This is a genomic window from Tenacibaculum discolor (genome assembly GCF_003664185.1).
GTDB classification, from domain to species: domain Bacteria; phylum Bacteroidota; class Bacteroidia; order Flavobacteriales; family Flavobacteriaceae; genus Polaribacter; species Polaribacter discolor.
Genome location: NZ_RCCS01000010.1, coordinates 230,137 through 275,633, shown reverse-complemented (window position 1 = coordinate 275,633; position 45,497 = coordinate 230,137). Strand labels below are relative to the sequence as shown.

Sequence of the window (45,497 nt, the reverse complement as noted above, 5' to 3'; positions counted from 1 at the left end):
GCTCCGTTTGCTCCTGTTGCCCCTGTATCTCCTTTTAAAGAAGTGATAAAGTCTGCTTCGGTTCCAGTATTTCCTGCATCCAACCATGTTTGATATGCTGATTTTCCGTCTACTCCATCTGCCCCGTTAGCTCCTGTTGCTCCAGTGTCTCCTTTTAAAGAAGTGATAAAGTCTGCTTCGGTTCCAGTATTTCCGGCATCCAACCATGTTTGATATGCTGATTTTCCGTCTACTCCATCAGCTCCGTTTGCTCCTGTTGCCCCTGTATCTCCTTTTAAAGAAGTGATAAAGTCTGCTTCGGTTCCAGTATTTCCTGCATCCAACCATGTTTGATATGCTGATTTTCCGTCTACTCCATCTGCCCCGTTAGCTCCTGTCGCTCCGGTGTCTCCTTTTAAGGAAGTAATAAAATCAGCTTCTGTTCCAGTGTTTCCGGCATCCAACCATGTTTGATATGCAGATTTTCCGTCTACTCCATCAACTCCATCTGCCCCGTTAGCTCCTGTTGCTCCAGTGTCTCCTTTTAAAGAGGTGATAAAATCAGCTTCGGTTCCGGTGTTTCCAGCATCTAACCATGTTTGATATGCTGATTTTCCGTCTGCTCCTGTTGACACTATTGGGCTCCATGAGTTTCCATCTGAACTATAAATTTCTCCAGAATTAGTATCTACATATAAAATACCTGTAGCTGGATCTATAGAATTACTAATAGGAGATCCTTTACCTGTTAATAATTCATTCTCTCCTAATAGAGATGATAAATCAACTGATTTTGAGCCCGCATTTTCTAACTCTAGGGTAAGAATGTTAGAACTATTTAAGAAGAAACTTTTTATTTGTTGGTTATCTGCTTGTGTATCAATAAGACTTGAAACTGTAGCTAAATCTACCAGTTTTTCCCATAGCCTTCCATTCCAATAATAAAATCCTTTTCCGGATGTACTATTTGTATTATAAACTAATAAACTTTCATTAATTGTCGCACTACTTACTGGTGAAGCTGTACTTAAATTATCAATATTCAATCTGGGAATTAATAAACCTTTGCTATCTGACTTGATATCTAACTGAGCAGATACATTAGGTGTCAAGGTTCCTATTCCTACTTGTGCAGTAATAGTTACACTTAAAATTAAGAGTACGAGGGTTGTTACTTTTTTCATTAGTTTTTTTGTTTTGGTGGGACTTCTTAGTAATCATATATTACATTTAATTAAATTTTATTAAAAAATTAAATTTTGATGTTCTATCTAGTAAGTAAAAGGGTTAATATCAGCACTGTCTTCATAGCTAAAAGGCGATAGATTTGAAGAAACACCTAAAACAAACTGATTTACAACACACTAACCTCTTACAATTTAGTAAAAAAATATTGATTCTGGTAAATCCTTTTTTTATTCTTCTTAATTATTAGGTAAAGTCCTCTAGAAACAACTCTTTTTATTAATGAATATAATTAGGCTTTTTAAGTAGTTTAGAGTAGTTTGATAATTACAAAACGGAAACATTAAACAACAAAAAAGCCTTACTATTTCTAGTAAGGCTTATTGTGATCGCGACAGGATTCGAACCTGTGTAAATAATATTAGTATTTATAGTACTTACAGCTCAATTCATTTTTTTACTACCTTATACTACACCTTTTAATAATTTCATCCTTTTTATTCAGATATAAATAAGTTAACATTTTCAAAATCAAACCTTGTTAAGTTTTCAATACAACTTTGTATTCTTTTTGTTTTATAAAATGTCATTTGTGTTGTAGTATAACTTATATCTGAAAGCCAGTTTAAAAGATGGTGAAACATTCCAAAATTTAAAATTTTAGTTTCAAAATATTTAAATACCTCCGTATGATATGATGAAGGATACTTAAAATTATATTCATCTCTAGTTACTAGATAATCATATTGTGATGTAAACTCATTAGAGTCAATTAATTTTAGAAAATGCTTTGCTGAATCCTTAAGTTTATTAAATAAATAATAAAACAATATTGTTGGTAATTGATAATGAAACCCATAAAGTAAGTCTGATTTCCTCACTAATTCATTGTTGTAGTATCTCTCTGGAAAGTTATTTGCTTTTAAATAATCAATATCATAAAATTCCTGAACTCTCATCCTTTTTAGATCTTCTATCAATTTTAAGGTATTAGCAGGAAATTGTATATCCTCAATAGAATAGGTTTTATAATTACCATTAAAACCTGAATGATTATAGTCTACAAGAGTATAATTGTTATTCAAAAATTGAAATAATCTTGCTATTTTATTGTATTGTTCTTCTGACATATTAATCAAATTCTAATTTTGGTAAATCGTTTACTATATCTACTGTTTGAACACTTACGTTAATTATACTCAATATGAGGTCTAAAATGTAGCTTGGTTTTTCTACTTCTTTACTCCAATCGTTAGGGTCGTTTTTAATACCTGATTTTTTATCTACTTTAACTTGGTATCTATCCATTATCCATTCAATAGCAGATTTTCCATTTACTACATATTGGTATGCTTTTTCAGGTATGTTATTGATTTTGATACGTGAATTATAAATAATGGTTTCTTTTTGGTCTTTTTTAGGGAAACGTAATTTTGTAACACTATAAAACTCATAAGCATCCATTTGAAGATGTTCCTCTGGTAATTGTACCTCAACATCTTTATATTCTTCTACAGATTCATAATTAATGTGTAATTCTGCTAATTTTCTACCTGCATCACTAAAGGCTTTAAAGTCTTTTGGTTTATCTACTAAAGGAATACGAGGTAACATTTTTTTAAGGTCATTAGCAAATGTTTCTCTGTAATCTGGACTGTGTAAAATACCGTACACATAGTAAAAAATATCTTCTTTGGTTACTGACTTGCCATATTGCTTTTTAGCACGTTCCCAAATAAAATCACTTACACCATCTCTACGAATGTATTTAGACTCACTTGCTGCATCAAATAAACTACCTTGTACTTGTTCTTTTTCTTCGTAATAATATAATGGAAAGCATTGTGCTTTTTCTAAACTATCTAAATTAGAAATTGTATTAGTTATTAAAGATGTAAAGTTCTTACTTGCCCCAATACCTGTTATGCTAATTACATTATTTTTGGATTCAATATCAGGAAAGAATTGATTAAATAATCCTGGTCTTTCAATATACTGTTTATTATAGTATAAATTTTGAGTATTATAAGGACGATATGTAGATTTTATAATATCAGCTTCTTCAAATGAATGCAAATTATTTTTTGATAATTCCTTTTTAAGATTAACAGTCCATTTTATCTTCTTCAAATCATTACTGATAAAATCTTCTACCTTTAGCTTCTTGTTTTCCTTTAACTTCTCTTGATACCCATTGGTTTGTTGATTATAAAAGTCAATCATTCTTGACATATTATTTTCTAATACAACTTTAGAAAAATTATAAACCCAAGCATCTCGATTAGTTGCAACACCTACAGCATAAGTATTGAAAAAAGTTTGTGTTTTAAGGTTAAATTTTTTCTCTGGTTCAATAGGAATAAAAGTATCGAATACATCATTACGTTTGTTAATCCAATCACCTTGTTCATTAGGTTTTAAGTTTTTCCAATCTATTTTATTGATAGATTGAAAATTTGCAATGATGTCTAACTTTTCTTTTTGACTTAAATAATCTCCTATATCGTGATAATAGATTTTTGCTTTTTCAGAATTATCAGGCTGTTTAATTAATAAAGTAATTGAAATTGGTGTACGTGAACCTGAACCAAATATTTTACCACCTTCTTTACGAGATAACTCGCCAGAAGTACGCTGATTACCTCTTAAATTAAATACATATATAGCTGAAAATTCTTTTTCTAAAGATAAACGGAAACCATCTGTACTATTACCATCTAACCAAGCCCCGTTACTTACAAAAGCAATGACACCACCATTTTTTGGGTCTAATCTATCTGTACTCCAACGAAACGCTTTTATATAAGCATCATATAAAGACTTATTTAAACCTGCATTTGATAAGGCTGCATAGGTATTGGCAATTCTTGAATCTAACTTATCATAGCTTTGGTTTTGTGCATTATCATTAGCAGATTTTTGACCTATGGAATACGGTGGATTCCCCATTATTACACGTAATGGTGCTTTTTGTTGTGCCTGTACTCTTTTAGAGTTTTGAGGAAACATTTCAGAAAACAGTTTTTCGCTTTCGTTGGTTTCACCTAATTGAAAGGTGTCGGTTAATACCATACCATCAAAAGGTGTGTATTCTGATTCTTCTTGTTCTATTTGGTCGTGAAATGCATTTTCGATATTTACAGCAGCTATGTAATATGCTAATAATACAATTTCGTTTGCGTGTAACTCTTTAGTGTATTTGCGTTGTAAATCTTCTTTCTTTATTAAACCACTTTGCAATAAACGCGTAATAAATGTTCCTGTTCCTGTAAATGGGTCTAAAATATGTATGTTTTCATCTGAAATAGAACGATTAAATTCCTTTTGTAAAACATCATTAACAGAATGGATGATAAAATCTACCACCTCAACAGGTGTATAAACAATACCTAATTGTTCCACCATTTTAGGAAAAGCCGTTTTAAAGAATTTATCGTATAATTCTATTATGATACGTTGTTTACCCTCTGCATTATCAATACCCTCTGCACGTTTTTTAACAGATTGGTAGAATTTATCTAATGTTTCAGCATCTTTATCTAATGCTTGGTCTTCCAATACATCTAACATTGTTTGCATAGATGTTGAGATAGCATTGTTTTTCACAAAAGAATAGCCTTCAAATAAAGCCTCAAAAACAGGTTTTGTAATGATATGTTGTGATAACATTTCTACAGCCTGACTTTCTGAAATTGATGGATTGATATTCTTTTGAAGTCCTTTTAAAAATTTATTAAATGCCTTTTGGTATTTAGGTTCCCTGTTAATCAAATTGTTTATTCTGTCAATTTGATTTTCGGCTATTTGGGCAACATCTTTAGCCCATTTTTCCCAATATACTCTATCACCAACCTTTTGTACCATTTTAGCGTACACCACAGATTGCAGTTGTTCAAACTGCATTTGTAATTGGTTGTTGATTTCTTTAGTTGCTTTAGTAGATTCTGCATCATCAATACCATCTATTCCGTGAGTAACACCACCTACTAAAATATTATCGGGTTTCTTTTTATTGAGGTCTATTTTATTGATAGTTGCATTAAATCTATCATCGTGAGCACGTAAGGCATTTAATACTGACCATACTACTCTAAATCTATCATTATCATCTAATGCTTTTGAAGGCTCTACATCGGAAGGAACTACTACAGGAATAATGATATACCCGTAATTTTTACCTGGTGCTTTACGCATTACACGACCTACTGACTGCACAACATCTACTTGTGAATTTCGAGCAGATAAGAATAAAACCGCATCTAAAGATGGTACATCGACACCTTCACTTAAACAACGTACATTGGTTAATATTCTACATTCATTAGAATCAGCAGATTGTGATTTTAACCAACCTAATAATTCATCACGTTGTGGTGCATTCATACTACCATCAATATGGTTTGATGATACACTAACTAATTTTTCTCTTTGGCTTGGTTCAACAGAATCTAAATAAACATCAGAAGTATCATTAAAAGTATTGGTTATTTTTTTAGATATTTTAATGTTTTGACAGAATGCAACAGCACGTTTCATTGGTTCTGGGTCAACGTCCTTTATTAATCCGTTATCACCTAACACTTGTTTTGAAAGTGCATTTAAACAACCTATTAATTTAGAAGCATCATCAGAATTGATTTCATTTTCTGAATTAGCCACCATTTTTTGAACTGCGCTTGGTATGTCATTTTCACTTAATGTTAATACCAATACTTTATAATCGGTTAATAAGCCTCTCTCTACAGCTTCACCAAAACCAATACGATACATTTCTTCACCGTATTTAGTTTCATCATCCATAGAACATATTTCTGCATCGTTCATATCCGCTTTAGATTTAGAATCATCGCTAAATAAACGAGGTGTAGCAGTCATATAAAGCCTTTTATTGGCTTGTAAAAAGTCGTTATCGTGAACTTTTACAAAAGCTGACTCATCATTTCCAACTAATGTAACTCCTGTTGTACGGTGTGCTTCATCACAAATAATTAAATTGAAAATTGCATTGTTGTTATTCTCATTTAATAAATGTCTTTGTGCATTTGCAATTACATCTATGGATTGATAGGTAGAAAATACTACTGTCATTCCTTTTTTAGATGTTCTATCTATTGCTTTAAATTGTTTGATAACACTTTTTACATCAGTAGATGCAGGAAATGCTAAATCAACTACACTAAAATCTTCATCGTTATTAATATTTCCTCTTTGCCTTGTTATTCTTGAATCTGAACAAATAGCAATAGGTTTTATAGACTCGTTAGCATCTGATGACCATTCACGTAATGTTTGACCTAACAAGGCTATTGATGGCACTAAAAATAATATTAAACCACTATTGTTGGTTTCATGTTCTGCTATACGTAATGATGTAAATGTTTTACCTGTACCACAAGCCATAATCAATTTACCACGATCATTTTCTTTAAAATGTTCGTGAGTTTTATTTAGAGCTTCTTCCTGATGTGGTCTTAATGTTTTTTTATCTGTTCTGGCTAAATCACCCGTTATCCCTTTTTGAAGTCTTTCCCATTCAACAGGTGCTTGTTGTAAATCTGTAAGGTTTATTCTTGTTACAGGTGGGTTTTGGTTTCTAATTGTTTCTTCCGCATTACTACTCCAATTATTAGTAGTTGAAACCCAAATACGTTTTGCAAAACTAACAGTTTGTAATTGGTCATTTTTAAAATCACGACTTGATGTAGAAAGGAATGAATCTACTTCAGCTTTATTTATACGTCCATCCTCTTTATAACACTTACATTGGATTGCCCAATAATCACCTTCAAAAGTTAAGGCTACTAAATCGATACCTGTGTCTTTACCACCAAAATCTTTGTTGCCCGGAAACTCACTCCACATCCAAACATATTTTAATGTATTGGAATATGTTGGGTCTGTTTGTAAGTATGCTTGTATTAACCTTTCAAATCTATCTCCTTTATCTCTTTCAGAAAATGATTTATCTCTATAGTCTTGTAATATTTTATTGAATTGGGTGGGTGTAGCCATATTTAAACTTTAGCAATTTAAAAAGCATAAAAATATTAATATTATATGACTTTATGATACATTTTAGCTACTGTTTTTTTTACTAAAAATTCCTTTTAAAAATAAAAAGGAGGGCAAATAAACACCCTCCTTATATGACAACTAAATTATTTATATCTCCACTTAAATTCACCACATTTATTACGCTCTCCTCTGCAAACTTTTGCTATACTTGTCTTATTAAGTCCTGTTATTTTAGATGCTTCTGAAACAGAATTAAATTCAGCTACAAATTCATCATCAAGTGTTAGTTGGATAATTTTCTTTGTTCTTTTATCACTTCCAACAACTTTAAAATTTCCTAAAAAATCATAACTTCAGTAAAACCCTTTACATTTTTTTTATTTACACAAGCTCTACTAATTTGTTGTTTTTTCACTCCAATAGACTCTCCTGCTTCTTTTAAACAATCGAAACTATCAATATAATTACCATCTAAATTGTATTTGTAAACAGTTTTCTTAATACCTCCTCCCTTATCAGAATTATAACCTGCTTCTTTTGAATTGTATTTCAAAATATAATTCTTTTCTTTTTTTGCTAATTCATCATTGGTAGATGCAGTATCTATCTGTTCCCAAGTAAAGGCATCGGGACTGTACGTCCCAATTGCCTTATAAAACTTCCTTTGTTGTTTTATCGATGATTTTTGATAGTGGTCTTTTTTTCTTTCCTCTACTGATTTTGTTGTAATTCCTATATAAACCTCATCAGTCTCTTTATTTGTAACCTTATAAACTATTCTTGTCATCTTTTACAACTTTTTCAATCATTTTAAACTTGTACTTACCTCCTGTAGAAATTAACTCTAGACTTGCGTCATTCTCTTGACAATATTCTTTTAACCATTTAGTGAATCTATGAGGACTCACTTGATTTTCTAAATACAATTCATTGTAAAAATATTCAATCTCTCTTTTGTCATATTCCGTATTAAACTCTAAGCAATCATTAGCAAACTCCACGAATTCTCTTGACGTTTTTTCTATCAAACTATTCTTTTTAATGTTAATCTTTTTTGCTTCTAATAAACCTTTGTTTAAATATGATTGCAGACACCTCATGAGAAATTCATAAAATTTACTCCATTCATCATTTCCCCAATACTTATCAAAAAATCTATTTTTAAAATCTACTTCGGGAGTGAATTTTTCATTATAGTAATTTGCTAATTCAAATTCATATCTTCTTCTTTTGTCAGAAGACCCTCCAGGTCCTTTTACAGGATAATTTGATGTAATAACAATTTTTGGTGATAACTCAAAAGGAATATAAAAAGCATCTTTTCTTTTTTTCTCAATTTCTACTCCTGTTGTTAACATCGAATAAAACATTTCTAAGCTCACATTCTTGTTTAAATCGTCATAAACTACCACATCTGTTGTAATGTTTATCCTTTGGTTTTTAAACCAACTATCTGATTTTATAGATTTACCATCAAATTTCTCTAACTCTCTAATCATTGAAATTGCATCTGTCAATAATGTTTTACCCGTTCCCCCGTGAGTTCTGTCATTAAGCATCATATTCTGGTCGTATAGAATAACTGCTTTTGTTTCTCCTCTTTCTTTACTTCTATGGACTAGGTAGCCTAAAATTGTTTTCAACACTTCAAATCTAGCTTCATCTTTACCTGTAATATTCATACAGAATTGTTCAAATTGTCCTGCTGTAGTTTTATAAGGTTTAGCATACTCAAAATCTACAAGTCTATTTTCCCAAATAACATATGGTAGTTCACTATAATTTTTGATATTGATTTCGTCCTTTGTAATTTCACAATAACAATTCTTGAAATACATAATACCTTTATCTCTACTATCTCTATCATTGGGTAAGTCTTCGGTTGGTAAAAAGCATAATTTCTTACTTGAAATGTAATTTCCAATACCCTTAACCAACTGTTCTTGCACATTATAAAGCCTATGTTTAATTAGATATGCGTTTACAAAACCTATTATTTCACTTTCTGACGTTTGTCTAATTTTGTTATCTAACTTTCTAACTAACATAAAATTTGTTGTTGATAACCTAATTCTCATAAATCCATTTACTTCTAAAAACTTCAATAATTTTGCATTTGAAATACTTACTTTACCTTCTTCATTTTTCCAAAAACGGAATTCTTTCATCGTTTAAAAATTTTGATTATTATTTATTTGCAAGCTCACTCACAATTGAGCAACTCCTCTAAACCAATATGTCAATGAACTTCGGATTATAATTCCTTTTTATAATCTGATGCAAAGATGCGTATGAAGATTTGATGAAGTAGGGGTGCTTTTTTTTACCCCTACAACTATTAAATTATAGCATTATAAAAATCCTCACTTTGAAATAAGTTTTTCAATCTTTTTAAAGAATTATTTATTGGTCTATTCCCATTAAGTATATCACTAATTATAGTAGAATTTATAGATATATTGTAATATGCTTTATCTTTTTCGTTTAAGTACAGAAAAGTTCTTTCTAGTATTAACTTAAGCTCAGCATTAGGATAATAAACAATTTTCTTATTCTCTCTTAATAATAGGAATAATACTATTATATCAGTTTTATTCATTTTAACTTTAATCTTCCTATCTAAAGAAAAACTAGGTATTATATAATCATCCGACAGGAACTCAATTACATCTTTAATCTGTTTTATCAATAAGTCCTTAGATACATCATTAAGATAATTAATCTCCTTAGCTTTAATTTCTATTTTAAAAAGTCTATCCAATTGATGTCTGGCAAACGATGCTATTTTTTCCTCCTCAAACATTTCGTTTTCAGTTTTATTTTTAAAATACTTAATATATCTCTCAGCTAATGTCGATATTGAGGGGATAATAAAATCCTCATTAAACGATTTATACACGAATATTTCTTCTTCTGTAATCGGGTTGATATCTTTTTCTAAAATTTTGAAATCTCCATCAACAATTTTATCATAAGTTTCTTCGTATGGATAAAAGTTAACATCATAAGAAGCAAACTTATTTTGTAATTTTAAAAATCTAGTTTCTTCGATAAAATCTAAAAAGGTAGTAGTATAAATCATAATTTAAAGTTGTAAAAGTTAACTGACAAGTTTGTCAAGTATTTTTCAATAAAAATACACAACATATCTAGGCATAACATGCTGTGTATTATTTCTAGAATTTTTCAGTGGTATTTTTTTAAAGCTGAACCGTCTCAAAAACTCCTTATGGATAAAAATACAGCACAACAGCTATTCTATTAGAATATCAAAATGATGATAATAATAAGCTTTCCTCTTTATGATATAAACAGTCTTTAGTTCTGATGTTACTTTCACTTCTTCTACCCATGCAATTTGATTCTTTTTTAAATCTCCGATATCATTCAATACACTTACTTTAAAAGGACAAAACAATATCTTTAATAAATTGTTCCAAGTAACAATATAAAGCTCTTTAGAGTTGCTATATTTCAGTAATTCAGCCAATTCTTTATCATTCATTTTGATATTATTATATATGAGGTTCTGCGCTATTTTTTTACGAAATAGCTATATTATAATTATGAAGAAACCAATTATAAGTTCCATTTTGCAATGAGTTACCTATGTTTTGCATGAACTCATATGCATTAACGTTTCGTTCTAAACAATTATCTATGTAAGATGATTTATTGGCTTCAGTAAATAAATTATAAATACTCCATAAGTCAATCATTTCATTTTCATTTCTACTAAAGTTATTATCACTAAAATAGTCTTTAACAACTGTTGAAATTTGTGAATCTGTCAATTGTAAAGGAAATTTACCTTGCTTGTCTTTTTTATTTAGAAAATGATACATTTTCATTTTTCCAATTAGGTGAGCAAACTGTTCTTCTTTCAAAGAATACTTACTCATTCTTTCCATGTTACCTAAATGAGCTTCTTCATTATAATTTAATATGAGGGTCTGTATAGCTTCTTGCAATTCAGTAATACTACTTATTCTAATTTCTGATTTCAATCCATCTGTACTGATGCAAAGATTTGTACATACAGTATTTTTAAAACCAATAAAGACTTTAAATTTTTCAATAGATTTTTTAGAGAATAAGTTTTCTTGATTATAAGCTCTAACTCCACCAATGGTGAGATTTAGAATTTGATTATTAACTACCACTTGTCTATTAGGAACTTCCATCATAAAAGCCATTCTCTCGTAATAAATGGTTTTCTCGTGGTCTTTTAGTTCTCTAACAGGTTTGCCAATAGCACTTGGGATTCTGCCTTTAATTTGATGAGACACTCTAATGGCTGGTTCTGAAATTGTATTTGATAATATTGATTGTGCTATTTCTTTAGTAGCATCAATAAACTCAAAATGAGAAATAGTAGTTTCATTATCTTTTGCAAAAACAGGAATTATACAATCTTTTTTGATGTGTTCTAATGTAACTTCTGTAGTATTTGCTTCAATAAATTTACTTGATGGTTTTTGGATGATTTCTGATACGTTTTGTATCATTTGACTTGGATTATTATTGGCTATTAATTCCATTTTCTGATGATTTTACAATTTGGTTATCTTTTACTACTTGGCTACTTACATTTTCAATAGTTTCTTTACGTTCAACTATTACTTGATGAAGTTCTTTTTGCAATCCACTATATTTTTGATACAAATGCCTTAAACCTTCCACTGTAGTACATTTTTCAATTTCTTGTTTGGCTTGTTCAATAGATATTCCTTGATTGCACCATTGAATTAATTTCTTACCTGTTCCTTTTCCAATAATAAACTCTGGTTTATTCATAAATAACCCTGTTCTATCTTTTGAAGCTTTAGCCAAATGCTGATCATTAATAAGCTCAAAATTTACTGTGAGTTCATATTCAAAGCCTTCTCTTGTAATTTCTTTTGTACCATGCTTAATAACCTTTGTTCTGCCGTTATTTCCTTGATCTAAGGAATAATCTATCTTACGTCTTGTTGTCGTGATTATATGACATTTAGATTGAAGAATAGCATCTATAAATTTGTTATGACGTGGTGTTATTTTAGCCCAATCTTGGAATCTGCCTCCTAATTGTTCATGTAGTTGTAAACAACCATTTTTACCACTCCATTCGTGTGTTATGCTATCAATAATGATAACTTCAATATTAGCTTCTTCACAAGTTTTAATAGCCTGTATATATCTTTCTGGATTATAAGGTTCATTTAAGTTTAAAACATTGAAATTACCTAAATGAGAGTATAAACTTGCACTGTTGTTCTCTGTGTCTATAACAGCTATTTTACTCCAATCTTCTGTTATTCCATAGGCTAGTAATAAGGCACTTGTAGTTTTGCCAAAACCACTTGCTCCTGACAATCCAAGTCTTAATTTTACTTGATGTCTTTGTGCTTTTTGTAATTGCATAATTTTTATAGTTATGTTTTTTAATTAGTTAGGTTATAAGACATAATTATAGACATGAAAAAGAGCCTCATTTCTGAAGCTCTCTAACTTTATCTTTATAATTCTGTATTTATAATACCTCTTGATGTACTACATTGTTATTTACAATGCTTTCTTCTTCACTTACATACTGATAACTGTGTGTAAGCGTAACAATCTCTCCTGTTGTAGGCACTGTATATTCATACGATTCAACATCTACTTTTTTAATTAGTCCAGGAAAATCTGTACCAATTAAACTTTCACAAGTAGTTGTGTCAAAAGTGCTTGGAACACTTGTCTTTCTTGCTGTAAAGTAAGTTTTTCCTGTTTCTTGACTTTTAACAGCTTCAATTCCTCCTTGTACAATAAGCACATTAAATTCTGACCCATCATTTCTTTCATAGGTCTTAAAATCTACAATTTTTACCATAGTATTTTAAATTTTAAGATTAAACATTAAACACGGGGGTATCCCGCAATGGTAAAAAAGGGTGGGGGTTGATATTAGATTACTTAGTTTTCACGATAGAGAAAGTGTTTTGAAAATTTTGAGAAAAATATTTTTTTAATTCTTTTTTGATGTTACTATTCCAAATATTACAGCTACTAATAATGCTGACCCTAGAGAGCCTACAAATACCTTAGTTGTTGCTCCTTTAGTTATCATACTTGGAATTAATATCGTAAAAAAGAAAAGTATAAATAATATTAGCTTAGCACTAAAAGATGTCTTGTCATTGTTATCATTCATTTTATTGTTTTTACAAGGTTCTAGATATATTCTATAGTTGGTTCAACATTAGTAGATGTACATTTCAAACAGAATATTGGCGCAGTTTTAGACATTGAATCGGTATGATTACAAATAGCTTCCTTTGTTTCTGAAATAACTCCGCATTTTTGACATTGATGCGGATCTTTTACATTTAATTTTAGATGAACTGTAAACTCTTCTGTTTTGTAATGACAATCTTTACATTTTAAAGTACAAACACCCATCAAATCCTTGAAGTAAATCTGCTTAGTTGCATTATATTTCATAGATATAAGTTAGTTTCTTACAAAATTTAATACCCTTATTTTTGTTGAACTTTTATCTGTCCAAATTAATTTGTTTGATTCTAATTCTACTTCAGCAAGAATAGTAGAACTTCCAATTATAGTATAAGAGGTTTCTGTCTCCTTTTCATAACTAGCGACTAAATTATTCTTATCACAATTTCCTCCGTTAGGTTCATAGATTTCACCAGATAAATTACCATGTTCTATAAATGTTATCTTAGTTTGTTTCATACAATCTGGAAGATTTGTAAAATCTGAATGACTAGTTAGTTTCCAAGTTCCTAGAACAGTTGTAGTGTCTGTTATTTCATCATGTGATGAACATGAGGTAAATACTGTAATTGTTAGTAATGCTAATAAAATGTTTTTCATCTTTAATTTGTTAGTAATTGTTTTCATGATTGTTTTTAATTTAAGTTCAAATATATAAAAATGTAGTTATTTAAGGTTACAAAATATTACTTACCATATAAGACTTTTACTATATGGTAGAATTGTCTGAAAAAAAGTTGAATGAATTAAAAAACTCTATTCCAGTTAAAATTGGTGAAAGAGTTAGGTTTTTAAGGATGCAAAAAGGATTAACTCAAACTGAATTAGCAGAGTTAGTTGGCAAGGATAGACAATACTTATATAAAATTGAAAAAGCTATAGTTACACCAAATGTAGTAACTATTTCCACACTGGCTATTGCCATGGAAATTCCTTTAAAAGAATTCTTTAATATTAAATTAGATTAACACTTTCTTTATAGACGGAAAATAACTAATATTAGGTATTTCTTTTTAGATTATTTTATTATAAATTAGTCTACACCAAACTTTTACTCTATGAAAACTAATCTCTTAGAGAAAATTATTATATTTTCTATATCAATAGTACTATTTTCTTCATGTCATTCTAGTAAACAGCATTTAAAAAAATTTGCTGATAGAGATAGTTACACAGAAAATCAAAGTGTTTTAGGGCTTACTGCTTTAAATGCAGATTACAACTATTACTCTCAAGCTGTCCTAGAATATTTACTTGTAAGAGAAATTATTGATGGTAATAGCAATATTACTTCTGGAAAACCTAAATATAAACCTAAATCAAACGACACTGTTACGAAAATAACTTTATTTTCAAATCTAAATGATAATAACAATGTCAGTAATCTAGCTCAAGAGCTTAGAAAAATCGGTGTAAAACCTTGTGAATATGATTTACCACTGAATTTAAAAGATTTAGGGAGCGGGTTTCAATTTAATCATTATATATTTAAAAATGAAAACAGAGCTGCTCTTCAAGCTTTTGGTATAGTAGACAATAACATCAAACACAATTCTATATATGTTGTTACTGATTATATCCAATACAAAGATATAAAATGTACTGGGTTACCAACTATACGGTATGCTGTTGGTATCAGAGCGCAATTTAGAATAGCCAATATTGACAATAATACTGAATTAAAAGGTATAGGTTCTCTTGCTGGATTAGCAGCAGATGTAGAAAACAAATCTAAAATAGTCAACATTACAATAAAAACCATAGGAATAACAGGTATTGATTCAAGACTTTCTATACCTAGTAACACATCTTTTGATGTAGAAACATATAGTGATTATCAAAAAATAATAGATTTTATTAGAACTTTAGATGATAATAAAAACATTACCTTAATAGAAGAAAGTTCTTCTGAATCTTCAAGTAAGAATAATTCAAAATCTAATAAATCACAGAAAAAAGAGGTAATAATATCTCCTCAGATTATCCCTGTAATGGATGATTATAGGACTAGTATTAACCATACATTTAATCCTTCTTATGAAGCAATTCAATTAGTTGAAACTAGATTAAATGAATTAAAAAATGATTCAAACCTTAATGATAAAGATTTGAAAAAATTAGATTCAGTAAGAAGAAAAGTAGTAAAGATAAAATTAGAAATGATTGAAGATGAAGTTGAGAACCTGAATAATAATAGAGCTATGCTTTTACTAGGTAATAAGTATACAAGTGGCTATGATAAATATAATAAAGTACTTGTTATCTTAAAAGGATTAAAGCCTCATGAATCATTAGATGAATTTCTTTTAAAAAAGAATTTAATTAGCAAGGACAAGGAGTCAGATATAAAAAGTTACTATATACGAGTGTCTAGTCACAGTAATTTGAATGATGCTCAAAGAAAATTAGCTGAATTAATACCTAAACATGGAAATTTTATTATACTTAATGACAGTAATAATTACTATATATGCTCTCTTCCTATTAAAGGTTACGAAAATGCTAAAGAAGAACTTGATTTATATAAAAAATTTAATGTTGTAGGTAATGAAGCATCTATTATTAATTCTTTCTCTTTTTGCCCAAACTTAAAAAAGGAGAAAACTATAAAATTATATAAATGTTATAGATAGGTTTATTCAAAATTAACTGTTTATTTTTTTTATTATAAGTTTATCAATTTCATTGCTAACTTTTTTTCTTACAACCTTAGCATAATGTTCTTGAGTAACCTGAAGTCTAGAATGACCAAGTAGCTCACTAACTACCTCCATTGATACACCATTATATAATAATACAGTAGTGGCAAATGTTTTTCTAGCCACATGATGAGTTAATTTTTTATTAATCCCAACAATATCTGCTATTTCCTTTAGATAAGAATTAAACTTTTGATTAGATATTTTAGGTAGATTATATCCATATTTTTTGAGTAATAACTTAGCTTTAGGTAGTAATGGTATTGCAATTTTAGAACTAGTTTTTTGTCTATGCATTTCAATCCAATAATCATTATCAAAACCTTTAACTACATGCTCAGCTCTCAATGATGACATTTCTTGATATGCCAACCCAGTATAACAACAAAACACAAATAAATCTCTTATTTGAGCTAATCTTACTTGATTAAATTTAAACTCTTCTAAATCTTTTAATTCTTCTGTTGTTAAATAGATTAACTCAACCTTATGTTTGGTAGATTTATACAAAGAAAAAGGGTTCTTCTCTAAGTAATTCTCATCTATTCCAAATTGCACTATCTTTTTCACTCTTTGTAAGCTTCTGTTAATGGTAGCTTGACTTAATTTAAGTTCTGTTTTATAATAATACTCTAAGTCATTAATAAATTTTAAATTCAGTTTATTAAGCTTTATATCATTCCTTTTGTATTTGAATTTTATAAATTTTTCAACCTTTCTCTTATTCTCTACATACCTATCCCAAGAAACTTCTTTAAAATCAATTCCTATAAGTTTTTTGGTTTGTTCATTGTGAATATCATACAATTCTAATAGAGTCTTCTCTACTCTCGTATTTTCTCCCTTATATTGACTGTATATATCATCAACATTAAAATCGTTTTTTTGAAGTTGTAGCAATAAAAAAGCCTCATTAATCTTTTGACTAATAAGGCTTAATTGTGTGTTTACAATATTATAGTTCTCAGCTTTATTTAAAAGCTTTTGTTTTTTACTATCCCAATAATTAGGATTAACAAATAATCCTAAAGAGAAATCCTTTCTCTGTTTATTGTAAGTTATCCTACACCTCAATGGAGTACCTCCTCTTTTATTGACCTTATTTCTTTGTATAAGGAAAAGTATATGTATTTTATTATTATTCATTGTTTTAAAATTTATAAAAATGGGTACCTCAGAAAGTAAAATGGGTACCTTATTGTATACCTTAAAAGGTTACAAAAGGGATAATTATTGAAAAAATAACAAGTGAAATATAAATGGTCAAAATAAGCTACAAGCACTATAAAACTTACAAAAACAAAAAAGCCTTACTATTTCTAGTAAGGCTTATTGTGATCGCGACAGGATTCGAACCTGTGACCGTCTGCTTAGAAGGCAGATGCTCTATCCAGCTGAGCTACGCGACCATTGTGTCGGGGTGGCAGGATTCGAACCTGCGACCTCCTGCTCCCAAAGCAGGCGCGATGACCGGGCTACGCTACACCCCGATTGGTGTCATCTACAACTTTTTTTGCGGAGAGACCGGGATTCGAACCCGGGCATCCCGAAGGATGACAGCTTAGCAGGCTGCTGCATTACCACTCTGCCACCTCTCCTTAATTCTTGCCGAAGCGTGAACTAAAAATTGCGAGTGCAAATGTATAACTATATATACGTTTCTACAAACTTTTTTGATAAAAAAATCACCTATTCTGGATACTCAACTCGTAAGTGGTAGATATTCATTAACTTATTCTTAATAATTTTTTTAATTTTTTCTATTTCTCTAAAAGTAATATCTGAATTTATGAACTGATTATCGTTTTTTTGCTTGTCTACAATTCTATCAATTAATACATCGATAGATTGTGCTGTTGGATTTTTTAAACTTTTTGAAGCTGCTTCTGCTGCATCACACATCATTAAAATTGCTGTTTCTTTTGAAAATGGAATTGGCCCTGGATATTGAAACTTTTGAATATCAACATCTGGATTATTTTCTTCTTCTTGCTTATAGAAATAATAAGTAACACTTGTTCCGTGATGTGTACGAATAAAATCTATTATTCTATCTGGCAGCTTATGCTTTTTTGCTATTTCAATACCGTTAATTACGTGATCTAAAATAATACGTGCACTGTCTACTGGTAATAAATCATTATGTGGATTTACGCCTGTAGATTGATTTTCGGTAAAATACATTGGATTCGCCATTTTACCTATATCATGATACAATGCTCCTGTTCGCACCAACATCGAGTTTGCTCCTATTTCATTAGCCGCTGCTTCAGCCAAATTAGCTACCTGCATAGAGTGTTGAAACGTTCCTGGTGCTTTTTCATTCAAATCTCTTAATAGTTTTGAATTTGTATTAGAAAGCTCTAACAAGGTTACATCAGAGACCAACCCGAATAGTTTTTCATAAAAATAGATAAAAAACACTGCTAAGAACGATAATAATCCATTGGCCGCAAATAGCCCAAAGTACATCCAATTTATTTTATCTGCATTTCCTTCCTTTAAAATGGAAAAAGCAAAATAGGTAACCATATAAATTAATGTAATTTGCCCTATAGACATAAATAGACTTGCTCGTTTATATAGTTCAGACACTGTTAATATTGTTACAATTCCTGCAATAATGTGTAAGTAAATAAACTCAAAACTATTTGGCACAATAAATCCTAATAGCAACACTGTTAGTACATGGGTAAACAAACCTAATCGAGCATCAAAAAAAGCTTTAAGTACAATTGGCAAAATACTTAACGGAACAACATATAGGTAATCTGAATTGTATTTCACCACCATAGTTTGCACAAAAATCATTAAAAAGATGTTGAAGAAAATAAAAGTTACTTTATTATTATCGTTAAAAGTATCAAACCTATATCTTTCAAGAAACAATAATAACATTAGCAATGCTAAGGCTACTAAAATCGTATACCCAAATACAATCCAATAATAATTTGATTTTGTCCAAATTCTAGAACTTGATGCTACTTCGTATGATTTTAAAACATTATATTTTCTTCCTTCTACAATATCTCCTTTTAAAATAATTAATTCTCCTTTTGATACTTTTCCTTTTGCATAAGAAATACTTTGTAAGCGTTCATTTAACTCCTTTTCACTATACTTATAATCGTACGTTACATTAGGACGTAAGTTACTTGACAAATAATTAATGAGTAGGCGTTGTTTATAATACTGAAGTCCTTCTGTATTGGTTCGTAAAAAACTTAAAATATCTTTTGATTGTACTAATCTTGAAAATGGAACATCATCTATAGAATTCCCTTTTCGTAAGACCACTACATCTCCTCTACTAGCTTTATCAATACTTGCATCATCTAAAAAACCATACAAGTATATTTTATCGATAAGTTTTCCTCCTGTTTTAATTATATCTCTAATCGCGCTAGTTGATAAAGAGTCTAGGCTTGTAACTTGATTGGTAAATGAACGTAGTACTTCTGTTTTTATTGATGTATCGACTACAAAATATTTTTTTGATCCACTTTCAAGTTCCTTTTTCTCTTCTGCTATTTCTTCTGGAGTTTTTTGAATAGCAAAATCAAAAGGAGCATATAAATTATCATATTGCCAAGGTTTTCCTTGTGGAAAATCATACTTAAACTGTCCTCCCTTAGGAAACAAGTATACAATAGCAATTACTGTTATTAAGAACAACAATACTTTGTAAATTATCGTGTTATTCTTGTACAGTCTGTTGATTAAATCGTTCATTTTTGATGTTTATAAAATGTAAATATAACCTTTCTCTATTATTTGAGTACTTGTTATAAAATGGTTATTTTCGCAAAACAAATCTTAATACAATTCACCCAATACATGAAATCAATAGTAGAAAAATAATTATTAAGCACTTAACAGCTTTATTATTTTAGTCGTTTTTGGTTATTGGGATAAATAAAAATTAACAAATAGTAGCACATGAAAGAAGTAGTAATAGTATCGGTTGCAAGAACTCCAATTGGTAGTTTTTTAGGAACATTATCAACTACACCTGCACCAAAATTAGGTGCTGTAGCCATTAAAGGAGCTTTAGATAAAATTAACTTAAAACCAGAAATGGTTGAGGAAGTTTTTATGGGTAATGTAGTTTCAGCAGGTTTAGGACAAGCACCAGCTCGTCAGGCTGCAATCTTTGCAGGAATTCCTGATACTGTACCTTGTACTACTGTTAACAAAGTTTGTTCATCAGGAATGAAGTCTATCATGTTAGCTGCACAAACTATTGCTTTAGGTGATGCAGAAATTGTTGTAGCTGGAGGTATGGAAAACATGAGTATGATTCCACATTATCAACACGCTAGAACAGGTTCTAAATTCGGACCCATTAAGATGGAAGATGGAATGCAAAAAGATGGGTTAGTTGATGCTTATGAGCAAGTAGCTATGGGAGTTTGTGCTGATGAATGTGCTGTTGAATATGAATTCTCAAGAGAAGATCAAGATGCTTTTGCAATTGAATCATACAACCGCTCTTCAAAAGCTTGGAGTGAAGGTAAATTTGCTGATGAAGTTGTTCCTGTAGAAATACCTCAACGTCGTGGTGAGCCTATCATTTTTTCTGAAGATGAAGAATTTAAAAACGTAAAAATGGATAAAATTCCTGCTTTACGTCCTGCTTTCACAAAAGAAGGTACAGTAACTGCTGCAAATGCTTCTACTATTAATGATGGTGGTGCTGCATTAGTATTAATGTCTGCTGAAAAAGCTGCTGAATTAGGGTTAACTCCACTAGCAAAAATTAAAGGTTATGCTGATGCTGCTCACGAACCAAAATGGTTTACAACTGCTCCTGCAAAGGCATTACCAAAAGCCTTAGCTAAAGCTGGGGTTTCTATTGATGATGTTGATTATTTTGAATTAAACGAAGCTTTTTCTGTAGTTGGATTAGCTAACATGAAAATTTTAGGTTTATCAGCTGACAAAGTAAATGTAAATGGTGGTGCGGTTTCGTTAGGACACCCGTTAGGAGTTTCTGGAGCTAGAATTATTATTGCCTTAACTTCTATTTTAAAACAAAACAATGCTAAAATTGGTGCTGCTGGAATTTGTAACGGTGGTGGAGGTGCTAGTGCAATGGTTATTGAAAGAGTTTAATTGTTTTAAAAGCCCCTATTAGTAGATGTCTTTCGGAATTTGTAATTTGAGTATTGTTCCTCTTCGATTAGAACCTTCTGATGCTTCAGAAATGGTGAATCAAGTTGTTTTTGGTGAACATTTTGAAGTCATAGAAAAATCTAAAAAGTGGAGTAAAATCCGTTTAGCTTTCGATAATTATGAGGGATACATCGACAATAAACAATACGAAGAAATTTCAGAAGAAATACATACTCTTTTATCTAAAGAGAAAAAGCACTATGCTGGTGAATTAATTGATTTTATTACTGATAATAATAGTAACTTAACTACTATTCCTATGGGAGCTCGTCTTCCGTTATTTAAGAACAATAAAATTAATATTAATAACACCTCTTTTTTATATGAGGGAAAAGTATGTAATAATAAGCTAACAAAATCTTCTATAGTAGAAACCGCTTTTTTATTCTTAAACGTTCCTTATTTATGGGGAGGTAAATCGCCTTTTGGTATTGATTGCTCAGGATTTACCCAAACTGTATATAAACTGTGTGGGTACAACTTACTTCGTGATGCTAAACAACAAGCTACACAAGGAGAAGTATTGAGTTTTATTGAAGAGAGTGAGCCTGGTGATTTAGCTTTTTTTGATAATGAAGAAGGTATAATTACTCATGTAGGAATTATTATGAATGACTACAATATTATACATGCCCATGGAAAAGTTCGTATTGATAAGCTAGACCATAGTGGTATTTATAATGTTGACACACAACAACACACTCACAAACTTAGAGTTATCAAACGTTTAATTGATTAATCCTAATAATATTTTATAACATAAAAAAACCGAAACTTTAAAGTTTCGGTTTTTTCTTTATTTGAATATTTTTTATTGCATAGATTTATACAACTCTCTATATTCAGAAGCCTTATCACTCATCTCTAAAACTTCATATAAGTTCATTAAAGTTTTAACAGTTTGTAAATTTCTATTTAAACTGTCAGCTTTCTCTAAAAATGGGATAGCTTCTTTGTAAACTTCTTTTTGCTTTGCTGCTAACTCATCATACTTTTTAAAATTTGATAAGTTTTTATTCATTTCCTCAACGATAGCTTTTTCTTTATCCAAAACTACTACTGCTAAATTCATGTAAGCATCAGCATAATCTGGTTTTAACTCAACTGCTTTAGTGTAATACTTTTTAGCGTCATCTACTCTTCCTTCATTAAAGTTTACAACACCTAAGTTATAATATAAAGTCGGATTTTCTGGATCTAAAGCTACTGCTTCATTCATTAACTCTCCAAACTTATCCATTTTCCCCATATCAACATATAATTGAGCTTCATTTAAAATTAAATTTAAATCTTTAGGATTAGAAGCACGAGCTTCTTTAAAAGCTGCAATAGCCTCATCAGTTTTTCCTTGCTCTTTTAATATTAAAGCTACATTTTTAACAATTGTTGCTGATTTAGACTCAGAAGATTTAGTCTCTGGCTTTACATAACTTCCTGACTTCACCATTAAATCTCTTCTGGCTTTATCATTTCCGAAATTCTCTACTTTACCTGTTGTTTTATCAGTAGCTACATATTGCTTTTCAACACCTGTATAACCTATTTTTTGTAATTCTCTATAGTATTCTATTGCCTTATCATAGTCTTTAGCTTGAGTAGCTGAAACCGCAGCATTATAAGCAAAAGAAGTATCTGTTGGGCTTAATACATATGTTAAATAGAAGTCTTCAGCAGCTCCTTTATAGTCTTTTTTATTATTATATAAGTCTACTGCTTTTTTTGAAACTTCTTGAATCATTTGATTTAAGATAGGCTTAGCTTCATCTGTATACTTATTCTCTTTCATTGCTATTAAAGCATTCAAAGCTTCTCCCGCTTTCTTGTAATCTTTTTTAGCAGCTAATGCTTTTCCTTTTAAGAAATAGAATTTAGACTTATATTTATCATCACCGTTCATCATTAAAGACCCTTCAATAGCGTTAAGCGTACTTAATGCTGAAGTAAAATCTTGTTTTTTTATAGCCTTCTCAGCAGCTTTAAGTTCTGATTTTTGAGCAATTGCCCCTAACGACATTAATCCTAAAGAAAGGGCTAAGATTTGTTTTTTCATCTTTGTTATGGTTTATTTATTGTTGTTCTTGACTTTCATTCGTTTCATTTTCAATTTCCGTGCCATTTTCTTCTTCATCTTTTTCGTGCATAACTTTTGCTACTGCAGCAATATCGTCATTATCTTTAATATTGATTAACTTAACTCCTTGAGTTGCTCTACCCATAACGCGCAAATCTTCTACAGCCATTCTAATAGTTAACCCAGATTTATTAATAATCATTAAATCGTTAGAGTCATCAACATTCTTGATAGCGACTAAATTACCTGTTTTTTCTGATATATTCAACGTTTTAACTCCTTTACCTCCACGGTTTGTTATACGGTAATCTTCTAAATTAGAACGTTTTCCATATCCTTTTTCTGAAACTACTAAGATATTACTTTCCATATCGTTTACAGCTACCATACCAATTACCTCATCATTTTCATGTGACAATGTAATACCACGAACTCCTGAAGCTGTTCTTCCCATCGGACGTGTTTTGGCTTCTTCGAAACGAATTGCCTTTCCAGATTTAAGTGCTAACATTACTTGACTATCTCCAGTAGTTAACTTTGCTTCTAATAACTCATCTCCTTCTTTAATGGTAATAGCATTAATACCATTAGCCCTTGGACGAGAATATTGCTCTAAAGGTGTTTTCTTAACCTGACCACGTTTGGTAGCCATAATAACGTAATGATTGTTGATGTAATCTTCATCTTTTAAATCACCTGTTACTAAGAACGCTTTTACCTTATCGTCTGGTTCAATATTTATTAAGTTTTGAATAGCTCTACCTTTTGTATTCTTTCCTCCTTCTGGAACTTCGTACACACGCATCCAGAATACTTTTCCTTTTTGAGTAAAGAACAACATATATTGGTGGTTGGTACCTACAAATAAGTGTTCTAAGAAATCTTCATTACGAGTAGTTGCTCCTTTTTGTCCACGTCCTCCTCTATTCTGAACTTTATATTCATCTAAGTTTGTACGCTTCACATAACCAGCATGCGAAATAGTTACTACTACTTTAGAGTTAGGAATCATATCTTCGATTCTCATATCTCCTCCTGCATATTCAATTACTGAACGACGATCGTCACCATATTTCTCTTTGATGTGTAATAATTCATCTTTAATAATTTGGTAACGTCTTGGTTCATTAGCAAGAATATCTTTTAAATCTGCAATAGTCTTAATGATTTCATCATACTCAGAACGTAGTTTGTCTTGTTCTAGTCCTGTTAACTGACGTAAACGCATTTCAACAATGGCACGTGCTTGAATTTCTGTTAATTCAAAACGCTCCATTAATTTTTCACGTGCTTGATCGGCATTTGAAGAACCTCTAATAATTGCAATTACCTCATCAATATTATCCGAAGCAATGATTAATCCTTCTAAAATATGAGCACGAGCTTCTGCTTTCTTTAATTCAAATTCTGTTCTACGAACAATTACTTCATGTCTGTGTTCAACAAAATAGTGTATTAATTGCTTTAAATTTAATTGCTCTGGGCGACCTTTTACTAACGCAATATTATTTACACTAAACGATGTTTGTAATTGTGTATATTTAAATAACTTGTTTAAGACAATGTTAGGAATTGCATCACGCTTTAATATATAAACGATACGCATTCCTTTACGGTCAGATTCATCACGAATACTTGCAATACCTTCTAACTTCTTTTCATTAACCAAGTCAGCAGTTTTCTTAATCATTTCTGCTTTATTCACTTGGTAAGGAATCTCAGTTACAACGATACACTCACGTCCTTTTACCTCTTCAATAGTAGCTTTAGCACGCATTACAATACGTCCGCGACCTGTATGGAAAGCATCCCTTACACCATCATATCCATAAATAATTCCTCCAGTAGGAAAGTCAGGTGCTTTGATGTGTTGCATTAACTCATCAATCTCAATGTCTCTATTATCAATATAGGCAATAGTACCATTAATAACTTCTGTTAAGTTATGTGGTGCCATGTTTGTTGCCATACCTACTGCAATACCTGACGCTCCATTAACTAATAAGTTAGGAATACGTGTTGGTAATACCGTTGGCTCTTGTAAAGTATCATCAAAGTTTAACTTATGGTCTACAGTATCTTTTTCAATATCAGACAACATTTCTTCTGATATTTTCTGCATACGCACCTCAGTATAACGCATTGCTGCAGGGCTATCACCATCAACAGAACCAAAGTTTCCTTGCCCATCAACCATCATATAACGCACACTCCAATCTTGTGCCATACGCACCATAGAGTCGTACACCGAAGTATCTCCGTGTGGGTGATACTTACCAAGCACCTCTCCTACAACTCTTGCAGATTTTTTATATGCTCCTGTAGCTTTAATTCCTAATTCATGCATACCAAATAATACTCTTCTATGCACTGGTTTTAAACCATCTCTTACATCTGGTAATGCTCTCGATACTATCACCGACATAGAATAGTCGATGTATGCTGACTTCATTTGCTCTTCAATGTTGATAGGTATCAACTTTTCGCCATCTGCCATATATTTTCTTTTAAAATATTAGTATTTATTTTCGTCAAAAAAGTGAATTTTACACTCGATAAAACTCACTTTTAAAATGCTTTCTAGTTCTCTGCATTTTCTAAAACATTGCAAGATACTATAACCCTCAGTTTTACACAAAAAATATATAGACTGTTTTAAGGTTATTTATTAACAATTTTATAAGGTTATTAAACATTAAAACGCCTTATTTTACTCGTCAGAATGTCAGTTAAAAACTATTGGCATCTTTTTTGTAATTTTTAAGAAAAAAACTTACTAACTTTACAGAGACAGAAAATAAATTTATGGACGATAATTTTTCACCACAGGTTAGAGATGTGATCACTTTCAGTAAAGAGGAAGCCTTACGACTAGGACATGACTTTATTGGAACGGAACATCTTTTGTTAGGTTTGATTAGGAAAGGTGACGGAAAAGCCATTGAAATATTAACAACTTTTGATGTTGATTTAGATTTAGTTCGCAATAAACTAGAAAAGCTAAATCCTACGACCCCATCTTTAACAAGCCCTCAAAGGAAGAGTTTACATCTTACCAGACAAGCAGAGAAAGCTATAAAAACAACGTTTTTAGAAGCTAAATTATATCAAAGTAACGCAATAGACACTGCACATTTACTACTGTGCATCTTACGTAACGAGAATGATCCTACCACAAAACTACTTCAAAAATATGATGTAGATTATGAGCAGGCTAAAAACTTGTACAAAGAGCTACATGTAGATGATGATACGTTTATTTCACCTATAGGAGAAACTCCATCTGATGATGAGTTTGCTGACGAAAAGTCAAATCCTTATGGTCAACAACCACAAAAAGGAAAACAAGTTAAAAAGTCTAAAACTCCTGTTTTAGACAACTTCGGACGTGATTTAACAGCCCTAGCAGTTGCGGGAAAGTTAGACCCTGTTGTGGGTCGTTTAAAAGAAATTGAGCGTGTTTCTCAAATTTTAAGTAGACGAAAAAAGAACAACCCAATGCTTATTGGTGAACCAGGTGTTGGTAAGTCTGCTATTGCAGAAGGATTGGCTTTACGTATTGTAGATAGAAAAGTATCTCGAATCTTATTCGATAAACGTATTGTTTCTCTTGATTTAGCTAGCTTGGTAGCTGGAACAAAATATAGAGGTCAGTTTGAAGAACGTATGAAAGCGTTGATGAACGAGCTAGAAAAGAATGATGATATCATATTATTTATTGATGAGATTCATACAATTGTTGGTGCTGGTGGAGCTACAGGTTCATTAGATGCTTCTAACATGTTAAAACCAGCTTTAGCAAGAGGAGAAATTCAATGTATTGGTGCGACTACTCTTGATGAGTATAGAACTAACATTGAAAAAGACGGTGCTTTAGAACGTCGTTTTCAAAAGGTAATCGTAGATCCTACTACCGTTGAAGAAACCATACAAATTTTACATAATATTAAAGGTAAATACGAATCGCATCATCATGTTACTTTTACTGATGAAGCTATTGATGCCTGTGTAAAATTAACCAATCGTTATATGACTGATCGCTTTTTACCAGACAAAGCTATTGATGCTTTAGATGAAGCTGGGTCAAGAATTCATATTACAAACATTGTAGTTCCGCAGCAAATTTTAGAATTAGAAGCGAAACTAGAAGAAATTAGAGGACGTAAAACTAAAGCGGTAAGCGGACAAAAGTATGAAGAGGCTGCAAAGCTTCGTGATGACGAAAAGAATATAGAAACAGCCTTAGAATCTGCACAACACCAATGGGAAGAAGATTCTAAACTTCATAGAGAAACTGTTACTGAAGATAATGTTGCTGAAGTAGTATCGATGATGACAGGAATTCCTGTAAATCGTGTTGCCGAAGCAGAAAGTAGCCGTTTGGCAGAATTACCTCAATTAATAAAAGGTAAAGTAATTGGTCAAGATGAGGCTGTTACTAAAGTTGTTAAAGCTATACAACGTAACCGTGTTGGATTAAAAGATCCTAACAAACCAATTGGGTCTTTTATCTTCTTAGGTTCTACTGGTGTTGGTAAAACACAGTTAGCTAAAGTACTAGCGCGTGAGTTGTTTGACTCTGACGATTCTTTAATTAGAATTGATATGAGTGAATACATGGAGAAGTTTGCCATTTCTCGTTTAATTGGTGCGCCTCCAGGATATGTTGGTTATGAAGAAGGTGGACAGTTAACCGAAAAAGTACGCCGTAAACCTTATTCTGTAATCTTACTAGATGAGATTGAAAAAGCGCATCCTGATGTATTTAACATGCTGTTACAAGTCTTAGATGACGGACACATAACTGATAGTTTAGGTCGTAAAATAGATTTTAGAAACACCATTATTATTATGACTTCAAATATTGGAGTTCGTAAACTTAAAGATTTTGGTGGTGGTGTTGGTTTTGGAACTGCTTCTAAAAAAGAACAAGAAGATGCACACGCTAAAAGTATTATTGAAGGTGCTTTAAAGAAATCGTTTGCTCCTGAGTTCTTAAACCGTATTGACGATGTTGTAATCTTTAACTCATTAGAGCGTGAAGATATTCATAAGATTATTGATATTGAATTAGACAAATTACTAAGACGTATTGATGATTTAGGTTACAAGCTACACTTAAGTGAGAAAGCCAAAGATTATATTGCCGATAAAGGTTTTGACAAACAGTATGGTGCTCGACCATTAAAAAGAGCTATTCAGAAATACATTGAAGATGCATTAGCTGAAGAAATTGTAAACTCAAAACTTGATGAAGGTGACACCATCTTTATGGATTTAGATGAGAAAGACAAAAAACTCATCATAAAAATAGAAAAAGGCGAAAAACCAAAAGAGACTCGTACCGAAATAGACGAAGACCAATAAAATAAAAATCCCGAGCAAAACACTCGGGATTTTTTTATCCCTCAGATTTTACCCCTGCTCATAAACTAGTTTCATTTATCCCTAATAATTGAACTTAATAAAACTAAAAAGATTAATTATTAACTATAACAACTAAACTATGAACTCAACAAATGAAAACCAAATTACCCCTTCAAGAATCATGGAAGTAGGCATGGGTTTTTGGGCTTCAAAAACTTTACTTACTGCAGTTAAAATGGGGGTATTCACACATTTAGGCAAAGGGGGATTATCAGGAAAAGAAATTCAAGATAAGCTCAAACTTCATGATAGATCTCTTTACGACTTTCTTGACACATTAGTTGCTTTAGGCTTCTTACAACGTTCTGGATTAAAAGAAAGCGCTATATATAGTAATTCTGAAGACTCCAATTTGTTTTTAGATAAAAACAAACCAAGCTATATGGGAGGTATATTGGAAATGTCTAACAACAGATTGTATCCTTTTTGGAACAACCTAGAAGAAGCTTTAATTACTGGAAAACCACAAAACGAGGCAAAAGATGGTGGCAAACCGTTATTTGAAGCAATTTATGCAGATGAAAATAAGCTCCGAGAATTTATACACGGAATGTCAGGTGTTCAGGCTGGAAATTTCATAAAATTAGCTCGTGATCTTGATTTTTCTAAATACAACACGCTATGTGATGTTGGTGGTTCTGGAGCATATTTATCAATACAAATAGCTAAAAATAACCCACATATAAAATGTATCTCTTTTGACCTTCCTGCTGTTGAACCAATAGCAAAAGAAAATGTAAACCATTTTGGCTTAAACGACAAAATAGAAACTCGCTCAGGTGACTTCTTTACTGATGAATTACCCAAAGCAGACGTTATTACCATGGGAAACATTCTTCATGATTGGGGTACAAAAGATAAATTAATGCTCATAAAAAAAGCCTATAATGCACTACCTAAAGATGGTGCACTAATCATTATTGAAAATATTATTGATAATGACAGAAACAAAAATACTTTTGGTTTAATGATGTCGCTAAACATGATTATTGAAACAGATGAAGGCTACGATTTTACACTCTCAAATTTTAATAAATGGGCAAAAGAGGCAGGTTTTAGCAATACTAGAATGATGCATTTAACAGGCCCTACAAGTGCCATTATTGCCGTTAAATAATTTTAAAAACTAAAAAACGTCATACCAAAATAAACGAAGATCAATAAAAATCCCGAGCAAAATACTCGGGATTTTTTGTTCTACTATTTTCTTACTTCAACAAGAAGAAAGTAAAAATTAGTACTTTTAAAACTTACAACTACTAATAATTAAAACACATTAGCATTAACACAACTGCAAAATGAATAAATACTGCATTCTTTTCATTACACTTTTTATTCTTTCATGTGCTGGTAACACATCTTCAGAAAAAACATTAAAAACAAACACTCTATCAAAACAAAGTATAAGTAATGTTTCCATTGTAATTCTTGGAACTATTCAAGACGCAGGCTCTCCTCAAATTGCATGCAAAAAAGAGTGTTGTGCTAATCTTTTTAAGAATCCTGATAAAAAAAGACAGGTAACTTCATTAGGAGTAATTGACAAACAACATCAAAAAACCTACTTGTTTGAAGCAACTCCAGATATTGCGTTACAAATGAAGACACTTACTAAATTAGAAGGTAAAAGTGATAAAGAAATTGCAGATGGAATATTTTTAACACATGCTCATATAGGGCACTATACAGGTTTAATGTTTTTAGGTAAAGAAGCTATGGATGCTAACAAAGCACCTGTGTATACTATGCCTAGAATGAAAGAGTTTCTATCAGAAAATGGTCCTTGGGATCAATTGATTACTCGAAAAAACATAGAGCTTCATCAAATAGAAAATGAAAAACCAATTGAGCTAACCAAAAACATCAAGGTTACTCCGCTTATTGTTCCTCATAGAGATGAGTATTCTGAAACCGTGGGCTATCGCATAACTGGCCCTAATAAAAGTGCTTTGTTTATTCCTGATATTGACAAGTGGGAAAAATGGGACAAAAACATTATTAATGAAATTAAAAAAGTAGACTATGCTTTTTTAGATGCTACTTTTTATAGTGGAAAAGAAATAAATAGTAGAGATATTAGCCAGATACCACATCCTTTTATTGTTGAAAGTTTAGATAAGTTTAAAGGTTTAAGTAAACAAGAAAAGAACAAAATTATCTTTATTCACTTCAACCATACAAACCCTATAATAAATCCTACTAGTGAAGAAAGTAAATTTGTAACATCACAAGGGTATAGAATTGCAGAAATTGAAACTATTTTTGATTTATAGCAATCACTTCTTTTTATCTTTGTAAACCTAACAACTATAATTAAAAACACTATGACACTCACAATCAAAAACATGGTTTGCAATCGCTGTATTATGGTAATTCAAAATGAATTAGACAAGCTAGGTGTGGGTGTAAAGAATATTAAATTAGGTGAAGTTACACTTGAAAAAGAGCTTACTTCCGAAGAAAGAGAACACTTAAACAAAACCTTACTTAGCTTAGGGTTTGAGATTATTGACGATAAAAAAAGTCGCATTATTGAAAAGATTAAAAACCTAATCATCAACTTAGTGCATCATCAAGACAGTGAAACCAAAGTCAATTTATCTGAATTATTAAGCAACGAACTACATCACGATTACAACTACCTATCTAACCTTTTTTCTGAAGTAGAAGGCACTACTATAGAAAAGTATTTTATTGCTCAAAAAATAGAAAAGGTAAAAGAGTTACTTGTTTACGATGAATTATCGTTGAGTGAAATTGCTTTCCGTTTACACTATTCAAGCGTAGCGTATTTAAGCAATCAGTTTAAAAAAGTAACAGGATTAACCCCAAGCCACTTCAAAAAAATCCGTAAAGACAAACGCACTCCGTTAGACGAGGTGTAAATCTTATAAATCAATTACAAAATTCCACAATAAATTTTCTTTACCTTATTGCCAACTTTGTAGCATACAAATTCATACAAGAAAAAAATGGCAACAAATAATAATAAAGATATCATTTACCTACCCTTAGAAGGTGTGGAAAGTGAACACTGTGCTTTAATCGTTGAAAAAGGGTTAGCAAAGGTTAATGGAATTGAAACTCATAAAGTAGAACTAAACAACCGAAGAGCTGCCATTACAGTTAGTAACGAAGAAGTTCTTGCTAATGCCGTTACTACTATAAAAGATTTGGGGTACGGTGTTACTACTGTTAAAAAAGTTTTTCCTGTATTGGGTATGACCTGCGCCTCTTGTGCAGGAAGTGCTGAAAGTATTGTTAGCTTTGAACCAGGCGTAGTTAATGCTTCAGTAAATTTTGCTAGCGGAAACTTAACGGTAGAATACCTTCCTAATATGACCAATGCTACAAAATTGCAAAAAGCAGTACAAGGTGCGGGTTATGATTTGTTAATTGAAGACGAAACCAAACAGCAAGAAACCTTAGAAGCAATTCACAAAAAGAAATTCAACCAATTAAAAACCAAAACCATTTGGTCGGTAATACTCTCATTACCCGTGGTTATTATTGGTATGTTTTTTATGAATATGCCTTATGCAAACCCTATTATGTGGGCCTTCTCTACCCCAGTGTTGCTATGGTTTGGTAAAGACTTTTTTATAAATGCATGGAAACAAGCCAAACATCGTTCTGCAAATATGGATACCCTAGTAGCCTTGAGTACGGGTATTGCTTATATATTTAGTGTATTTAACATGTTATTTCCTAAGTTTTGGGAATCTAGAGGATTAGAAGCACATGTATATTTTGAGGCTGCTTCAGTTATTATTGCATTTATTCTTTTAGGAAAATTATTGGAAGAAAAAGCTAAAGGAAATACCTCATCTGCCATTAAAAAATTGATGGGTTTACAACCTAAAACCGTTGTTGTGATACAACCTGACGGAACGGAAAAGCAAACTGCTATTGAAGAAGTGAACGTAGGTGATATTATTCTTGTAAAACCAGGAGAAAAAATTGCGGTAGATGGTATGGTTACTACAGGAAGCTCGTATGTAGATGAAAGCATGTTAAGTGGTGAACCTGTTCCGGTATTAAAAGAAGAAAATGAAAAAGTATTTGCAGGAACCATTAATCAGAAAGGAAGTTTTCAGTTTAAAGCTGTTAAAGTTGGAAAAGAAACCATGCTTGCTCAGATTATTAAAATGGTGCAAGATGCACAAGGTAGTAAGGCTCCTGTACAAAAATTAGTTGATAAAATCGCCAGTATTTTCGTGCCTGTAGTTATGAGTATTGCTATTATTACATTTATTATATGGCTTGTTTTAGGTGGAGATAACGGAGTGGTTCAAGGATTATTAGCTGGTATTACGGTACTGGTTATTGCATGCCCTTGTGCTTTAGGACTTGCTACTCCTACCGCTATTATGGTGGGTGTGGGTAAAGGTGCCGAAAACGGTATTTTAATTAAAGATGCTGAAAGCCTTGAATCTGCTAAAAAAGTAAACGCTATTATTTTAGACAAAACAGGAACCATTACCGAAGGAAAACCAGAGGTTACTGGTATATCTTGGCTACGCAATGATGATACCACTAAGAACATTCTTTTAAGTATTGAGAAAAATTCTGAACATCCATTAGCAGAAGCTGTTGTAAAGTTTTTAGGAGATACTGCCACTACTCCACTAACAAATTTCGACAGTATTACGGGGAAAGGTGCTAAGGCAGATTATAATGAGGAAACCTTTTTTGTGGGTAATAAAAAGTTATTAGCTGAAAACAACATTTCCATAGCGGAAGAACTTTTAAAACAGGCTAATGAATGGAGCAAACAAGCCAAAACAGTTATTTGGTTTGCTAATAATAAGGAAGCACTTTCTGTACTTGCTATTTCAGATAAAATAAAAGAGACCTCAGCACAAGCTATTAAGGAGCTACAGGCTATGGATATTGAATTATACATGCTTACAGGTGACAACGAAGCTACCGCAAAATCTATTGCTGAAGAAACAGGTATTCAACATTATAAAGCTGAAGTATTACCACAACACAAAGCTGATTTTGTAAGAGAGTTACAGCAACAAGGAAAAACCGTTGCTATGGTAGGTGATGGTATTAACGATAGTACTGCGCTGGCTACTGCTGATGTAAGTATTGCCATGGGAAAAGGTAGTGATATTGCAATGGATGTTGCTAAAATGACCATTATATCATCTGACCTAAGTAAAATTCCGCAGGCTATAAAACTATCAAAACAAACGGTGGCTACCATTAAACAAAACCTATTTTGGGCATTTATTTATAACCTTATTGGTATTCCTATTGCAGCTGGTATTTTATATCCAATTAATGGTTTCTTATTAAATCCTATGATTGCTGGTGCAGCCATGGCTATGAGTAGTGTTAGTGTGGTTAGTAATAGCTTACGATTAAAGTGGAAAAAGTAACAAGTATTTCTGCACTAGTTAGTGTCGGAATATTTCAAACCTTACTTAGTAAGTAAATCTGTAAATCTCATAAATCAATCTTTAAATTGTACAACAAAAAATAACGGTGTTGTGCTGAAATTTGTAGTATTCAATAACAAATAAATTTTTAATATAATGGAAAGCAATAAAGAACTAAAATTTAAAACTAACCTTAACTGCGGAGGATGTGTATCAAAAGTACAAGCTGATTTAGACAATGCTGAAGGTATTTGCCATTGGAATGTAGATACTAATTTTGATGATAAAATTCTTACCGTAAGTTCTAAAGGAATTACTGCGGATGAAGTAATTGCTATTGTAAAAAGTAAAGGTTTTAAAGCAGAACTTTTAGTATAAAAACAATTACGCGACTCTCACTTACAATACAAATTGAAACAAGCGAGAACACCTGTGCTTTTGTTGGCTGTTAAGTTAACTATTTATAAAACTTTACACTTTAATACACCTCTCTTTGGGGTGTATTTGTTTTTTAAAATGGTTTCTTTATACACCACAGCACCTAACAAACATTTTTCTACACAATACGAATATTTTACCTTTTTACTTGTTTGAAGTTGCTCCCCTTAGGCAGTGAATGACACTCCCCTTAGGCAAGGAGTGTCGACCCGATTAGGCTTGGGGTGGCGACCCGATTAGGCTTGGGGTGGCGACCCGATTAGGCTTGGGGTGGCGACCCGATTAGGCTTGGGGTGGCGACCCGATTAGGCTTGGGGTGGCGACCCGATTAGGCTTGGGGTGGCGACCCGATTAGGCTTGGGGTGGCGACCCGATTAGGCTTGGGGTGGCGACCCGATAAAAAAGTTACACTTTTTTATCTTACTTTTTTTATATTTGAGAGTGTTAATAAAATTGCTATGCCTTCTACTTATTCTACTTTCTAAGAAGTGTATTGGTAAGTTTATTACGTATATAAACTAGTTGGCAAAAATAAAATCAGAACACTCAATTAAAGAATTAAATGAATTGCATTTCCTGTAATTTTGAACACAATGAAAAATATTGTCCAAATTGTGGTGAAAAAAATGGAACTAAAAAAATAACTTTGAGTTCAATAGTTGAAGATTCATTTTCATCTATTACAAATATGGATAAAGGCCTTTTATTTAATATAAAAGCACTATTGCTACATCCAAGAAAAATTACAATTGACTATGTTTTAGGAAAAAGAAAAGGGATTCTTAACCCTATTTCGTTTCTAATTCTTGCTATTACCATATATATAATTGTAATAACCTTTTTTAAGGTACCAAAAGAATTAGTCGAAGAAAATAGTATTACAAAATCTAAACTTAAAGAGACAGGTAATTACGTTGGACTTTTCATTAGAACTTACTTGAAGTATTTTTGGGTATTGTGCATAATTCCACTAGGAATATCATTAAAACTATTTTTTAGAAAATATAATTTAATAGAACATCTAGCTATAAGTTCATTTATAATTGGACAAGCTACTTTAATAGGAATTTTAAGCTACTTAATTTTCAGATTTCCATTAATTTTAGATCCAGTAGTTTATCTAGTCATTCTATGGTTAGTTTATAGAATATTTAAAAATAATAACGATAGAATTGAAGCAATTCTAATATCAATAACCGTTTTAATATTATTCATAATTCAATTAATTATAATTATTGGAATAATTGGAGGAATAAAATACTTTTTCTAACAATGGCTATAATTCTATGAAAAACAACTCCACAATATCATCCAACAAATTCTTTCTTGGTGAAGGAGAAGATGGAATTTATTCTAACATAACGATTGAGATAAAAAAATCAGAACAAGCAACTATAAATCGTGGAGCTAATATTCAATTACAAGATGAAGAGATCTTAAGAGCAATTGAAAAAGAATTTAAAACGAATTGGATTGAAAGATATAAAAAGGATGAAATTTATCTGGAAATTATAATTCTAAATGTTGGAATCGATCCGACCGGACGAAAGTATAAAGTGGATAATTCTGTTGGAGGAGTGATGCATGATGCACTGCCAAAAATTGGTATTCAACCGCCTCAGATATTTGGATTGTAAAACACAAAAAAAGTAGCTAACAAAACCTAAACTGCATTAAAACACAGTTTATCTAAACCGCTCTACACAATTTAACAAATGAAAAAACTTACAATAATTTTAATTCTAACTTTTATTTCAGTTGTTTCCTGTAAACAGAGTAAACAAGAGAAACAACAAGTAACTCCTGAAAAATTTGAGTTTACTGAGCTTATAAAAGAAGATTACGAACTTTATAAGCCAACTAAAGAAATTAAGGCGGTTTTAATTTTGTTCGGAGGTTACCCAGAAGTTGCTAAAGACATTAAAAGAGAGTTTAAAATTCTTGATATTGCTAGAAAAAATAATATTGCAGTTATACTTTCCAATCTTAATCAGAAATTATGGCTTGAAGAAAACGAAAAACAACAACTTGTCAAAAGCTTACAGAATGTAATTACAGAAAACCAATTGCCAACTGACAATATCTTTATTGGAGGCTTTTCTAGCGGTGGAGTTATTAGTCTTTTAATAAGCAATTATATTGTTGGGAAGAAACAGTTCTATATCGATCCAAAAGGGGTATTTATAGTAGACTCCCCAATAGACTTGGTTGCTTTGTATAAATCTTCAGAAAAAAATATAGAACGAAATTTTTCAGAGCCTTCAATTTCAGAAAGTACTTGGCTATTAGAAACGTTAGGTAATAACTTTGGCAACCCTAAAGACAGTATTAAAAAATATGAGGAAAAAGCTGTATTTACCTCTAGTACAGACAATATTTCTAACATAAAGAAACTAAAAAACACTAAGATTAGACTTTATACCGAACCTGATACTCTATGGTGGAAAAAGAATAGAATGGCTGATTATGACCAAATGAATGCTTTCTATATCAAAAAATTATATGAGAGTCTAAAAACTAAAGGTTTTAATAATGTTGAGTATATACCAACAACTAACAAAGGATATAGAGCAAATGGTGAACGACACCCTCATAGTTGGGCTATTGTGGACAAAAAAGACCTAATAAACTGGATATTAACAAAATAAACACTGGATACAACTATAATTATAGAGATAACTTTTCCTGTTTTGTTTCAACCCAAGCTGGACACATATTACCAGCTTGAGTGTCATGGGAGAAATTAATCATTATTTATTCTAGCTATTAAAAACAAATAATATTTTGCTAAAAAAGAATAGCAAACCATCTCATTTAGTCTGTTTTTTGATTTAAAAAGCCTGTTTAAAAACATATGCAAATAACTTGAAATTAAACTACCAATTTCAACATCCAGCTTGTTTTCATTATTTAGTTGTAAAATCTGATCACATATCTTTTTACTTTCTTTTTGAAACTTTGATATCGAATTTTCAAGCTCTGTAGATTGGATTAAATAAAACTCATCAGAATTCATAATATTCTCAATGGTTTTACGTTTTTCTCTATATTTTTGGTTAAGTTGTTTTCTAGATGCTTTATTAAAATTAAACTCACCCTGAAACAAATTAGCCAATGAGTCTATGTAGCTTTTCTTTTCTTCTTTTGTGAAAAGAAAGTTATCCAATATTATATCTATGATTTTAATACCAAATAACCATCTAACCTCCTCTTTATTAGCACTTATATTTTTATTTAAGAAGTTTAAAATTAATTCGCTTTCATAAAAAAATAATTTTTCAGATAACTCCATTGTATTTATACCATATCTTTCTAACTCTCTATTATATGTATCAATTTGTACATTCCATATTAAATCGTTATCAAAATAATTTTTTAATGGGGTAAACAAAGAATTAATTATAACAGAAATATTTTCAGGGTTTGAATAATGAAACCTAACTCTCAAATGATTATTAGAATCATTATACCTTATAAAAAACCATTTAGTGATGATTTTTTTATTCAGCAACTTTGTTTTAATTGGGTCAATTACTTCAGTAAGAATATTATCAGCAGTTCGAGCCCCTGTATATATCTTAAAATATACCCACTCGTCGCCAATTATAAAGCTTCTTTTCATTTTTAATTCTTTAATTTAGATTCATTGAAAAAAGAAAAAATAAACTCATTAACATAACCACCCTCTCTATTATTAATAACATCATTTTCTCCAAATAAAAATTCTGTTAGTATAAAAAACTCTTGATTTCGAATAATTGATAAAAAAACATTTACAAAATCAATGTTTTCAAAATTGATTAATATGTAATTATCTCCTTCTATCAATGTTGCAAGTTTAGGTATTTTCATTTCTTCCCTCCATTCATTAATAGCTTTCATTAGACTAAACTTTTCTTTTAATAAAAAAAGATGGTTTATTTTTTCCTTTTTTATATTCCAAGTAGCTTTAGATAAAATAACATTTTCATATTCCAATCTTGGTAAATAATTAAAAGTATTTGCTAGGGGCCCAAACCCAATACTCAGATGATTCCTTCCTTGATTTTGGATATCACATAATAAATTATAAACAGGAAGGGAGTTATAAGAAAAATTATGAGCATTGGTTAAACAGGGTTTTATTTCTTTTTTTAATAATTTAGAAGTTAATTTAATTTTTCCCTCATATGATGCAGATATTTTTAAATCATTTATATTAATTTTCTTATCATTACTCTTGGTGGAATTACTTAAATATGGAATTTCATATTCTCTAAAAGATGGGCGCATTAAAATATTTCCAATTCTAGATTCTGGTAAATGGGCTATTTCTGCTAACACTTTATCTTGATTTATTTTTTTTTCAACTTCACATATTCTATTAACAAAATCTTCAAAATCTTTATTTCCATTACAAAATCTACCTATTAAATTTCCTGCACTACTCCCGTAATACCCATCTAATACAATTTTAATTTCTCCATTTATATTTACAATATTTACAATTCCATATAATGTATCAGGAAGATCGTCCCAGTCATTATTAAAACCAACAAAGTCATCATCCCTTACTTTTATTAAGTTACTATTTTTTACATTCGAATTTGTTAACTTTTCTTGTAACATATCATTCAATGTACTCCACTTAATTTCCATAAAAGATTCTCTTCCTGGATTTAAGCTTAAGTCATCTACTAAAGGATTAATATCTGCACTTAAATTATTTTGATTATAGCCTATACCACTTTCTATATCTAAAGCCAAAGCTAAACTTACAGGCCTCTCTTCATATCTTTGATATAATTTTTCACAAAACTTCTTTAAAACTGGGTTTGCTTGTTTTAAGGTTGAACTATTCAATATAGCCATAGCCTTTTTTAAAGGAACAATTAAATCTTTCGAGATATTATTCTTTTCAAATTCTAAATTCAGATCAGTTTGAAAAACATATTTAGGATTAAATTCAGTTCCTATATCTTTTAAAACAGAAATTATTTTTTTATACGTAGATATTTCATTACCAATTTTATTATCCAACACATTAAGTAGTTTTCGTATATCTATTAAGTACGTTAACAATACATCTGTGTTTTTTAGTTTCTCAAGAATTTTTATAATGTGATTTAAAAAATCACTTCCTAAAATAGATGGCTCTAATTCACTTATTAAGATTTGACTTGAAACAATTTCTAAGATAAAATCAAAAGCATCTTCATATTCTATTTCTTCATTTACTATTTCATTTGCTAAATCATGAATAGTAGCTCCTTTTTGCGCTCTATTTAAAATAGCATCAATAATTTCATTTTTATCAATTGCTACAATATGATGTATTCGTTTTGTATTGAAATAACTATATTCAATATACCTGTATTTATCCCCTATTTTATATATACTCGAATTAGGATAAAAAAGTAATTGCTCCCTTATTTCTTCTTTCTTTGAAATATCTTGAGAAAGCGATATTAAATAATTCATATCCAGCCTTGTATGCCTTTTATGTTTATTTATGTTTTTAGGGGTTAATTCAGTTTCTTTTTGGCTTAAATAGCCTATACCACAACCTGCAAATAAACCGAAAGGTGTACTTCTTGATGAAATTCTACTGAAATATTTAATTATAGTAATTTTTAACCTTTCAATTTTTTTATCGTCTTCAATCTTTCCATTAATCCATTTAAAAACTTCATTATATAATTCCGGTGATGCTAAAAACAAAGCCTCTTTTAGAGCCTTATCTTCTAAAGCCTTCTTAATTTCAGAATCATTTACTTCTTCATTAAAAAATAGTTTTCTATAAAAATCAAAGGAAAATAAAGGCGTTCTAATAATAACCTCATTAAATTCTTTGTAAGGTGTTTTATTCATAAGCAATTAATTAATTAAGTAGAAAAAATTTATCCCAATCGTCATTTTCATTTCCTAATAAGTAATCTATTAATACTATCCCAATCCCAGAAATACCATCTAATAAACTATTAGAAACTTCATTTTCTCCTGTTATATTACTGTATTTTTTATAGCCAGAAATCACATCTGAAAATTTCCTCCTATCTAAAGTATAATTTATAAAAAGTTCATACCTATCATTAAATACATCTTCATTATATGTTTTGTACATTTTTTTGAATAAATAAGCAGCACTAGAAGTACCATGACAAAAACAAGCATCAGATTCTTCAGAAAAAAAAGACTTTATTATCGTGTCTCTTTTACAACAATGATATGCAATTTCTTTTGTAAGAGATAAAACCTCGTCATCATCTATTATTTTAGCAGCTTTGTTTAAACCAAAAACAGCTGTCTGATCCCCATAGCACCACCCCATAGGGATATCATAATTATTAGGTTCATTTGTATTAGCATAAACAATAGAGGGAAAAACAGATAAGCTGTTTGAGTTTCTTGACTTATATTTTAATTGTAAATTAATTACCTTAAATATGAAATTTTCAATTATAGTATCTTTAGGATATTTCTCTAAATAGTTTGAAAAAATTAATAAATATGAAATATTACCATGTGCTAATCCGCAATTAACTACATTGGTTTCAAATGAAGTTTTCCCTTCCTCTATATCTTTTTCAATTACTTCTTTAATTTTATAAAGGAGAGTTTTGGCTTTAGTATATTTTCTATCTATTAAGTAATGAAGAGCCCCTAAACTTCCGTGTAAAAAATCTATACTTTCTATATCAGAAGTATAATTTATAGCCCAATCATATAAAATACTATCAATTTCTTTTAATGTATCTTCTACGTCTTCATCTATAATTTTTTTTTGTTTCAAAAAATAAATCAAGTGAGCTATACCTGATAAACCTTCACAATATGAATAATTATACGTAGAATTATTAAGCTTTTCAAAAAGAGTTTCTATAATTTTATTTAATACATTTAGGTACTTTTCTTCTTTTGTTAATCTATATAAATTATAATAAAAAAGAGCTATACCGGAAATTCCTTGATAGAGAGATATATTGTCTACATTCTTCCAAGAACAATATAATTGTTGCTCTATTAATGTAATAGTTTTTAAAACTTGTTTTCTTTTCATTGTATAAAAAAAGCCTAAAGTTAATTAGGCTTAAATAATAAAAATTGAACTGAGCTTAATTATTTATCACTGTAGGATTAACTGTTTCAACTCTTGAGGTTCCCGAACCTCCGATTTTAATACACCAACAACAAGTAAAACCTCGTTTTGTACTTGGGCTTGATTTATCAGCTTCTACACCTCCTCTAATTTGGTTCATTTCAAAATCATTTAGACTCGCAATTTTCTCTTTATTGAGAGATAATTTCTTTTTTAACATTATTTTTTAAATTTTTTAATTAATAAGTTTGCAATATATATAATATATAAATTTCATGAAACGATTTGTAATGATTTTTTTTCTTCTTTCTTTTTTAATGGTAAGTAGTCAAAATATTTTTGACTATGAAAAAAAGATTGATCCAAATTATAATTATATTCACACGGAAATAAATTTCAAAAATTTAGAAGATAAAATAAATCTTTCTGGGACATTAATTGAACCAAAAGCTGGATATAAAAACATAATAGTTATTGTACCTGGTACAGGAAAAGACACAAGACATGCTCATTTTGTAATGGCCAAAAAATTTTTACAAAATAACATTGCTGTGTATAGGTTTGATGAAAGAGGTATTGGTAAATCTGAAGGAGCTTTTAGTACTTTTGCTTCAACACTAACAGATGATTTATATTATTGTATTACTCATTTAAAAGACAAGTTTAAAAATAAAAAAATTGGCGTACTGGGTCATAGTTTGGGCGGTGTAGCATCAATAGGGGCTTATGAAAGAAATAAAAATATAGACTTTCTTATACAAATGGCAACGCCTATTGAAAAAGAAGGAGCTTTTTTTAAATATCAAGCTAAACAAAATATTAGTAGTTTTTATAGAATCAAAGGGAAATCACAAGATGAAATTATCGACTTATTAAATTTATTTTACCCTATAATAATTGAAAATGATGATTTTAAAACAATACGAAAAAAAGCAAAAAAAGCAGCAAAGGAAAATGGATTTAACAAAGGTTTTTACCAATTTATTAGTCCTGCACATATTGACCATGTTAAACAGAATCATGAACAAACATATAAAAATATTAAAATTCCTTTACTATTTATTATTGGCTCAAACGACAAATTTGTTAATCCAAAAACTGAAATAGCTTTAATAAAATCATTTAAGAACTCTAACATACAAATAAAATTAGTTTATGGGTTAAACCATTATTTGACAACTGGAGAGTATAAATCACTATACCAAATAGATAATTCTGCTTTTAATGAAATATTAAAGTTTATTTTAACAAATACTTCTGATTAAAATAAATCACTAATTAATTTTTCATCATAAATTAATCTTCCTTTGTTTACTATATTTAAAAACTTGTAACTTAATTTAGTTAAATTAGAAAGTTTGTAATACTACTTTATCTTTTCATAACTAAATTTTATTGGCGAACTTCGGCTTTTCTGTTTCTCCAAATCCTATGATTGCTTCTTCAACTCTAGTTATTTGTTAAATTTAGTTAAGTAAGGAATTACCTTACTTTTATTACGGTTTATTTCGTTTCTTAATTATGTTTTATTTATATGTTTGATAAATTTTAAAACTCAAATTATGTTAAAGAACATTTCAAACTTAGGTGCTGTTTTAAATAAACAAGAACAAAAATCAGTTAATGGAGGAAATGAAAACTGTGGAGTTTTCACTAGACCTTGTCAAGAAGGCTATGGCTTTGATGAAAATTGTAACTGTATACCTGAACCAGGTAACTAAATTTATCAGCGAACTTCGGTTCGCTATTTTTTTTAGAAAGAGTTTATATATTTAATGTACTCCTATAATTATTTTTTTTAACATCTAAATAACTCAGCATAGTTTATAATACTATAAAAAAGAAAAGCGAACCGAAGTTCGCTAAGCTCTAAATCTTTCTTACACACATATATGACACCCATCAGGCATAAATTGACATACATCAGACCCTGCACATGCAAAACCACTTCCTGGAGGAGCATCAGGTAGACATTCATAGCATTCATTACCATTGCTTCCTTTAATTTGTTTTTGTTCAAACTTGTTTAGAACTTTTCCTAAGTTTAATAAATTTTTCATACTAAAACTTTTAACAGTTATTTGAAACTGTGAACATTTAATGGCACTCACAGCGTATGCCAATTCTCCGCGAAAAAATTATCCTAAAATACGCAAAAAACAACATAAACACCTATAAACCAATACTTATTTAGATTTTAAAACAGAAAACAAGTTTTATTAACTCTTTAAAACCACTAGTTTTTTTGTTAGCTCTAATTAATACTAATTAGTACAACACAAAATCAATATTATTAATATCTGATTCTCTAAAAGCTCCAGTAATACTACCTTCTAATTTTTGAGGTAAAATTACCTTTTTTAACTTCTTGCTATCTTTAAAAGAATCACTTCCTAAGGTTGTTATATGTTCTGGAATTGTAAGTTCTTCAAAATCATTCTCAGCAAAACAATCGTTATACAATGTAGTTACTGACTCTGGTAAATCTATACTCGTAAGCGCATTACCCACAAAACAAAACATATGAATTGTTGTAATTGATGCTTCAATAATAAGTTTTTCAATCTTATTTCTCCCAAAGGCTCCTCCCCTTATTTCTTTTACTTTTGAAGGAATTACCAACTCTTTTATTTCATTCTTATAAAAAGCATCTTCATCTATATACTCTAGAAACTTTGGTAAAACCACTGCTTTGAGTCCTTTGTTATCAAAAGCTTCCCTTAGTATATATTTTACAGGTTTATCGTTAATATTATCGGGAATCACAATATCAGTAGACTTTCCTGTATAATCTAAAATTGCAATGCCTCCATTAAGTTCTCTAAAAGAATAATCTTCATTTTTTAAAATAGCAACTTGTTCTTCCATTTTTATTTGATATGATGTTTTATTATTAATTACAAGTATCAAATGTATATGGTAGGTAGTTCCCTATAAAAAGTAGTTTGTTTTCGTAGCAATTGTTTTTATATTCGTAATTATACTGGCTAACCCTGTTTACAAATCAGATATACAAAATTGTGATAATTAGATTTTTAAAATTTAAATCAAACAGCTACTTACAACTGTGAATTGCTACTATTCTGAAAACAAATCCTAAAAAAATATTGTATGAAAATAATACTAACAAAATTCACAGAATCTGACTTTACCAATTATTTCAAGCTCGTAAATAATGAAAAAGTTATGGAAATGATTACCGAAAGAGCTATTGAATTAGAGGAAGCTAAAAAGGACTTTGAAAAACTAATAGAAAATAACAGGCTTACACCAAGTTTCGGTAACTGCAAAATTCTTAATGAAGACACGAATGAGTTTTTAGGATTAGCTAAACTAAAAATAACAGAAGCTAACACTACTGAAGCTGAATTAGGATATATACTTTTGCCTAAATACTGGGGAAAGGGAATTGCTAGTACTGTTGGAAGAAGATTAATTGAAATAGGTAAAAAACAAAACTCTTTAAAAAGAATTTTTGCAATAATAAACCCTAAAAATATTCCCTCAAGAAAAGTTTTAACAAATAATGGATTCTACTCAAAAGAGTTTAAAGATTTTGACGGATTACCCGGAGAGATACTCGAATTGAATTTATAAATGTGATTTGCATTTATAAATTCTAAAAAGAATATTAATTCATTAATACTAAAAACTAACATTCAACTATTTTTTGAGCAAGAATTAAAACCATACCTTTAGAGTAAATACATACGTAGTTTTAAAATAAATTTTATTTTATGAATAAAAGTGGAATAGCAAAAAAATATCTAGAATACCTA

The 45,497-nt window shown here is 30.3% G+C and carries 39 protein-coding genes, 3 tRNA genes and 1 pseudogene (1 of these 43 running past the window's edge); 17 read left to right on the top strand and 26 right to left on the bottom strand.

What is annotated here, in order from left to right:
* From C8N27_RS14820 to C8N27_RS14755, 13 genes and pseudogenes are all read right to left on the bottom strand, one after another.
* Positions 1-1,163: pseudogene (locus C8N27_RS14820) on the bottom strand (hypothetical protein); the annotation flags it as partial.
* Positions 1,164-1,661: 498 nt separating this feature from the next.
* Complete coding sequence (locus C8N27_RS14815; RefSeq protein ID WP_121148476.1) at positions 1,662-2,294, bottom strand: hypothetical protein; 633 nt, start codon at positions 2,292-2,294, stop codon at positions 1,662-1,664.
* Position 2,295: 1 nt separating this feature from the next.
* Entirely contained in the window at positions 2,296-7,176 is a 4,881-nt protein-coding gene (locus tag C8N27_RS14810; RefSeq protein ID WP_121148474.1) for a DEAD/DEAH box helicase, read from the bottom strand.
* A gap of 146 nt (positions 7,177-7,322) precedes the next feature.
* Positions 7,323-7,472 carry a hypothetical protein gene (locus tag C8N27_RS16205; protein ID WP_394342573.1) on the bottom strand — a complete coding sequence of 50 codons (150 nt, stop codon included), beginning with the start codon at positions 7,470-7,472 and terminating at the stop codon, positions 7,323-7,325.
* Positions 7,473-7,516: 44 nt separating this feature from the next.
* Positions 7,517-7,966, bottom strand: coding sequence for a GIY-YIG nuclease family protein (locus C8N27_RS14800; protein ID WP_121148472.1), 450 nt, complete (start codon positions 7,964-7,966; stop codon positions 7,517-7,519).
* The gene (locus C8N27_RS14795) at positions 7,947-9,347 is read right to left on the bottom strand and encodes a DUF5906 domain-containing protein (RefSeq protein ID WP_121148470.1); all 1,401 of its coding nucleotides are present in this window, start codon (positions 9,345-9,347) and stop codon (positions 7,947-7,949) included. The genes C8N27_RS14800 and C8N27_RS14795 overlap by 20 nt, the downstream gene beginning before the upstream one ends.
* A 170-nt stretch (positions 9,348-9,517) precedes the next feature.
* The gene (locus C8N27_RS14790; protein ID WP_121148468.1) at positions 9,518-10,261 is read right to left on the bottom strand and encodes a hypothetical protein; all 744 of its coding nucleotides are present in this window, start codon (positions 10,259-10,261) and stop codon (positions 9,518-9,520) included.
* A gap of 171 nt (positions 10,262-10,432) precedes the next feature.
* The gene (locus C8N27_RS14785) at positions 10,433-10,684 is read right to left on the bottom strand and encodes a hypothetical protein (RefSeq protein ID WP_208639327.1); all 252 of its coding nucleotides are present in this window, start codon (positions 10,682-10,684) and stop codon (positions 10,433-10,435) included.
* A gap of 37 nt (positions 10,685-10,721) precedes the next feature.
* Complete coding sequence (locus tag C8N27_RS14780) at positions 10,722-11,720, bottom strand: DUF3871 family protein (protein ID WP_121148466.1); 999 nt, start codon at positions 11,718-11,720, stop codon at positions 10,722-10,724.
* Positions 11,701-12,585, bottom strand: a complete 885-nt coding sequence (locus C8N27_RS14775) for an AAA family ATPase (protein ID WP_121148464.1) — start codon at positions 12,583-12,585, stop codon at positions 11,701-11,703. Before C8N27_RS14775 ends, C8N27_RS14780 begins: the two co-directional genes overlap by 20 nt.
* Positions 12,586-12,694: 109 nt before the next feature.
* Entirely contained in the window at positions 12,695-13,036 is a 342-nt protein-coding gene (locus C8N27_RS14770) for a hypothetical protein (protein WP_121148462.1), read from the bottom strand.
* 135 nt (positions 13,037-13,171) lie between these two features.
* Entirely contained in the window at positions 13,172-13,357 is a 186-nt protein-coding gene (locus C8N27_RS14765) for a hypothetical protein (protein ID WP_121148460.1), read from the bottom strand.
* A gap of 299 nt (positions 13,358-13,656) precedes the next feature.
* Positions 13,657-14,040, bottom strand: coding sequence for a lipocalin family protein (locus C8N27_RS14755; RefSeq protein WP_167444768.1), 384 nt, complete (start codon positions 14,038-14,040; stop codon positions 13,657-13,659).
* Between the two features lie 113 nt (positions 14,041-14,153).
* Here C8N27_RS14755 and C8N27_RS14750 point away from each other — a divergent pair, with 113 nt between their 5' ends.
* Together C8N27_RS14750 and C8N27_RS14745 are read left to right on the top strand one after the other, a co-directional pair.
* Entirely contained in the window at positions 14,154-14,408 is a 255-nt protein-coding gene (locus C8N27_RS14750; RefSeq protein WP_121148454.1) for a helix-turn-helix domain-containing protein, read from the top strand.
* A gap of 90 nt (positions 14,409-14,498) precedes the next feature.
* Positions 14,499-16,073, top strand: a complete 1,575-nt coding sequence (locus tag C8N27_RS14745; RefSeq protein ID WP_121148452.1) for a hypothetical protein — start codon at positions 14,499-14,501, stop codon at positions 16,071-16,073.
* Positions 16,074-16,085: 12 nt separating this feature from the next.
* On the opposite strand, the gene C8N27_RS14740 is transcribed toward C8N27_RS14745, so the two are convergent.
* The 5 genes from C8N27_RS14740 to C8N27_RS14720 form a co-directional block, all read right to left on the bottom strand.
* Positions 16,086-17,285, bottom strand: coding sequence for a site-specific integrase (locus C8N27_RS14740; protein ID WP_121148450.1), 1,200 nt, complete (start codon positions 17,283-17,285; stop codon positions 16,086-16,088).
* A gap of 189 nt (positions 17,286-17,474) precedes the next feature.
* Positions 17,475-17,548 (bottom strand) — tRNA-Arg (locus tag C8N27_RS14735).
* A 6-nt stretch (positions 17,549-17,554) separates the two neighbouring features.
* A tRNA-Pro gene (locus C8N27_RS14730) sits at positions 17,555-17,629 on the bottom strand.
* 26 nt (positions 17,630-17,655) lie between these two features.
* A tRNA-Ser gene (locus tag C8N27_RS14725) sits at positions 17,656-17,737 on the bottom strand.
* A gap of 91 nt (positions 17,738-17,828) precedes the next feature.
* Positions 17,829-19,871, bottom strand: a complete 2,043-nt coding sequence (locus tag C8N27_RS14720) for an HD family phosphohydrolase (RefSeq protein ID WP_121148448.1) — start codon at positions 19,869-19,871, stop codon at positions 17,829-17,831.
* A gap of 207 nt (positions 19,872-20,078) precedes the next feature.
* On the opposite strand from C8N27_RS14720, the gene C8N27_RS14715 reads away from it, so the two are divergent.
* Complete coding sequence (locus C8N27_RS14715) at positions 20,079-21,254, top strand: acetyl-CoA C-acyltransferase (RefSeq protein WP_099214148.1); 1,176 nt, start codon at positions 20,079-20,081, stop codon at positions 21,252-21,254.
* Between the two features lie 25 nt (positions 21,255-21,279).
* Complete coding sequence (locus C8N27_RS14710; protein WP_099214147.1) at positions 21,280-22,053, top strand: C40 family peptidase; 774 nt, start codon at positions 21,280-21,282, stop codon at positions 22,051-22,053.
* Positions 22,054-22,125: 72 nt separating this feature from the next.
* Here C8N27_RS14710 and C8N27_RS14705 read toward each other — a convergent pair whose 3' ends face one another.
* Together C8N27_RS14705 and gyrA are read right to left on the bottom strand one after the other, a co-directional pair.
* Entirely contained in the window at positions 22,126-23,364 is a 1,239-nt protein-coding gene (locus C8N27_RS14705; RefSeq protein ID WP_121148446.1) for a tetratricopeptide repeat protein, read from the bottom strand.
* Positions 23,365-23,380: 16 nt separating this feature from the next.
* Positions 23,381-25,882 carry a DNA gyrase subunit A gene (gene gyrA / locus C8N27_RS14700; protein ID WP_099214145.1) on the bottom strand — a complete coding sequence of 834 codons (2,502 nt, stop codon included), beginning with the start codon at positions 25,880-25,882 and terminating at the stop codon, positions 23,381-23,383.
* A gap of 308 nt (positions 25,883-26,190) precedes the next feature.
* Between gyrA and C8N27_RS14695 the strand changes: the two genes are divergently transcribed.
* The 9 genes from C8N27_RS14695 (at position 26,191) to C8N27_RS14655 (ending at position 37,288) form a co-directional block, all read left to right on the top strand.
* Positions 26,191-28,752 carry an ATP-dependent Clp protease ATP-binding subunit gene (locus tag C8N27_RS14695; protein WP_099214144.1) on the top strand — a complete coding sequence of 854 codons (2,562 nt, stop codon included), beginning with the start codon at positions 26,191-26,193 and terminating at the stop codon, positions 28,750-28,752.
* A 139-nt stretch (positions 28,753-28,891) separates the two neighbouring features.
* Positions 28,892-29,929, top strand: coding sequence for a methyltransferase (locus C8N27_RS14690; protein WP_121148444.1), 1,038 nt, complete (start codon positions 28,892-28,894; stop codon positions 29,927-29,929).
* 181 nt (positions 29,930-30,110) lie between these two features.
* Positions 30,111-31,085: an MBL fold metallo-hydrolase gene (locus C8N27_RS14685; RefSeq protein ID WP_121148442.1), complete on the top strand. Its 975-nt coding sequence runs from the start codon at positions 30,111-30,113 to the stop codon at positions 31,083-31,085.
* A gap of 51 nt (positions 31,086-31,136) precedes the next feature.
* Complete coding sequence (locus tag C8N27_RS14680; protein WP_121148440.1) at positions 31,137-31,697, top strand: helix-turn-helix domain-containing protein; 561 nt, start codon at positions 31,137-31,139, stop codon at positions 31,695-31,697.
* Between the two features lie 87 nt (positions 31,698-31,784).
* Positions 31,785-34,202 carry a heavy metal translocating P-type ATPase gene (locus C8N27_RS14675; protein ID WP_121148438.1) on the top strand — a complete coding sequence of 806 codons (2,418 nt, stop codon included), beginning with the start codon at positions 31,785-31,787 and terminating at the stop codon, positions 34,200-34,202.
* 156 nt (positions 34,203-34,358) lie between these two features.
* Positions 34,359-34,580: a heavy-metal-associated domain-containing protein gene (locus C8N27_RS14670; protein WP_121148436.1), complete on the top strand. Its 222-nt coding sequence runs from the start codon at positions 34,359-34,361 to the stop codon at positions 34,578-34,580.
* Between the two features lie 622 nt (positions 34,581-35,202).
* Positions 35,203-35,910 carry a DUF3667 domain-containing protein gene (locus C8N27_RS14665; protein ID WP_121148434.1) on the top strand — a complete coding sequence of 236 codons (708 nt, stop codon included), beginning with the start codon at positions 35,203-35,205 and terminating at the stop codon, positions 35,908-35,910.
* A gap of 16 nt (positions 35,911-35,926) precedes the next feature.
* The gene (locus C8N27_RS14660; RefSeq protein WP_121148432.1) at positions 35,927-36,277 is read left to right on the top strand and encodes a hypothetical protein; all 351 of its coding nucleotides are present in this window, start codon (positions 35,927-35,929) and stop codon (positions 36,275-36,277) included.
* A gap of 78 nt (positions 36,278-36,355) precedes the next feature.
* Positions 36,356-37,288, top strand: a complete 933-nt coding sequence (locus C8N27_RS14655) for a hypothetical protein (protein ID WP_121148430.1) — start codon at positions 36,356-36,358, stop codon at positions 37,286-37,288.
* 95 nt (positions 37,289-37,383) lie between these two features.
* Here the strand turns inward: C8N27_RS14655 and C8N27_RS14650 are convergent, their stop codons facing one another.
* Genes C8N27_RS14650 through C8N27_RS16015 form a run of 4 tightly spaced genes read right to left on the bottom strand, consistent with a single transcriptional unit; the run spans position 37,384 to position 41,938 of the window.
* Entirely contained in the window at positions 37,384-38,262 is an 879-nt protein-coding gene (locus tag C8N27_RS14650; protein ID WP_121148428.1) for a thiopeptide-type bacteriocin biosynthesis protein, read from the bottom strand.
* Between the two features lie 2 nt (positions 38,263-38,264).
* Positions 38,265-40,490: a lantibiotic dehydratase family protein gene (locus tag C8N27_RS14645; RefSeq protein WP_121148426.1), complete on the bottom strand. Its 2,226-nt coding sequence runs from the start codon at positions 40,488-40,490 to the stop codon at positions 38,265-38,267.
* Between the two features lie 10 nt (positions 40,491-40,500).
* Positions 40,501-41,679 (bottom strand): lanthionine synthetase C family protein, encoded by a 1,179-nt coding sequence (locus tag C8N27_RS14640; protein WP_121148424.1) that lies wholly within the window; start codon positions 41,677-41,679, stop codon positions 40,501-40,503.
* Positions 41,680-41,734: 55 nt separating this feature from the next.
* Positions 41,735-41,938 (bottom strand): class I lanthipeptide, encoded by a 204-nt coding sequence (locus tag C8N27_RS16015; protein ID WP_121148422.1) that lies wholly within the window; start codon positions 41,936-41,938, stop codon positions 41,735-41,737.
* Between the two features lie 70 nt (positions 41,939-42,008).
* Here C8N27_RS16015 and C8N27_RS14630 point away from each other — a divergent pair, with 70 nt between their 5' ends.
* Positions 42,009-42,983: an alpha/beta hydrolase gene (locus C8N27_RS14630; protein WP_167444767.1), complete on the top strand. Its 975-nt coding sequence runs from the start codon at positions 42,009-42,011 to the stop codon at positions 42,981-42,983.
* A 297-nt stretch (positions 42,984-43,280) separates the two neighbouring features.
* Complete coding sequence (locus C8N27_RS16010; protein WP_164723452.1) at positions 43,281-43,439, top strand: hypothetical protein; 159 nt, start codon at positions 43,281-43,283, stop codon at positions 43,437-43,439.
* Positions 43,440-43,598: 159 nt separating this feature from the next.
* Here C8N27_RS16010 and C8N27_RS14625 read toward each other — a convergent pair whose 3' ends face one another.
* Both C8N27_RS14625 and C8N27_RS14620 read right to left on the bottom strand, forming a co-directional pair.
* Positions 43,599-43,778: a hypothetical protein gene (locus C8N27_RS14625; protein WP_147431750.1), complete on the bottom strand. Its 180-nt coding sequence runs from the start codon at positions 43,776-43,778 to the stop codon at positions 43,599-43,601.
* A 208-nt stretch (positions 43,779-43,986) separates the two neighbouring features.
* A complete protein-coding gene (locus C8N27_RS14620; protein WP_121148416.1) occupies positions 43,987-44,586 on the bottom strand; it encodes a leucine-rich repeat domain-containing protein in 600 nt (199 codons plus the stop codon).
* Between the two features lie 243 nt (positions 44,587-44,829).
* Here C8N27_RS14620 and C8N27_RS14615 point away from each other — a divergent pair, with 243 nt between their 5' ends.
* The gene (locus C8N27_RS14615) at positions 44,830-45,315 is read left to right on the top strand and encodes a GNAT family N-acetyltransferase (RefSeq protein ID WP_121148414.1); all 486 of its coding nucleotides are present in this window, start codon (positions 44,830-44,832) and stop codon (positions 45,313-45,315) included.
* 140 nt (positions 45,316-45,455) lie between these two features.
* On the top strand, positions 45,456-45,497 hold the 5' portion of the coding sequence (locus C8N27_RS14610; protein ID WP_121148412.1) for a nuclear transport factor 2 family protein. It continues 336 nt past the right edge of the window; the window shows 42 of its 378 coding nt (coding positions 1-42); its start codon is at positions 45,456-45,458; its stop codon lies beyond the right edge, outside the window.

What these genes read in the sequence shown, in the direction of transcription:
- C8N27_RS14815 (WP_121148476.1), bottom strand. Translation starts at nt 2,294, where the DNA reads ATGTCAGAAGAACAATACAATAAAATAGCAAGATTATTTCAATTTTTG.
- C8N27_RS14810 (WP_121148474.1), bottom strand. Translation starts at nt 7,176, where the DNA reads ATGGCTACACCCACCCAATTCAATAAAATATTACAAGACTATAGAGAT.
- C8N27_RS14800 (WP_121148472.1), bottom strand. Translation starts at nt 7,966, where the DNA reads ATGACAAGAATAGTTTATAAGGTTACAAATAAAGAGACTGATGAGGTT.
- C8N27_RS14795 (WP_121148470.1), bottom strand. Translation starts at nt 9,347, where the DNA reads ATGAAAGAATTCCGTTTTTGGAAAAATGAAGAAGGTAAAGTAAGTATT.
- C8N27_RS14790 (WP_121148468.1), bottom strand. Translation starts at nt 10,261, where the DNA reads ATGATTTATACTACTACCTTTTTAGATTTTATCGAAGAAACTAGATTT.
- C8N27_RS14785 (WP_208639327.1), bottom strand. Translation starts at nt 10,684, where the DNA reads ATGAATGATAAAGAATTGGCTGAATTACTGAAATATAGCAACTCTAAA.
- C8N27_RS14780 (WP_121148466.1), bottom strand. Translation starts at nt 11,720, where the DNA reads ATGGAATTAATAGCCAATAATAATCCAAGTCAAATGATACAAAACGTA.
- C8N27_RS14775 (WP_121148464.1), bottom strand. Translation starts at nt 12,585, where the DNA reads ATGCAATTACAAAAAGCACAAAGACATCAAGTAAAATTAAGACTTGGA.
- C8N27_RS14770 (WP_121148462.1), bottom strand. Translation starts at nt 13,036, where the DNA reads ATGGTAAAAATTGTAGATTTTAAGACCTATGAAAGAAATGATGGGTCA.
- C8N27_RS14765 (WP_121148460.1), bottom strand. Translation starts at nt 13,357, where the DNA reads ATGAATGATAACAATGACAAGACATCTTTTAGTGCTAAGCTAATATTA.
- C8N27_RS14755 (WP_167444768.1), bottom strand. Translation starts at nt 14,040, where the DNA reads ATGAAAAACATTTTATTAGCATTACTAACAATTACAGTATTTACCTCA.
- C8N27_RS14750 (WP_121148454.1), top strand. Translation starts at nt 14,154, where the DNA reads ATGGTAGAATTGTCTGAAAAAAAGTTGAATGAATTAAAAAACTCTATT.
- C8N27_RS14745 (WP_121148452.1), top strand. Translation starts at nt 14,499, where the DNA reads ATGAAAACTAATCTCTTAGAGAAAATTATTATATTTTCTATATCAATA.
- C8N27_RS14740 (WP_121148450.1), bottom strand. Translation starts at nt 17,285, where the DNA reads ATGAATAATAATAAAATACATATACTTTTCCTTATACAAAGAAATAAG.
- C8N27_RS14720 (WP_121148448.1), bottom strand. Translation starts at nt 19,871, where the DNA reads ATGAACGATTTAATCAACAGACTGTACAAGAATAACACGATAATTTAC.
- C8N27_RS14715 (WP_099214148.1), top strand. Translation starts at nt 20,079, where the DNA reads ATGAAAGAAGTAGTAATAGTATCGGTTGCAAGAACTCCAATTGGTAGT.
- C8N27_RS14710 (WP_099214147.1), top strand. Translation starts at nt 21,280, where the DNA reads ATGTCTTTCGGAATTTGTAATTTGAGTATTGTTCCTCTTCGATTAGAA.
- C8N27_RS14705 (WP_121148446.1), bottom strand. Translation starts at nt 23,364, where the DNA reads ATGAAAAAACAAATCTTAGCCCTTTCTTTAGGATTAATGTCGTTAGGG.
- gyrA (WP_099214145.1), bottom strand. Translation starts at nt 25,882, where the DNA reads ATGGCAGATGGCGAAAAGTTGATACCTATCAACATTGAAGAGCAAATG.
- C8N27_RS14695 (WP_099214144.1), top strand. Translation starts at nt 26,191, where the DNA reads ATGGACGATAATTTTTCACCACAGGTTAGAGATGTGATCACTTTCAGT.
- C8N27_RS14690 (WP_121148444.1), top strand. Translation starts at nt 28,892, where the DNA reads ATGAACTCAACAAATGAAAACCAAATTACCCCTTCAAGAATCATGGAA.
- C8N27_RS14685 (WP_121148442.1), top strand. Translation starts at nt 30,111, where the DNA reads ATGAATAAATACTGCATTCTTTTCATTACACTTTTTATTCTTTCATGT.
- C8N27_RS14680 (WP_121148440.1), top strand. Translation starts at nt 31,137, where the DNA reads ATGACACTCACAATCAAAAACATGGTTTGCAATCGCTGTATTATGGTA.
- C8N27_RS14675 (WP_121148438.1), top strand. Translation starts at nt 31,785, where the DNA reads ATGGCAACAAATAATAATAAAGATATCATTTACCTACCCTTAGAAGGT.
- C8N27_RS14670 (WP_121148436.1), top strand. Translation starts at nt 34,359, where the DNA reads ATGGAAAGCAATAAAGAACTAAAATTTAAAACTAACCTTAACTGCGGA.
- C8N27_RS14665 (WP_121148434.1), top strand. Translation starts at nt 35,203, where the DNA reads ATGAATTGCATTTCCTGTAATTTTGAACACAATGAAAAATATTGTCCA.
- C8N27_RS14660 (WP_121148432.1), top strand. Translation starts at nt 35,927, where the DNA reads ATGAAAAACAACTCCACAATATCATCCAACAAATTCTTTCTTGGTGAA.
- C8N27_RS14655 (WP_121148430.1), top strand. Translation starts at nt 36,356, where the DNA reads ATGAAAAAACTTACAATAATTTTAATTCTAACTTTTATTTCAGTTGTT.
- C8N27_RS14650 (WP_121148428.1), bottom strand. Translation starts at nt 38,262, where the DNA reads ATGAAAAGAAGCTTTATAATTGGCGACGAGTGGGTATATTTTAAGATA.
- C8N27_RS14645 (WP_121148426.1), bottom strand. Translation starts at nt 40,490, where the DNA reads ATGAATAAAACACCTTACAAAGAATTTAATGAGGTTATTATTAGAACG.
- C8N27_RS14640 (WP_121148424.1), bottom strand. Translation starts at nt 41,679, where the DNA reads ATGAAAAGAAAACAAGTTTTAAAAACTATTACATTAATAGAGCAACAA.
- C8N27_RS16015 (WP_121148422.1), bottom strand. Translation starts at nt 41,938, where the DNA reads ATGTTAAAAAAGAAATTATCTCTCAATAAAGAGAAAATTGCGAGTCTA.
- C8N27_RS14630 (WP_167444767.1), top strand. Translation starts at nt 42,009, where the DNA reads ATGATTTTTTTTCTTCTTTCTTTTTTAATGGTAAGTAGTCAAAATATT.
- C8N27_RS16010 (WP_164723452.1), top strand. Translation starts at nt 43,281, where the DNA reads ATGTTAAAGAACATTTCAAACTTAGGTGCTGTTTTAAATAAACAAGAA.
- C8N27_RS14625 (WP_147431750.1), bottom strand. Translation starts at nt 43,778, where the DNA reads ATGAAAAATTTATTAAACTTAGGAAAAGTTCTAAACAAGTTTGAACAA.
- C8N27_RS14620 (WP_121148416.1), bottom strand. Translation starts at nt 44,586, where the DNA reads ATGGAAGAACAAGTTGCTATTTTAAAAAATGAAGATTATTCTTTTAGA.
- C8N27_RS14615 (WP_121148414.1), top strand. Translation starts at nt 44,830, where the DNA reads ATGAAAATAATACTAACAAAATTCACAGAATCTGACTTTACCAATTAT.